The following is a 57,195-nucleotide window of genomic DNA, read 5'->3' as shown; positions in this document are numbered from 1 at the left end:
GAAGCCGACGGTGCGGGAGGCCAGCCGCAGGGAGCCGGGGCCGGTGCCCTCGCGGCCGTGCCAGACGGCCTCCAGGCGCAGGGCGTCGCCGTAGACCTCCCGCCAGGGGGCGAGGAGCCGCGCCGCGCGGTCGGGGCGGCCCGCGGTGAGGGCGCGGCCGACGTCGGAGTCGGGGCCGAGCAGGACGGTCAGGCCGTCGGCGTGATTGTCGGGCCAGGACAGCAGCGGGGTGCCCTCGGCCGTGTGGGCGGCGGAGACCAGGCGGCACAGATCGGCCCAGCCGCGGGCGCCGTCACGGGCGAGGAAGGTCACCCGCGGGGCCGACTCGTCGACGAAGGCGCCGCCGCGCACGGGGGCACGGCGCCGGTCCCGGCGTACGGAGGTGTCCGTGCGGTCGGCTCCGGACTCGGGGGGCGCCACCGCCAGCTCCGCGCCGAACAGCGGACGGACGCCCGCCTTCGCGCAGGCCTTGGCGAAGCGGACGGTGCCCGCGAGAGTGTCGCGGTCGGTGAGGGCGAGGGCGTCCATGCCCCGTTCGACGGCGCGCTCGGCCAGCCGCTCCGGGTGGGAGGCGCCGTAGCGGGCGGAGAACCCGGAGACGGTGTGCAGGTGCGTGAAACCCGGCATCACGCACCTCCCGACTCATGAAACCGACGCATGACCCCGTAGGCCCGAACGCCACTATCGAACATCTGTTCCCAGCTACCCCACCCACCATACCCCCATCCTCGAATGTGTGTACGACATCCGTTCGGCCCCGTCCCACCTGCGCAAACACCCCCCGACCCGGACTGTGGGGACATGTCACACACACCGGGCCCCAGTACGCGAGGCGGCACGCGAGGCGGCTCCTTCCTCGGTGAGGTGAGGGACGCCGTCACCCCGCGGGCCACCCTGCTCGTGCTCGGCGTGATCGCGCTCCAGCTGCTGTTCATCGCCTCCTACGTGGGGGCGCTGCACGACCCGCGGCCGAAGGACGTGCCCTTCGGGGTGGCCGCGCCCGGTGCGGCCGCCGGACGGACGGTGGACCGGCTGGAGCGGCTGCCCGGCTCCCCGCTGGACCCGCGCACGGTGGCCGACGAGGCGAGTGCCCGGAAGCAGATCATGAACCGGGAGATCGACGGCGCCCTGATCGTGAACCCCGGGGGCGGGCAGGACACCCTGCTGGTCGCCTCCGGCGGCGGCACCGTCCTCGCCACCACCCTGGAGCGCGTCGTCGGCAAGGCGGAGCAGGCCGAGAAGCGCACCGCGCGGACCGTCGACGTGGCCCCGGCCTCGCCCCACGACTTCAACGGGCTGTCGTCCTTCTACCTGGTCGTGGGCTGGTGCGTCGGCGGCTATCTGTGCGCCTCGATCCTGGCGATCAGCACCGGCGCCCGGCCGTCCAACCCGCGCCGGGCGGCGATTCGGCTGATCGTGATGGCGCTGGTCGCGATCGTCGGCGGGCTCGGCGGCGCGGTGATCGTCGGGCCGATCCTGGGCGCGCTGCCCGGCGGAGTGCTGGACCTGTGGGGGCTCGGCGCGCTGATCACCTTCGCGGTGGGCGCCGCCACGCTCGCCCTCCAGGGCGTCTTCGGGATCGTCGGCATCGGTCTCGCGATCCTGCTGGTGGTGATCGCGGGCAACCCGAGCGCGGGCGGCGCCTTCCCGCTGCCGCTGCTGCCGCCGTTCTGGGCGGCGATCGGCCCGGCGCTGCCGCCGGGCGCGGGCACCTGGGCGGCCCGCTCGATCGCCTACTTCAAGGGGAACGACGTGACCGCCGCCCTGCTGGTGCTGTGGGCGTGGGCGGTCCTGGGAACGGTGATCACGATGCTGGCGGCCGTACTGCCGCGCCGCGGACGGGAGGAGGCGGAGCTGCCGCCGGCGACGGCCGGCTGACCGCCGTACCCGCGCGAGAAGCGCCGCCCGGCGCCGGGGCGCACGCGGAAGTCCCGCCCCTCGCGCGCGGGACGGGACTTCACAGGTGGTGCGGGTGCCGCTCGGCGGAGCTGCGGGCTCAGCCGATCTGCGTGCCGGTGGCCGACAGGGCCTCCGTCACCGGCTGGAAGAAGGTCTCGCCACCCGAGGTGCAGTCGCCGCTGCCGCCGGAGGTGAGGCCGACGGCCTGGTCGCCCGAGAAGAGCGAGCCGCCGCTGTCGCCGGGCTCGGCGCAGACGTCGGTCTGGATCAGGCCGTTGACGATGTCGCCGTTGCCGTAGTTCACGGTGGCGTCCAGGCCGGTGACCGTGCCGTCGTGCACCTGGGTGGTGGAGCCGCTGCGGGTCACCTGCATGCCGACGGTGGCGTCGGTGGCGCCCGAGATGGCCTGCGAGGAACCGTTGTAGAGGTTCACCTCGCTCGGGTGGTCCACGTCGGCGGTGTACTTGACCAGGCCGTAGTCGTTGTCCGGGAAGCTGGACGCCGCGTTCTCGCCGATGACGTTCCCGGAGGAGTCCGACCAGGTCGAGATGGACTCGGTGCAGTGTCCCGCGGTGATGAAGTACGGCTCGCCGCCCTTGGTCACGTTGAAGCCGAGCGAGCAGCGCCCGCCGCCTCCGGTGATGGCGTCGCCGCCCGCGACGAAGGGCTTGTACTCGCCCTTGGTGCGCTTGAGCTCGGCCTTGGCGCCCAGCCCGTCGACCACCTTGGTCAGCTTGGCCAGTTCGGCCTTGGAGACCGTGCGGTCGGCGGTGACCACGACCTTGTTGGTGGTCGGGTCGGTCGCCCAGGAGGTGCCCGGGATGGTCGCGTCCTCGGTGAGGGTGGTGCGCGCGCTCTTCAGGTCGGCGAGCGAGTTCTCGACGACTCTCGCCTTGGCGCCGGCCTCCTCGACGGTCTGCGCGGCGGCCTGGTCGAGCACGTTGACGACGAGGCTCTTGGCCTGCGCGTCGTAGTACGTGCCCGCGGCGTCGGTGCCGAGGTCGCCGATCAGCGTGGAGGCGAGCTTTCCGGCCGCCGTGACCGACAGGGTCTCGGGCGCGGCGGTCTTCGGGGCCTCGCTGGCGTTCGCACTCTGCAAGGTGACTCCGGCCGCGACCAGTGCGGTGATTCCCGCACCTACCACGGCGGCCCGCCGCCTGGGTATGCGTCGGTGCTTCAACTCACGTCCTCCTGTGGGGGGTCGGTTCGCGAGGTTGTGGGGACCCCGTGAACCGGAAGGCTGGTTGACGAGCGTTAACTCTCCCCATCCCACGGGCCGTACACAAGGTCGACTTCAGGACGTGCGCACGACAACTCCAGTGTGGTCACACGGCCTTCACCTCTTTGCCCCGGGCCGGCCCGGGTGTTCGCACCGGGGAAGGCGCGCGGCCGCGGTCTCCAACCAGGGTGGGAGTCCGGGTTTCGACCGTGGGTGGATGACCGGGAGATCACCGCGCCGGAGGCTTCGGACATGACTTCTTCACGAGGTGTCGGAATCCGGGGTGCCGGGGACCGGAGTGCCGGGGACCGGAGTGCCGGAGACCGAGGCGCCGGGGACCCGCCGGTCATCAGGGTCGAAGGGCTGACGAAGCGTTACGGCCGCAGGACGGCGGTCGACGACCTGTCGTTCACGGTCCGGTCCGGAAGGGTGACGGGATTCTTCGGGCCGAACGGGGCGGGCAAGACCACCGCGCTCAAAGCGGTCGTCGGACTGGCGCGGCCGACGGCGGGCGGGGCGTTCCTGCGGGGCACTCCGGTCACGGCCGTCAGGCCCGACGCCCGGCTGCTCGGCGTGCACATCGAGCCGTGCGGGGCCCATCCGGGCCGCACCGGCAGGGCGCACCTGCGCTCGCTGGCCGCACTGGCCGGGCTGCCCCGCCGCCGGGTCGGCGAGGTCCTGGAACTCGTCGGTCTGGAGGAGGCGGCCCGGCGCAGGGTCGGGAAGTACTCGCTGGGCATGCGGCAGCGGCTCGGGCTCGCCGCGGCACTCCTGGGCGACCCGGAGATCCTGGTACTGGACGAGCCGGTGAACGGCCTGGACCCGCAGGGCATCCGCTGGTTGCGCACGCTGGTGCGGGAGCGGGCCGCGCACGGCGGCACGGTCCTGCTGTCCAGCCACATGCTGGGCGAGGCGGCGCAGACCGTCGACGACGTCGTCGTGATCGACCGGGGCCGGCTGGTCCACGCGGGCGCGATCCGGGACCTCGAACGCTCCGGGGAGAGCGCGGTCGCGGTGCGCACCGCGGAGGCCGGGCGCCTGTCGGCCCTGGTGGCCGCCGCCGGTGGCCGTACGAAGGCCGCGGGCGGGGGCGGGCTGCTGGTCGAAGGGCTCGATGCGGCCGAGGTGGCGCGGCTGGCCCACCGCGAAGGCGTCCTGCTGGAGGAGATCGTCGAGCGGACCGCGTCGCTGGAGGACGCGTTCTTCGGCCTCACGGGAGGTGCGGACCGGTGAGCCGTCTGCTGCGGGGCGAACTGATCAAGGCCGTGACCACCAGGAGTGTGCTGGGCTTCGCGCTGGGCGGGGTCGCGTTCGCCGCCCTCAACGCCCTGGCGATCGCGGCGTGGTCGGGCACGCTGGACGAGGTGCCCGAGAAGGAGGAGGCCCTGTCGGCGCTGCCGATCCTGCTCCTGCTCTGGGGGCTGGTCGGTACGGCCGGCGAGTACCGGCACCGGACGGCCGCACCGGCGGCTCTGGTGGCCCGCCGTCACCGCGGGGTCGTGCTGTCCGCGAGAATCACCGCGTACGCCCTGACCGGGTTCCTGCTCGGTACGCTGACGACCATGGTGTCGGTCGGGCTCGCGTTGCCGCTCTTGAGCGACCACCCGGGCCCGGATCTCACCTCGGGGGACGTCGGTGCCGTCGTGGCGGGCAATCTCGTGGCGTTCGTCCTGTCCGCGATCCTGGGGGCCGCCCTCGGCGCCCTGATCCGCAGCCCGGTCCTGGGAGTGGTCGTCCTGCTGGTCGTGAACTTCGCCGTGGTCCCGCTGCTGTCCGGCGTCTGGGAGGCGGGGGTCAACCTGACGCCGTTCGGCGCGGCCGGGGTGCTGAGCCGGATGACGCACCACACGACCCTGTCGGTGGTCTCGGCCGGATGGGTACTGGCCGCGTGGACGGTCGCGGTCACGCTGGTCGCGGTCCTCGTCGAGCGACGGCGCGACCTGGCGTGAACGCACTTCTGCGGCGGGCCCGGGCGGCGTACGACCTGCTGGTCGCGCGCCGTTCGGCGCTGTTCGACCTCGCGCTGGCGATGATCACGACCGGAGTGGAGATCGGGCTGCTCTTCGACGACGGGACCCCGGTCGGCCCGGTCCCGGTCGTGGTGACGGTGCTGGCCGGCTGCGGCCTGCTCGTCCGCCGCCGCGCGCCCCTGACGGTGCTCGTCGCGGCCTGTGCGGGTGCCGCGGTGCTCGTGCCGCTGGGCTACCACCCGGGCGGGGCACCCGTCGTGGTCGCCCTCGCCTCGCTCGCCGACCTGCGCGAGCGGAGCGTCTCGTTGGCGGCGCTCGTCCCGACGGCACTGTTCCTCCAGTCGGCGAGCATCTCCTCGCTGCCCGTCTCGACCGGCGCGTGGGCTCTCGGCTCGTACCTCCAGACCCGGCGGCGCTACACCCGGGCGCTGGAGGACCGCGCGGCCACCCTGGAACGCGAGCGCGGGCAGCTCGACCAGATCGCGGCGCAGCGGGAACGCACCTCCATCGCCCGCGAACTCCACGACATCGTCGCCCACTCCGTCACCGTCATGCTGATCGGCGTGCGCGGCGCCCGGGACGTCCTGCCGACCGATCCCCGGGTCGCGGCCGAGACCCTGGAACGGGTCGAGGTCAACGCCGAGCAGAGCCTGGCCGAGCTGCGCCGGATCCTCGGCCTGCTGCGCGCCCCGGACCACGGCGCGCAGTGGCGGCCCCAGCCGTCGCTCGGCCAGCTCGCCGAGCTGGTCTCCGGATACCGTGCGGCCGGGATGCCCGTGCGGCTGGAGAGCACCGGCACGGCCCGGCCGCTGGCCGGCGGCCTGGAACTGTCGGCCTACCGCATCGTCGAGGAGGCACTGACCAACGTGCTCAGACACTCCGATCCCACCCGGGTCACCGTGACGCTCCACTACGGCCGGACGCACCTGCGCGTCACGGTCGAGGACGACGGCGGCGGCCCACGCGACCCGGACCCGTCGTCCGCCGGGCACGGCATCCGCGGAATGCGGGAACGCGCGGCGGTGACCGGCGGGAGTCTGGACGCCCGCCCCACCGCCGACGGATTCGTGGTGACCGCCCGGCTCCCGGCCGGGGATGCCGGAGCCGCGGCATGACCATCCGCCTTCTGATCGTCGACGACCAGGAGCTGATCCGCACCGGCTTCCGGCTGTTCCTCCAGACCCAGCACGACCTCGAGGTGGTCGGCGAGGCCGCCGACGGTCACGAGGCACTCGACCGGGCCGCCGCTCTGCGGCCCGACGTGGTGCTGATGGACGTCCGCATGCCCCTCATGGACGGTGTCGAGGCCACCTCCCGGCTGACCGCCTCCGGCCCGTCGCCCCGGGTGCTGATCCTCACCACCTACGACCTGGACGAGTACGTCTTCGGCGCGCTGCGGGCGGGCGCGTCGGGCTTCCTGCTGAAGGACGCCTCGCGCGACCGCCTGCTGGAGGCGATCCGCGTCGTCCACGCCGGCGAGGCCCTGCTGTCGCCGTCGATCACCCGCAGGCTGATCGAGGACTACGCCACCCGCGCCGCACCCGTCCGGCCGCGGGCCACGGTGCTGGCCGGCCTCACCCCGCGGGAACGGGAGATCCTCCTCCTGGTGGCCAGGGGCCTGTCGAACCCGGAGATCGCCGCGCACCTGGTCGTGACCGAGGCGACGGTGAAGAGCCACATCGGCAGCATGTTCGCCAAGCTCCAGCTGCGGGACCGCGCCCAGGCCGTCGTGTTCGCCTACGAGAACGGCGTCGTCCTGCCCGGCAGCACGGGCTGAGCCCCCGCACACCGACGCCGCGGTGTGCGGGGGCTCCGTCACGCTGCCGGCCGCGCTCGGGCGTGACCCGTGACAGGCCGGGTCACGCCGCAGGGCGGTCTAGTAGACGCTGACGCCGTAGGCGTTCAGGGCCTCCGTGACCGGCTGGAAGAACGTCGTACCGCCGGAGGAGCAGTTGCCGCTGCCGCCGGAGGTCAGACCGTACGCGGTGCCGTTGCTGCCGTAGAGCGGACCGCCGGAGTCGCCGGGCTCGGCGCAGACCGTGGTCTGGATCAGACCACCGACGATGTCGCCGCCGCCGTAGTTCACGGTGGCGTTCAGGGCGGTGACCCGGCCGCTGTGGGTGCCGGTGGTGGAGCCGTCACGGATGACGGTGGTGCCCACGCTCGGGGTGGCCGCGCGGGTGATGTCCACGCCGCCCGCGGTGCCGGGCTTGCTGACCGAGCTGTTGGTGTACCGGACGATGCCGTAGTCGTTGCCCGGGAAGCTGGACCCGGCCGTCGAGCCGAGAACGGTGGAGTGCCCGGAGTTGGACCACCAGGTGCCGGCGCCGTCGGTGCAGTGACCGGCGGTCAGGAAGTACTCGGCGCCGCTGCTGGTGCGGACGTTGAAGCCGAGGGAGCAGCGCCAGCTGCTCGCGTAGATGGCGTCGCCGCCCTGGATGAGCTTGTTGAACGTGCCGGGGGTGCGCTTGATCGTGAGCGCGCCGGCCTTGTCGCCGGCCTGCTCCTTGATCTTCGCGATCTCGGCCTGGGAGACGGTGCTGTCGACGGTGAGCAGCACCCGGCCGGACTTGGCGTCGACGGCCCAGGCGGTGCCGGGGACGTCGGCCTGGAGCACCGCGCCGCTGGCGCTGTTCAGTTCGGCGGCGCTGAAGGTGGCCGGGGTGGGTGCCGCGTTCGCGCTGGGGATCGCGATGGCGGCGGCGGCCACGAGGCCGGTGGATACGGCGATCAGCCGAGTCCGTCTCGTGATGCCGCTGCGGGGGTTGGTGCGCTTGATCCTCACTTTTCGTTCCTCCACAGGGGAAGTCGGGGGCCCCTCTTGTGGGGTTGGGGGCCCGTGAGGCGCAGCCAGGGACGGACCTCCGGGTTCCGGATACGTCGTGCCCCTGACAAGCGCTGAGGTTGGAGTATTCGGCCGAACGACCGGTCGGCGCAAGGGTGCCTTTCGGCCGTCAAGCTTTGAACGACTTTTACCCGACCTCTGCCGACCCCCGCCGCCCCTCTGCCCGGTTCCGCGCCCTCCCGCCGCACGGGGATGTCCGGAAGTCGCCCCTCCGGATGGCCCTCCGGCCGGCGCCCGCCGACGAGCACCGGGCCGGCCGACGGGACTGACGGGACCGACGGGAACCGACGGGAACCGACGGGAACCGACGGGACTGACGGCGCCTCAGCAGCTACAGCCGCAGTCGCACCCGTCGCAGCCGCAGTTGCAGCCGTCGTCGCCGCAGCAGTTGCTACAGCAGTCACAGCAGTCGCAGCAGTTGCCGCAGTCGCACTGGGAGCAGAGACCTTCCCTGCGCTGCCCGCTCCAGGGGTCGTTGAAGGTGCCGCAGCACATCTGGCAGGTGCAGGCCAGCCCGAGCCACACCGCGCAGCCCGCGAGCAGCCCGCGCCGGTCGCGGCGCGGCGGCTCCGGGGGCGTCGGCCCACCGGGAGCACCCGGGGTGCCGGGCGCGCCGGGAGGGGCGTACGGATGGCTGCCGTGGGCGCACGACACGGTGCCGAACGCGCGGTCCACGGAACTGCCCAGCTCGTGCACGAGCAGCCGGTGCACCAGCCGCCCGTCCGTGAACTCGGCCTCCCGCAGGGCCAGCCGCACCCCGTGCACGGCGTCGTCCGCGAGCCGCCGGGCCTCTGTGAGCGGCGTCCCGGTGACGGTGAGCGGGTTCCAGGCGCCGGCGGCGGCGTCGGCCTCCCGGTCCTCCACGGCGTCCAGGAGGTGGGCGAGCCGGCCGAAGAGGCGGCCGGCCTCGGCGAGCGGCGCCGCGTTGTGCGGCCGCCCGGCGAGGTGCGCGGTGTGCGCGAAGGCGGCTGCGGTCGCGGTCTCGGTCGGCTCGGTGACGGTGAGCAGCGGCGTTCCGGGCCCGGCGAGCGCCTCGATGCCGCCCTGCCGGTCCACGGCGTCGACCAGTACGGCGGTGTCGAAGCCGACGGCGCTGCCGCCGCGCGCTCCGGCCGCGTCCCAGCCGCCGGCGATACGGCGGGCGGCGAGGGCCACCGGCCGGCGGGCCAGCAGACCGTCACCGTCGGCGACATGGTCGCGCACCTTGGCCGAGGCCAGTACCAGCGAGACGGCCGCCGCGAGCCGGGCCCCCTCGCCGTGCGCGACGGACGCGGTGCGCATCCCGCGCAGCGGGCAGGGCCCGGCGGTGCGCCGCCCGGCGCCCGCACCGCCCCGCTCGGCCTGAGCCTCCGTCAAAACCGATATGAGCAGCCCGTCGTAGTTCGTCACGATCCGTGCGAACTGCCCGTGGTCCTTGCGCAGTGCGAGGCACAATCCGCACAAATGAGCCATCCACTGACTCGTGAGACTCTCTCCGAGCCGGTGCCTGCACGGCCTGACGATTCCGAACACGACGCTCCCCCGTGGTTGGTACGACGCTGAGCTGCGGCATCGTACCGACCGCCCACTTCACCCGTACGCACCCGTCCTCACCCGTGTGCCGTGAAGAATCATATTTCACTCACAGTCAGCAGCCGTTTGGGAAACGACCCTTGGGACACAAGGACTCTCGACGGATCCGCTGTGCACCAGTACCGTCACAAACCCCCCGCGCGGCGTCTATCCACTTGGCGCGACGTCCGCATCATGGATGACCATAGGGATGCGGAAGCACGAAAGACCGCTGTGAGAGGAGGCGTCCATGGGATCGGTACGCAAGGCGAGTGCGTGGCTCGGCCTCGTCGACGACAACGATGACGAGCGTTACTACGACGACGACTACTCCGAGGGCACCGAGCAGCCCGGGGACGCCTGGGTCACGGACCCGCGGGTGAAGGTGGCCTCGGACGTGGCCGAGGAGAAGGGCCGCCGCATCGCGACGGTCACCCCGGACAGCTTCCGGGACGCGCGGGCCATCGGTGAGCTGTTCCGGGACGGCGTCCCGGTCATCGTGAACCTGACGGCCATGGAGGGCACCGACGCCAAGCGGGTCGTCGACTTCGCGGCCGGACTCATCTTCGGCCTGCGCGGTTCGATCGAGCGGGTGTCCACCCGGGTGTTCCTGCTCAGCCCGGCCGACACCCAGGTCATCAGCGGCGAGCCCGCCGCCCACCGTTCCGACGGCTTCTTCAACCAGAGCTGAGGCGGGGCCGCACACCACGGCCCCGCCCCACCCCCGGCCTCTCACCGGAAGGCGTCGAGCCCGGTGAGCGCCTTGCCCAGCACCAGCTGGTGCATCTCGACGGTGCCCTCGTAGGTGAGCACCGATTCCAGGTTCGTCGCGTGCCGCATCACCGGATATTCGAGCGAGATCCCGTTGGCGCCGAGGATCGTACGGGCCGTACGGCAGATGTCGATGGCCTCGCGCACGTTGTTGAGCTTGCCGAAGCTGACCTGCTCGGGACGCAGGCGGCCGGCGTCCATGCGCCGCCCGAGGTGGTGGGCGAGCAGAATCCCCTTGTGCAGTTCGACCGCCATGTCGGCGAGCTTGGCCTGGGTCAGCTGGAAACCCCCGATGGGCCGCCCGAACTGCTCCCGCGACTTCGCGTACTCCACGGCCGCCTCGAAGGAGCTGCGGGCCGCGCCCATCGAGCCCCAGACGATCCCGTAACGCGCGTGCGAGAGGCAGCTCAGCGGCCCGCGCAGCCCGGTCACCTCCGGCAGCACCGCGTCGGCGGGCAGCCGTACGTCGTCCATGACGAGCTCACTGGTGACGCTGGCGCGCAGGGACCACTTGTGCTTGATCTCGGGCGCGGAGAACCCCGCGCTGTCGGTCGGCACGACGAACCCGCGGATCCCTTCCTCGGTCTGCGCCCAGACCACGGCGACGCCGGCCACCGAGCCGTTGGTGATCCACATCTTGCGCCCGTTGAGCACCCAGTCACCGCCGGCGACCCGCTTGGCGCGGGTGCGCATGTTGGCGGGGTCGGACCCGTGGTCGGGCTCGGTGAGCCCGAAGCACCCGATGACCTCACCGGCGGCCATGCGCGGCAGCCACGCCTCCTTCTGCTCCTCGCTCCCGAAGCGGTGGATGGCGTACATGGCGAGGGAACCCTGCACGGAGACCAGGGAGCGGATGCCTGAGTCGGCCGCCTCCAGTTCCAGACAGGCCAGCCCGTACTGGACGGCGCTCGCGCCGGCGCAGCCGTATCCCTCCAGGGACATGCCGAGCGCGCCGATGCCCCCGAGCTCGCGCGCGAGCTCCCGGATCCCGGGCAGCTCGCCCTTCTCGTACCAGTCCGCGACGTACGGCAGCACGCGGTCCGCGGCCCAGCCCCGCACGGTGTCCCGGACCGCCAGGTCCTCCGGTTCCAGCAGGTCGTCGATGCCGAGGGGGTCGGCGGGGTCGAACGCGGGCAACTTGGGGGACGCGGCCATGGGACACCCTCCGGGGAACTTTAAAACTAGCGGCGCTAGTTACGACTCTCATGCCGACGTTACGACGCACCGCTCCGCACGTCCACCATGCCCGTCTCCCACACACCAGCCGTTCACCGTCGGGAACGAGGCGGACGTCGCCCGTGGGGGTGATCCGCCGTCTGCGGCTTGCGGTGGGGGGATGGCGCCACGCGGTGCGAAGAGCGGTGACGGCCCGTCGCGGCGGGGAGGCAGCTCACGGCAGGCCCTGCAACACCTCGCGCAGGGGGCGGTGTGACCGTTCGTGGCGCACTGCGCGCGAGCCCACGACGCCCCGGCTCCGAAACCGGCCCCATGACAGCCGACGGCCGCCGGACTCTGGAACCGGCCCCATGACAGCCGGCGGCCGCCGGGGCTCTGGAACCGGACCCATCGCGGCCTGCGGCCGCCGACGCTCCTCGGCCACCCACAGGCGACGCCCCCGGCTCACACCGACACGCGTGACTCCACCGCCCCCCGAGGCGCCGGCACCGAAACCTCCTCGCACTGCATCACCCGCGGCAGCCGCAACGCCATCACCGCCCCCAACAGCAACAACACCGCACTCACCACCAGCGTCACATGCAGCCCGTGCACGAACGCGTCCCCCGCCGCCCGCCGCAACGCGACCCCCGCGGGCCCCCCGAGCTGTCCGGCAACCTCGTACGCCTCCCCCAGCGAATGCCCCGCCGCCGCCGACGCCGGCGCCGGCACCCCGGGCACACCCCCCGTCAGTCCGGGCGCGTACGCCGCGTTCATCACGCTGCCCAGCAGGGCGATGCCGATCCCGGCGCCCAGCTGGTACGAGGTCTCCCCGATCGCCGCCGCGCCGCCCGACTGCTCCTGCGGCGCCTCGCTCAGCATCGACTCGTACGCCCCGAACAGCGTCGTCTCCAGACCGAAGCCGAGCAGCACGAACCCGGTCAGCAGCAGCGCGCAGTTGTCGGCCCGGCCCATCGCCGTGAGCAGCACCACCGCGAAGGCCGTCAGGCAGAACCCCGCGCACACCATCCGCCGCGGCCCGAAGCGCCGCAGCAGCCGCGCACCCGCGAGCCCCGCCGCCATCGCCGCGAAGGTCAGCGGCAGCAGCCGCAGCCCGGTCTCCAGCGGGGAAAGACCGAGCACCAGTTGCAGGTACTGCGCGGCGATCAGCTCGAGCCCCACCAGCGCCAGCATGGCCAGCACGATGCACCCCACCGACGTACTGAACGCCGGCCGCCGGAACATCGCGAGGTCGACCAGCGGATACGTACGCCGCCGCTGCCGCCGTACGAACCCCGCCAGCAGCGCCGCGCCCGCCGCCAGCGGCAGCAGGGTGAGCAGACTCGCCACCGGCTCCCCGCCGCCCAGCCGCTTCACGCCCAGGACGACCCCGAACAGCCCGGCCGCCGCCATCAGCGCGCCGACGACGTCCCAGGGCCCGCGGCCGTCGCCCTTCGACTCGGGCAGCAGCAGCCGCCCCACCGGCAGGCTGACCAGCATCAGCGGGATGTTGACGAGGAAGACCGAACCCCACCAAAAGTGCTCGAGGAGGAAGCCGCCGAGCAGCGGTCCGACCGCCGCGCCGACCGCGGCCACGGCGCTCCAGATGCCGATGGCCAGCGCCCGCTCCCGCCGGTCGGGGAAGACCTGCCGCAGGATCGACAGCGTCGCCGGCATGATCATCGCGCCGCCGACGCCGAGCAGCGCGCGGGCCGCGATCAGCACCTGGGCGGTGTCGGCGAGGGCCGCGAGCGCGGAGGCGACGCCGAAGAGGGCGTAGCCGAGCAGGAGGATCCGTCTGCGGCCCACCCGGTCGCCCAGCGTGCCGAAGAGGATCAGCAGCGATGCGCAGACCAGCGGATAGACGTCGACGATCCAGAGCAGTTCGATGGCGCCGGGCCTGAGGTCCTCGGTGACGGCGGGGACCGCCACGTGCAGCACGGTCGCGTCGACGGCGACGAGCAGCAGGCTGGCACAGAGGACGACCAGGACCACCCAGCGGTTGGCACCGGCCCCGGTCGCCCGACGGCGCGGCCCAGCGGCAGCCGTGGTCGTCCCGGACATGTACGTACCTCCAAGATGTTCCCTCGCGTCCGGCGGGCCGCGGGGTGGGGACTCCCTGCGGCTCGGCCGGAGGGGAGCGGGGGCTCCGGGCCGTGCAACGGAACGCGAGTGATTCGCCAGAGTACGCCAGACCGTGCACCACACACGTGGCAGGTCTCACACATCCCGCGTCACCCGTGTGGCATACGCCACTGCGGCCGCCGCCCCGCCCGCCCCGGCGGGACGGCGGCCCCCGCGCCCGGCAGATAATCGAGCCCGTGACCGATCTTGAAACGCGCACCGCGGGCCGCCCCGGCGCCCCGGGCCCGCCCGGTGCCCTGCGCCGGGCCGCCCCGGCGCTCCTCGGCTACGCGGCCGTACGCGCCCTGGGCCTGCTCGCCCTGGTCCTGTGGAGCGCCGCGCGCGACAAGAGCGCGTACACGCTGCTGACGGCCCGCTGGGACTCCCTCTGGTACACCAGGGTCGCCGAGCTGGGATACGGCTACGAGGTGCGGCTGCCGAACGGCGACGTCCACTCCAACCTGGCCTTCTTCCCGCTGCTGCCCTGGCTGGAGCGGCTCGGCGCGGCCGCCTCCCCGCTGTCGTACGCGGACGCGGGCTTCGTCGTGAGCCTCCTCGCCTCGCTCGCCGCGGCCTGGGGGATCTTCGCGGTGGCTGACCACGTGTACGGCCGCCGCGCCGGCGGGTGCGCGGTGCTGCTGTGGGCCGTGCTGCCGGTCGGGGTCGTGCAGTCGATGGCGTACAGCGAGTCCCTGTTCACGGCGCTGGCCGCCTGGTCGCTGTACGCGGTGCTGACGGGGCGCTGGGTGACGGCGGGGATCCTGGCCTCGCTGGCCGGGCTGACCCGCCCGGTGGGGCTCGCGGTGACGGCGGCGGTGTGGGTGGCCGCGGTCGTGGCGTTCGGACGGGACCGGAACGGCCGCGACGAACCCGACGGACCCGATGGCCCCGACGGCCCCGATGTCCGGGACCGCGCGCGCCGCGTGCTCGGCATGCTGCTCGCGCCCCTGGGCGCCGCCGGGTACGTCCTGTGGGTCGGCCACCGCACCGGCAAGGGCCCGCTCGGCTATCTCGACGTGCAGGCCGGCTGGCGCAACGGCTTCGACGGGGGCGCGGCCTTCGCCCGCTTCGTCGCCACCAAGTTCACGTCGTTCCCGGCGGCCCTGGCCGGCATCGGGCTGGTGGCCGGGGTCGCGCTGCTGGTCTGGCTGTACGTGGTGTGCGTACGGCAGCGCCAGCCGCTCCCGCTGCTGGTGTACACGGGAATCGTCACCGTGCTCGCCCTGTGCGCGTCGAGCTACTTCGGCTCGAAGCCCCGGCTGCTCCTGCCCGCGTTCCCGCTGCTCCTCCCCCTGGCCCTGGGCCTGGCGCGCCTGCGTACCTCCAGGTCGGCGCCGGTCGTCTGCGCCGTCGCGGCGGCGTCCGCGGTGTACGGGGCGTTCTGGCTGAACGGCTCAGGACCGCCCTGACCGGCCGGGGCCGCCCGATGGCCGCCCCATGACCGCCGGGTCAATTCCGTACCAGCATTCGGTGAACGAATTCATAAGCACGATAAAACCGCCGACCGAACAGATCAAAGGAATTGAAGTCCAGGGCCGAGTGCACGTCCGACTCCACGGCCGGACCGGATTGCGGATTAACCGGAAATAGAGCGCCGCCTGAGAGGAATCCCACATCACATCGTCATCACAAAGCCGTTGATTCGTCAGGGATCACTCCTCACTCGCTGTAACGTCGATTGGGTGCGTACCGAACGGAAGCCCACCCGTCTGGACCGGGTGTTCGCGAGACTGGACCGGGAGCCGGAACGACCGGAGCTCCTGGACGCGCCGGAGATGTCCCGGCACAGGTTCGCGCTGTTCGCCGGAACCCTCGCGTTCTACCTCGCGATCGTGTGGGCCGTGGTGATCACCTCGTGGCTGGTCCGGCTCGACTGGCAGGTCATGTTCTTCCGGCCCTACCAGCAGTGGCCCGAGATCCACGCGTTCGTCGACTACTACGTGGTGCTCGGCCAGCGCGGCCCCACCGCGGTGATGGTCGCGGCCTGGCTCGGCTGGCGCTCCTGGCGGCAGCACACCCTGCGTCCGCTGCTGGCGCTCGGTGTCTCCCTGCTCCTGCTCAATGCCACGGTCGGCGCCGCCAAGTACGGCATGGGCCGCCTCGGACCCCACTACGCGACCACGATCGGCGCCAACGAGATGTGGCTCGGCGGCGATATATTTCCGAGCGGTCACACCGCGAACGCCGTCGTGACCTGGGGCATCCTCGCCTACTTGGCCTCGACGCACCGCGCCCGGCGCTGGCTGTCCGCGCTGTCCGCGGTCACCTCGCTCGGGGTGGGCATGTCCACCGTCTACCTCGGTACGCACTGGCTCAGCGACGTGCTGCTCGGCTGGGCGGCAGGACTGCTGATCCTGCTGGCGCTCCCCTGGTTCGAGCCGCTGATCACCCGCGCGGAGGCGTGGATCCTCGGCCTGCGCGACCGCTTGTACGCCCGGATCGGCCGCGAGAGGACGGCACGGCGCCCGCTGGGCCCGCCCGTGGCGGTCGCCCCGCCCGGTTCCGCCCGGCCGGAGGCACCGGCTCGCGAGCCGGTCGCCGCGCCCCGCGGCACCCGGGCCCCGGCCCACCTGGCCCCGGGCCCGCACACGGCGCGCTCGGACCGTACGCCGGTGACGCCGGCCGGCAGCCGCCGGCCGCCGCACGCGGACCGCCACCCGCGCAGCTCCGCCCCGGCCGCGCGCCCCCTGTCGGGCGGCTGACCGTACCGCCGGGGCCGCCGGCCGCGCCTCAGCCCTTCCAGGCCCGGGAGACCCGGCCGTCCTTCACCTCGAAGTTGAGACGGCCCACGCGGTACTCCATCGTGATGACCGTGCCCGGCGCCAGGGACCGCACCGTGGACCAGCCCCGCTCCCGCGCCAGCCGTTCGGCCGCGCCGGTATCGAGGCCGACATAGGCGTCCGGACTGTCCTGGGGCTCGGCCGGGGGTGTCGGAATCGGTGCCATGCCGCCACGCTATGCCCTGCCCCGGGAGCGGGGAAGCCCACGCCGGTAACGCGGGCCCCGGATGCACCTACGGTCACATTTCTGTCACAGGATCATGATGCGCGTTTTGATGGAACGCGTTCACACGGACGGACGGTTCTGCCCGACTTCCGCGGGCGGCCGGGATGAATTCCCGCGGGTCGCGGTGACCCCTCGAATAAGCGGACGGAAAAGGCGATCCGAGCGCCCCGGCGACGCCTCGCATTTCGCGCCCGAACACTACCGAACGAACTTGCGCACTCCTTCGTGCAAACGCCCGCAGACCGCTTACACGAATCGAACATCGGACACACGGACACACGGACGGGCGGACAGGCGGACAGGCCGACGGGCGAACAGCCCCGTGCGGCGCTGCTCGGCTTCCGGCGGCTTCAGGCGTCCAGCGGGGTGACGGCGAGCGACAGGTCGTTGTCCCGGGTGTAGTACGGCCCGGCCTCCACGGGGCCGTGCGGCGTCAGCACACGCGCGCGGGGGAACGTGAGGACGGGGTTCTTGTCGGCGACGTCGTCCAGCAGTCGCGCGAGGCGCACCACGGGGCCCAGGGCGCCGGCGGGCCGCAGCCACAGGTCCCAGTCGCCCGGTGCCAGGCCGTCGTAAGGGACGGTGAAGGCGAACTCCGTGCGCTCGGCGGCGACGTCCAGCCTGCGTACGCCGCCGCCCCCGCCGTCACCGGATCGGGCACGCAGCTCGGCGTCGGCCCCGGGCACGAGCTGGGTGCCGTACACCCGTCCGCGCACGGTCAGGCCGCCGCTCTCGAGGCGCAGGTCCACCGCCTCGGCGTGCGGGGCGCGCAGCCAGCTGCGGACGGTGAGGTTGCCCTGCCGGGTGGCGTACGGGATGCGGACCGCGACGTGGCCGAGCAGGCCGCTGGGGGTGCGCTCGGCGAGGGAGCGCAGATCGGTGACGCCGGGCACCAGGCGCCGCGGCTCGCCGCCGGACAGGCGGGCGTACGCGTCCCAGCGGCCCTCGGGCAGGGACACGCTGCTGGGCAGGGCCGCCCGCAGCCGGCCCTCCGCCGCCGGGGCCAGCGGCAGGCTGACCGTGTCCGCCGAGGAGTCGGCGACGGCGTCCGCGCCTCGGCGGCGCAGGATGAGCAGGGCCGCCCCGGCGTTTCCGCGCGCGGCGACGTCGAAGGTCAGACCGCCCGCGGAGTCGCCGATGCAGTCGGCGCGCAGCGGGGCGGCCGGTGGGGCCGGCGGCGTCATGCGGTGCGGTTCCTCCAATGGGCTTCTCGTCGTCCGGTTAGACCCGGAACCCCGCCTTCTGGTTGTCCGTGTCCGATTGCGATGTGGTCACGACCGGGATGCCCGGTCGGCAACGACCGTTTCCGGTCACCCTGTTCCTTCACTGATTTCCTGATTTGTCGACTCCCGAGAGCGCCCGCTCGACCCGCCCAGTCCGCCCAACCGCAGCTCGGGACAAGCCACTTGGAGGCTCGGCGACGTTCCCGGCCCCCACGGGATCACCCACCGGTCATGGTTCGATTCCGTCGGCCGTGGGGCGTGACTCCCGCCACTGGTCCCCCGTTGTCCTTGCATGAGCCGGGACCGCCCGGCCCACGGCCCGGGAGCCACCCGGTCCGGCCACGCACCGCATCCCGAGGGAGCCACCCGTGCCGCGCATGCTCGACGTCAGCGACGACGTACGCGCCGAGATCGGCGACGAAGAAGCCGACCGCCTGCTGGCCGGGGAGTCCGCCCCGGGCAGCTACGACTGCACGTCCTGCCGCACCCCGGGCGACTGCGAGCAGGAGCGCACCAGCACCGTCCTGTTCATCGGCGACGAGACCGCCGTGCTCGCCTTCGCCCACGCCGGCTGCCTGCCCTCGCAGGTCGTCAAGGTCACCGAGGAGCAGTTGCAGGGGGCGGTGCGGTCCATCAGCGCCGACCAGGCCCGCTCCGCGCCCGCTCCCGCCGCCCCCGAGAAGGCCGCCCCCGAGCAGGCCGTGCTCGGTGTGACCAGCGGACTGATCCTCATCGCCGGGGAGCTGCACCCGGCCCTCGTGGTGGAGCCGACCGCCCCCATCGCGCGGCCCGGCACGACGGGCGCCGGCGACGACTTCCTGCCCCTGCTGATCGAGCAGGGCTTCATGCCGGTCACCGAGCTGGCGTCCGCTCCGGCGGTGCTGCACGGCTGGTCGGTGCTGCTCGCGATGGGCCAGCTGCACGCGGTGCTCCAGCCGGGGACGAACGGCGGCCGGCCGGTGGCCTGGTGGCAGGCGCACCAGCCGCTCCAGGTCACCGAGGGCTGGCGCACGGCGGCCAACAAGCACCAGCAGGTGCTGATGTTCGCGGCGCCCGTCGGGTCGATCGGCCGGCAGCCGCGCGAGGATCTGCTGCGGGACGCGCTGGACAAGGCGGCGGCGAACGGACAGCTGGTCGCGGCGGCGCTGCCGCTGGCGGGAACCTGATCCCGTTCACGCGGGTGCCGGACGGCCGCCACCTGGGCCGCATCCCTTCCAGCGCGGGGTCGTTTGGACATACGTGTACGCATACGACGCCTTCCACCGCCACGGCGGCCCCTCGGCCACGCCGATCTACGACGCGCTCTACGCCGAGTACGTCCGGTCCTTCCGATCGCTGCCGGGCGATCGCAGCGGTGAGGAGGAGCTGGGATTCACGGCCTTCCGGAGCATCCCGCGCGGCAGAAGCGCCTACAGCGCCTACAGCGCGGGGGCCCAGAGCGCCCGCGTCGGCCAGCAGTCGGTGTGGCAGCGCGTCGGCGGCACGCACCACGTCCCGGCGGCGCTGCCGCCGGCCCCGCGGTCCGGCGGCTGACCGCCGGACGAGTGACGTGTGAGGGGCGCCCCCGGCCGGGGGCGCCCCTCACACGTCTGCGTGTTCCTGCTGCCTACTTCTTCTTCGCGCCGCGCTTCTCGCGCACCCGCACCGAGATGTGGATCGGCGTCCCCTCGAAGGCGAACTCCTCGCGCAGCCGGCGCTCGATGAAGCGCCGGTAGCCGGCCTCGATGAAGCCGGAGGCGAAGAGCACGAACCGCGGCGGCTTGGTGCCCGCCTGGGTGCCGAAGAGGATGCGCGGCTGCTTTCCGCCCCGCACGGGGTGCGGGTGGGCGGCGACCAGCTCGCCGAGGAAGGCGTTGAGCCGGCCCGTGGGGACGCGGGTCTCCCAGCCGGCCAGGGCGGTCTCGATCGCCGGGACCAGCTTTTCCATGTGCCGGCCGGTCTGCGCCGAGACGTTGACCCGCGGCGCCCACGCCACCTGGCCCAGCTCGGTCTCGATCTCCCGCTCCAGGTAGTAGCGGCGCTCCTCGTCGAGGGTGTCCCACTTGTTGTAGGCGACGACGATCGCGCGGCCCGCCTCGACGGCCATGGTGACGATCCGCTGGTCCTGGACCGAGATCGACTCGGAGGCGTCGATGAGGATGACGGCCACCTCCGCCTTCTCGACGGCGGCGGCGGTGCGCAGCGAGGCGTAGTAGTCGGCGCCCTGCTGGAGGTGGACGCGCTTGCGGATGCCCGCCGTGTCGACGAACTTCCAGGTGACGCCGCCCAGCTCGATCAGCTCGTCGACCGGGTCGCGGGTGGTGCCGGCGAGTTCGTTGACGACGACGCGCTCCTCGCCGGCCACCTTGTTGAGCAGCGAGGACTTGCCGACGTTGGGGCGGCCGATCAGGGCGATGCGGCGCGGGCCGCCGACGGCGGTGCCGAAGGTCTGCGCCGGCGCCTCCGGCAGGGCCTCCAGGACCCGGTCCAGCATGTCGCCGGTGCCGCGGCCGTGCAGCGCGGAGACGGGGTGCGGCTCGCCCAGGCCCAGCGACCACAGGTAGGAGGCGTCGGCCTCGCCACTGGGGCCGTCGACCTTGTTGGCGCACAGCACGACGGGCTTGCCGGCCTTGCGCAGCAGCCGGACGACGGCCTCGTCGGTGTCGGTGGCGCCGACCTTGGCGTCCACGACGAAGACGACGGCGTCGGCGGCCTCGATGGCGTACTCGGCCTGCGCGGCCACGGAGGCGTCGATGCCGAGGACGTCCTGCTCCCAGCCGCCGGTGTCGACGACCTTGAAGCGGCGCCCGGCCCACTCGGCCTCGTAGGTGACGCGGTCGCGGGTGACCCCGGGCTTGTCCTCGACGACGGCCTCGCGGCGGCCGATGATGCGGTTCACGAGGGTCGACTTGCCGACATTGGGGCGGCCGACGACGGCGAGGACGGGCAGCGGGCCGTGCCCGGCCTCCTCGATCGCGCCCTCGACCTCCTCGATGTCGAAGCCCTCTTCGGCGGCCAGCTCCATGAACTGCGTGTACTCGGCGTCGCCGAGCGCCCCGTGGTCGTGCTCCCCGCCCGAGCCCTCGGAGTGGATGTGGTCGTTCATGAAGTCCGTACCTCGTTCATCGTGGTGATCGGTGGAACACCCCTGTACCGGGTGATCCACTACTCAAGTGTCACTCAGCGCCCGGTGAGGCGCCTGGCGTTTTCCAGGTGCGCGGTGAGCTGCTTCTGGATGCGTTCGGTGGCCTCGTCCAGCACCTTGCGGGTGCGCCGCCCGCTGCCGTCGCCCGCGTCGAAGGGGTCGCCGAAGACGACGTCCACGCGGGAGCGCAGCGGAGGCAGCGCCTTTATCAACCGTCCGGGACGGTCGGTGCTTCCCAGTACGGCGACCGGGACGATCGGGGCGCCGCCGCGCACCGCGAAGTAGGCGAGCCCGGCGCGCAGCGAGGCGAAGTCGCCCTCGCCGCGGGTGCCCTCGGGGAAGATGCCGAGGACGCCGCCGTCCGCCAGCACGCCGAGCGCCTGTCCTATGGCCGTGCGGTCGGCGGAGTGGCGGTCCACCGGCAGCTGGCCGATGCCGGTCAGGAAGCGTCCCAGCGGGCCGACGAACGCCTCCTTCTTGATCAGGAAGTGCGTGGGCCGGGGCGCGACGCCCATGACCATCGGTCCGTCGATGTTGTGCGCGTGGTTGACGGCGTAGATCACCGGGCCGGTGGCGGGCACCCGCCAGGCGCCGAGCACGCGCGGCTTCCACAGCCCGTACATCAGGCCGACGCCGATGCGCCGGCCGACCTCGGCGCCCTTCTCGGAGGGGGCGGGCGCGGCGGAGGATGCGGTCACTTGCCCGCCCGCTTCTCCTCGACGAGGGTGACGACGCACTCGATGACCTGCGCGAGGGTGAGGGCGGTGGTGTCCACCTCGACCGCGTCGCCGGCCTTGGCCAGCGGCGAGGTTTTGCGGCTGGAGTCGGCCGCGTCCCGCTTGATCAGGGCCTCCCGGGTGGCGTGGACGTCGGCGCCCTTCAGCTCGCCGCTGCGGCGGGCGGCGCGGGCCTCCGCCGAGGCGGTGAGGAAGATCTTGAGGTCGGCGTCGGGCAGCACGGTGGTGCCGATGTCGCGGCCCTCGACGACGATGCCGAGCGGCGCGGCGGCGGCGATGGTGCGCTGCAGCTCGGTGATCCGGGTGCGGATCTCCGGTACGGCGCTGACCGCGCTGACCTTGGAGGTGACCTCCTGGGTGCGGATCGGTCCGGCCACGTCCACGCCGTCGACCGTGATGGTCGGGCCGGCCGGGTCGGTGCCGGAGACGATCTCGGGCTTGCCGGCCGCGGCGGCGACGGCGTGCGGGTCGTCGGTGTCGATGCCGTTGCTGACCATCCACCACGTGATCGCCCGGTACTGCGCACCGGTGTCCAGGTAGCTGAGGCCGAGCTGTGCGGCCACGGCCTTCGACGTGCTCGACTTGCCCGTGCCGGAGGGGCCGTCGATGGCGACAATCACGGCCGGGGCGGTCGGGGCGGCGCCGTTTTCCACGGGGGGACACCTTCCTGGTGCGGTGCGGTGGGTGGTGTGCGGGACGCGAACGCGTCCCGCACAAGGTTACCGGGCTCGCAGGACCCCTCTGACAGCCGTACGAACCCGGAACGGCCCCGTGGGCCCGCGATCACTGCCGGATCGCCCAGCCCCGCTCCTTCAGGGCCGCCGTGAGGACGGCGGCGGCCCTCGGCTCGACCATGAGCTGCACCAGGCCGGCCTGCTGACCGGTCGCGTGCTCGATCCGTACGTCCTCGACGTTGACCCCGGCCCGTCCCGCGTCCGCGAAGATGCGGGCCAGCTGGCCGGGCTGGTCGTCGATGAGGACGGCCACCGTCTCGTAGATCCGCGGTGCCGACCCGTGCTTGCCGGGGACGCGGACCTGCCCGGCGTTGCCGCGCCGCAGCACCTCGGCGATGCCGGTGCCGCCCTCGTGGCGCTTGTCCGCGTCGGCGGACTCCAGGGCGCGCAGGGACCGCACCGTCTCCTCCAGGTCGGCGGCGACGTCGGTGAGCAGGTCGGCGACCGGCCCCGGGTTGGCGGAGAGGATGTCGATCCACATCCGGGGGTCGGAGGCGGCGATCCGGGTCACGTCGCGGATGCCCTGCCCGCACAGCCGTACGGCGGCCTCCTCGGCGTGCTCCAGGCGCGCGGCGACCATGCTGGAGACCAGGTGGGGCATGTGCGAGACGAGGGCCACGGCGCGGTCGTGGGCGTCCGCGTCCATCACCACGGGCACCGCGCGGCAGTGCGAGACCAGCTCCAGGGCGAGGTTCAGCACCTCGGTGTCGGTGTCCCGGGTCGGGGTCAGCACCCAGGGGCGGCCCTCGAAGAGGTCGGCGGTGGCGGCCAGCGGCCCGGACTTCTCCCGGCCGGACATGGGGTGGGTGCCGATGTACGCGGAGAGGTCGAGCCCGCGTTCCTCCAGCTCCCGCCGGGGTCCGCCCTTGACGGAGGCGACGTCGACGTAGCCGCGGGCGACGCCGCGGCCCATGGCGTCGGCGAGCACGTCGGCCACCAGGGCGGGCGGGGCGGCGACGATCGCGAGGTCCACCGGTCCGTCCGGGGTCTCGTCGGTGCCGGCGCCGAGCGCGGCGGCGGTGCGGGCCTGCTCGGGGTCGTGGTCGGCGAGGTGGACGGCGACGCCCCGCGCGGTGAGGGCGAGGGCGGCGGAGGTGCCGATGAGGCCGGTGCCGATGACGAGTGCGGTTCTCACTGGGCGATGTCCTTGCGCAGGGCCGCGGCGGCGCCGAGGTAGACGTGGGTGATCCCGGCGCGGGGCCGGTCGGACTCGATGTGGGCGAGAACACGGACGACGCGCGGCATGGCGCCCTCGATGTCCAGCTCCTGGGCGCAGATCAGCGGCACGTCGGTGATGCCGAGCCCGCGGGCCGCGGCGGCCGGGAAGTCGCTGTGCAGATCGGGGGTGGCGGTGAACCACAGGCTGATCAGGTCGTCGGCCGTCAGGCCGTTGCGCTCCATGAGGGCGGTCAGCAGGGCGGCGACCTGCTCGTCCATGTGCCCCGCCTCGTCCCGCTCCAGTTGGACGGCGCCCCGGACCGCTCGTACCGCCACGGCGATGCTCCTTGCTCACAGTGCTGACGCATGTATCGGTTCTTGGTCCGTCCAGCCTAGTCAGCCCGCCGCGTACCGGCCCGCGGCGCCCGTCTCCTGAGACGCTGGCGGCGCCTGGAACCCCCCTCCCCCGGAGTTGCGACATGACCCACACCCCGACCCGACGCACGGTCCTCCTCTGCACGGGCGCGGGCGCGGCGGCGCTCTGCGCGGGCTGCGGCGGAGGAGGTGACGACGGCGGTTCCCCGGCCGCCTCCTCCGGGCAGGAACTTGCGTCCACGAACGACATCCCGATCGCCGGCGGCAAGGTCCTCACCGACCGGAAGATCGTGGTGACCCAGCCGGAGAAGGGCGAGTTCAAGGCGTTCTCGGCGGTCTGCACCCACCAGGGCTGCGTCGTCTCGGACGTGCGGGACGGCACCATCGACTGCGCCTGCCACGGCAGCAGGTTCTCCGCCGCCGACGGCTCGGTGGTGCGGGGTCCGGCCACGAAGCCGCTGCCCGGGAAGGAGATCACGGTGGAGGGAAATTCGGTCCGCCTGGCGTGAGCCGCCCGCGTACGCTCCGGCCATGCACCCCGAAGCCCCCGAGAACCACGAGACCCTGGTCCGTGACCACACGGTCTACGCCTGCGTCATGGGCTCGCGCGCCTTCGGTCTGGCCACGGAGGACAGCGACACGGACCGCCGGGGCATCTTCCTCGCGCCGACCGCGCTGTTCTGGCGCTTCGAGAAGCCGCCGACGCACGTGGAGGGCCCCGGGGAGGAGCAGTTCAGCTGGGAGCTGGAGCGCTTCTGCGAGCTGGCCCTGCGCGCGAACCCGAACATCCTGGAGTGCCTGCACTCACCCCTCGTGGAGCGCGTGGACGACACGGGCCGCGAACTGCTCGCCCTGCGCGACGCGTTCCTCTCCCGCCGGGCCCACGAGACGTTCACGCGCTACGCGCACGGCCAGCGCCGCAAGCTCGACGCCGACGTCCGCACCCACGGCGCCCCGCGCTGGAAGCACGCGATGCACCTGCTGAGGCTGCTGATCTCCGCCCGCGACCTGCTGCGCACGGGCGTCCTGACCATCGACGTCGGCGAAGCGCGGGAGTCACTGCTCGCCGTGAAGCGCGGCGAGGTGCCCTGGCCGGACCTGGAGGGGTGGATGAACCGCCTGGCCGGGGAGGGCGAGGAGGCCGCCCTGCGCAGCCCCCTGCCCGCCGAACCGGACCGACGGCGCGTCGAGGACTTCCTGGTCCGCACCCGCCGCGCCTCAGCGCTCCAGCCGGGTCCGTACGACGAAGTCGTGCAGGGCGTCGTACGCGGTCGGGGCGTCGGGGAGGGCTGAGGCGGCCCGGGCGTCGTCCAGGACGCCGTGCAGCCGCTCCACGTCGGCCCGCACGCGCGCGTGGTCGACGTCCGCGTCCCCGTGCTCCCGCTCGGCCTTGGCGGCGACCAGCTCGGGCAGGTACCCCGGAGCGGCGTCGACCTCCTCGACGAGGGTGGGCAGGTGGGGCTGCACGTCCCCGGTGCGCATCAGGTGGATGCCGGTGAGCAGCACCCGGAAGGTGTACAGGAGCGGCTTCAGCTGGCCGGTCTTCTCGAACAGCCGCCACTGGGTGCCCGCGAACCCCCGGTAGTGGTGGGCGTGGTGGCCGGTGAGGACCCCCGGCGCGAGTCCGGCCAGCTCCCCGTGGGCCTCCGTGGTGTGCACGACCAGCGGGGAGAGCAGCTGCTCCAGCACGTAGCCGTTGCGGCGGAGCATCAGCCGGACGAACTTGCGCAGGTCGTGCGTGACCAGGTCCATCTCGACGCCGTCCCGGTCCCACATCCGCGACCTGGTCTCCTCCGGCTCGCGCAGCCCGACCAGGTCGGCGGCGGGCAGCAGGTGCACGCCGCGCAGGTCCACGTCGGAGTCGCGGGAGGGGAAGCCGTACAGGTGGGCGCCGGAGACGGTGGCGAACAGCACCGGGAAGGGCTGCTCGGCCACCACCGGGGCCAGGTCGATGTCGAGGGCGTCGATCATGCGCTCAAGCGTCCCAGAGGGCGCCGAGGGCCAGCAGGTCGCCCCGGTACTCGATGCGGTCCGCCCAGTCGGCCGGCCAGGCGTCGGCGCCCAGGTGCGCGCCCGCGAAGGCGCCCGCGAGGCAGGCGATGGAGTCGGAGTCGCCGGACGTGCAGGCACCGCGGCGCAGGGCGGTGAGCGGCTCGTCGACGAAGAGCAGGAAGCAGAGCAGCCCGGCCGCCATGGCCTCCTCGGCGATCCAGCCCTCGCCGACGGCCAGGCAGGGGTCGGTCTCGGGCGAGACGGTGCGCACCGCCTCCTGGAGCCGGTCGAGTGTCGCCAGGCACTCGTCCCAGCCGCGCGCGATGAAGTGCTCGGGCGTCGGGTCCTGGGCGCGGCTCCACAGGTCGCCGAGCCAGCGCTCGTGGTAGCGGGTGCGGTTGTCGTAGGCGTAGGAGCGCAGCAGCCCGACCAGGCCGGTCGGCTCGGCCCCCTCGGCGAGCAGCCGTACGGCGTGCGCGGTGAGGTCGGAGGCGGCGAGCGCGGTGGGGTGGCCGTGGGTGAGCGCCGACTGCAACTGGGCCGCGCCCGCACGCTGTTCGTCGCTCAGGCCCGGGACGAGCCCGACCGGCGCGACACGCATGTTGGCGCCGCAGCCCTTGGAGTGGATCTGGCTGGCGTCCTGCCAGGGGCGGTCTTCCCGCTCCAGGAGGTCGCAGGCCCTCAGGCAGGTGTTGCCCGGGGCCCGGTTGTTCTCGGGCGAGCGGTTCCAGGCGATGAACTCCTGCCGCACCGGCCCGGCCATCCCCTCGGGCGCCAGGACGCCCCCGTCCATGGCGGTCCGCAGCCCCTTCCCCAGCGCCAGCGTCATCTGGGTGTCGTCCGTGACGATCGCGGGCCGGGGCAGCTGCATCTCCCGCCAGGGGCCGCACTTGGCGAGGATGGCCGGGACGTCGTTGAACTCGGTGGGGAAGCCCAGCGCGTCGCCGAGGGCGAGGCCGGTGAGCGCTCCGGTGGCGGCGCGTTTGGTGCCGGTGGTCGTGGTCATGCGGGACGTCCTTCCCGAGGGGTGCGGAGCAGCGGTGGGTGCAGGACGGTGGCCGGTCCTGCGCGGTAGAGGGCGGCCGGTTTGCCGCGGCCGCCGGTGAGGCGGGCGGCGCCGGGAACCGCCTCGACGAAACCCGGCGTGGCGAGGACCTTGCGGCGGAAGTTGGGCCGGTCCAGGGCCGTCCCCCACACCGTCTCGTAGACCTGTTGCAGCTCGCCGAGCGTGAACTCGGCCGGGCAGAAGGCGGTGGCCAGGCAGGTGTACTCCAGCTTGGCGCCGACCCGGTCCCGGGCGTCGGCCAGGATCCGGTCGTGGTCGAAGGCGAGGCCCGCGGCCTCGTCGTACGGCATCCAGCGGGCCTCGGCCGCGTCACCGCCGCCGAGCGGCTCGGGCGGGTCCGGCAGCAGTGCGGCGAAGGCCACGGACACGACCCGCATGCGGGGGTCGCGGCCGGGCTCGCTGTAGGTCCGCAGCTGCTCCAGGTGCAGCCCGGTCACGTCCGCCAGGCCGGTCTCCTCGGCCAGCTCGCGCCTGGCCGCCGTCTCCGCCGACTCCTCGGGGAGCAGGAAGCCGCCGGGGAGCGCCCAGCGGCCCGCGTACGGCTCCTGGCCGCGCTCGACGAGCAGCGCGTGCAGCGCGCCCGCGCGCAGCGTGAGGACGGCGAGGTCGACGGTGACGGCGAAGGGTTCGAAAGCGTGCTTGTCGTAGCCGCGCACGAAACGCCCACCCCCTTAATAGTCAGTACGACTATAAAGACGGCGGGCGCTCGGAACAACCCTCGGAGACCTGGGAGACCTAGAGGTCGACCTCCTGCATCAGCATCCCGACCTCCGTGTTGGACAGGCGGCGCAGCCAGCCCGACTTCTGGTCGCCCAGGGTGATCGGGCCGAAGGCGGTGCGCACCAGCTTGTCGACGGGGAAGCCCGCCTCCGCCAGCATCCGGCGGACGATGTGCTTGCGGCCCTCGTGGAGCGTGACCTCGACCAGGTAGTTCTTGCCGGTCTGCTCGACGACCCGGAAGTGGTCCGCGCGCGCGTACCCGTCCTCCAGCTGGATGCCGTCCTTGAGGCGCTTGCCGAGGTCGCGCGGGATCGGGCCCACGATGTGCGCGAGGTAGGTCTTCTTCACGCCGTACCGGGGGTGGGTCAGGCGGTGGGCCAGCTCACCGTGGTTGGTGAGCAGGATGACGCCCTCGGTCTCGGTGTCGAGCCGGCCGACGTGGAAGAGGCGGGTCTCGCGGTTGGTGACGTAGTCGCCGAGGCACTGGCGGCCCTCGGGGTCCTCCATGGTGGAGACGACACCGGCGGGCTTGTTCAGCGAGAAGAACTGGTACGACTGCGTGGCGACGGTCAGGCCGTCGACCTTGACCTCGTCCTTCTCCGGGTCGACACGACGGCCCTGCTCGAGGACGATCTCGCCGTTGATCTCGACCCTGGCCTGCTCGATCAGTTCCTCGCAGGCGCGCCGGGAGCCGTAGCCCGCGCGCGCGAGGACCTTCTGCAGCCGCTCGCCCTCCTGCTCGGCGCCGGGGAAGGTCTTGGGCAGCTTGACGTCCTTCTTGCCCGCGTACCGCTCGCGGTTGCGCTCCTCGGCCCGCGTCTCGTACTCGCGGGACGTGGCGGGCGCGCTGCGGCCGCGCTGCTGGGGCCGCTTCGGGCCGCCCTTGGCGCCGCCGCGGGCCGAGGGGCCGCGGCCCGACTTCGGGCCGTCCTGGGTGGCGCCGGGGCCCACGTCGTAGCGCCGCTCCTCCGGGCGCGGCTTCTTGGGACGGCCGCCCTGCTTGTCGTCGCGGTTGTTGCCGGCGCCGCGGTAGTTGCCACGGCCACCGCCACTCCCGCCGCGGCCGCCGCTGTTGCCACCACGGCTCCCGCCGTTGTTTCCGCTGCTGTTCCTGCCGCTGCTGCTTCGCATCAAAATTCCGTCTTGTCGTCTGCGTCCCCGGCATCCGGGGCGTCCGGGGCGTCCGGGGCGTCCGGATCGAACGACGGGACCCCTTCCAGCGTGTCGGCCTCGATCGCCTCCGCCTCCGGGAGGAAGGGCGCGAGCTCCGGGAGCTCGTCCAGGCCGCGCAGGCCCATCCGCTCCAGGAAGTAGTTCGTCGTCACGTACAGGATCGCACCTGTTTCGGGTTCCGTGCCCGCCTCCTCCACGAGACCCCGTTGCAGGAGGGTGCGCATCACACCGTCGCAGTTCACGCCGCGCACCGCGGAGACGCGGCTGCGGCTGACCGGCTGGCGGTAGGCGACGACGGCGAGGGTCTCCAGGGCGGCCTGGGTGAGGCGGGCGTGCTGGCCGTCCAGGACGAAGCCCTCGACGGCGGCGGCGTACTCGGCCCGGCTGTAGAAGCGCCAGCCGCCGGCCACCAGGCGCAGCTCGAAGCCGCGGCCCTGGACGGCGTACTCGTCGGCCAGCTCGCGCAGGGCGTCGGCGATCCGCCGCCGGGGCCGTTGCAGTATCTTCGCCAGCCGCTCCTCGGTCGCGGGCTCGTCGACGACCATGAGGACGGCTTCGAGCGCGGGCTTGAGGTCGAGGGCGGCGACGCCGTCCGGCCCGCCCTCGGCCTCCGCTGCCTCCTCGGCCTCCGCGGTCTGCTCAGTCACGCCTTCTGCTCCTCCTTCGGCGCCTCGGGCGGCCGGTCGAACTCGTCGGTCACCACCGGCTGCGTCTCCCCGTCACCGCCGGTCCAGCGCACCAGCAGATCGCCGAGGGCCGTCTCCTGGTCCAGTGCGACGGCCTTCTCCCGGTACAGCTCCAGCAGGGCCAGGAAGCGGGCGACGACGGTCAGGGTGTCCCCGGTGTCCTGGACCAGCACGCGGAAGCTGGCCTCGCCCAGCTCCTTCAGACGGGCGACGACGATCCCGGCCTGCTCCTGCACGCTGACCAGGGGCGCGTGGATGTGCTCGACGTACACCTGCGGCCTGGGCTTGGGCTGCATCGCCTTCACGGCGAGCTTGGCGAAGCCCTCGGGGCCGATGCTGATGACGACCTCGGGCAGCAGCTCGGCGTGGTGGGCCTCCAGGCCGACGGTACGGGGGTAGCGGCGGGCCTCGGCCGCGAGCCGGTCGTTGAAGATCTCCGCGATCTGCTTGTACGCGCGGTACTGGAGCAGCCGTGCGAAGAGCAGGTCGCGGGCTTCGAGGAGGGCCAGGTCGGCCTCGTCCTCGACCTCGGCGGCGGGCAGCAGCCGGGCCGCCTTCAGGTCGAGCAGCGTCGCCGCGACCACCAGGAACTCGGTGGTCTGGTCGAGGTCCCAGTCCGGCCCCATCGCCCGGATGTGCGCCATGAACTCGTCGGTCACCTTCGACAGGGCGACCTCGGTGACGTCCATCTTGTGCTTGGAGATCAACTGGAGGAGCAGGTCGAACGGCCCCTCGAAGTTGGCGAGCCGCACCTTGAAGACACCGCCGTCGGCCGTGTCCGGGGCGTCGGGGGCGCCCTCCGGGGACTCCTGGGACGGGGCGGCCCCGGAACCGCCCGCGGCTGCGGGTACGGGGGCGGGCGCCCCGGACGCGTCGAGCGCCTCGTGCTCCTCGCTCTCCGGACCCGGCTCCGCTTCTGCACCGGCCCGCTCCGGCCGCGTCCCGGTGTCCGAGGGGCCCAGGTGACCCGGTCCGTCCGCGTCCGGCTCCACCGTCTCCGGGACCCGCGCCGGGTCTCCAGGTTCTGCGGCCGGGGCGGGGGCGGACTCGCCCCGGAAGTGCCGCTCGTCGTCCTCCCGCGCGGGGGACGCCGACGGGACCGGACCGCTGTGCGTGTCCTCTCCGGGCTCCCCCGCAGTCCGGGCCTCCACCGGGTCGCCGGGGCCCGCGCCCTCCGGAGCGGCAGCCGGGGAGTGCCCGGTGCCGGAGGGTGCCTCCTCGGGCGGCGGCTCGGTCGCCGGCGCCCCCGGGCCCCTGCCCAGCGCGCGCCGGCGGCCGGCGCGCGGGCCGCGGCCGGGGTGGGGGGTGTCGTTCGAGGTCATGACCCCCGCAGGCTACCGCTACCGCCCGCGCAGCCGTCGTACGAGGATGCTGGCGTCACCGCGGGATTCCAGGTCGGCCAGGACCACGGCGACCGCCTCGCGGACGATGCGGCCGCGGTCGACGGCCAGGCCGTGCTCGCCCCGGAGCACCAGGCGGGCGTGCTCCAGGTCCATCAGCTCCTCGGCGGAGACGTACACGGTGATCTTCTCGTCGTGGCGCTCACGCCCGCTGGGGCGGCGTGCGGCGGCTCTGCCGCGCTTGCGGGGCCGGTCGGCGCCGGGGGCGGCAGAACCTTCCTGCACGCCCGTGTCCGGCCCGGAGCCCCGCGCGGAGCGCTCCCCGCCCCGGCTGCGCGGCTCGCCCGCCGAGCCCTGCTCCGCGTCCGCCGCGGCGTGCTCCGCGCCCTCGCCGTCACCGCCCTGCGCGGGCACCGACTGCGGTGCGTCCTCGGCGGCGGCCTGGTCGCTCTCCCCCGCCGGGGCCGGCACCCGGGCCTCGCCGCCCGCCGGTCGCCGCGGGGTGGACGCCTGGAGCGCCATCCCCCCTGTCGTACGGAAGAGTTCGTCGGCCCCCGGCAGACTCACTCGGCGTGACACCGGGCGAGCACCTCCCTGGCGAGCTGGCGGTAGGCGGCGGCACCGACGGAGTTGGACGCGTACGTGGTGATCGGCTCGCCGGCGACCGTGGTCTCCGGGAAGCGGACCGTGCGCCCGATGACCGTGTGGTAGACGTGGTCGTCGAACGCCTCGACGACCCGCGCGAGCACCTCACGGCTGTGCACCGTGCGCGAGTCGTACATCGTGGCGAGGATGCCGTCGAGCTCCAGGTCGGGGTTGAGCCGCTCCTGGACCTTCTCGATCGTCTCGGTCAGCAGCGCCACACCGCGCAGCGCGAAGAACTCGCACTCCAGCGGCACGATCACCTTGTGCGCGGCGGTCAGCGCGTTGACCGTGAGCAGGCCGAGCGAGGGCTGGCAGTCGATCACGATGTAGTCGTAGTCGTCCATCAGCGGCTTCAGCGCCCGCTGCAGGGTCGACTCGCGCGCGACCTCGCTCACCAGCTGCACCTCGGCCGCCGACAGGTCGATGTTGCTGGGCAGCAGGTCCATGTTGGGGACCGCGGTCTTCAGCAGCACCTCGTCGGCCGCCATGCCCCGCTCCATGAGCAGGTTGTAGACGGTGAGGTCGAGCTCCATCGGGTTGACGCCGAGTCCGACCGACAGCGCGCCCTGCGGGTCGAAGTCGACGAGCAGCACCCGGCGCCCGTACTCGGCGAGCGCGGCACCCAGGTTGATGGTCGACGTGGTCTTGCCCACGCCGCCCTTCTGGTTGCACATCGCGATGATCTTGGCAGGGCCGTGATCGGTCAGCGGGCCCGGGATCGGGAAGTACGGCAGCGGGCGTCCGGTCGGGCCGATGCGCTCGCGGCGCTGCCGGGCCGCGTCGGGCGCGAGCGTGGCGGCGTACTCGGGATCCGGCTCGTACTCCGCGTCCGGGTCGTAGAAGTGCCCCTCGGGCAGTTCGTCGTAGTCGGCGAAGTGGTTGCGTGGCGCGCCACTTCCGTCGCCGGCCCTGGCGTTCACGTGTTGGCCATCCATACTCATGTGTGCTGTCCGAGTCGCCTGCGGACTGTGGTGGTCGGCTGCGGAGGTGCGTACAGCCACGGAGCCGACAGCCTCGAGACGCCCGGGACCGTGGGTCCGTGCCGGCATTCCTGGTTGACCACCCCCGGGAGTAAATGTCGACTCATTCACAAGTCGTCTTACCTCCTTGGTGACCAGGGAACTTCTAGACAGGTCAGCGTGGCACCATGCCGACGTTCGGCGACTCTATGGCGTGTCGGCCGTCCGCAGCAACACAATCCGCCGGACCCGGCCCGATGTGTCGGCAATGAAACATCCCTCTGTCAAGGGCGTACGGCCGTCGCACAGCAGGTTTCACCGGTGCGCGAATCGGTTGAAGCGTTACGTTCGAGGCGAGTTGACCGAGAATCGCAAAGTGACCATACACACACCCGGCCGGACCTTGTCGGGCAAGGTCCGGCCGGGTGTGCGGGGTTGACGACGGGTGTTGACGTATCGCCTTTTCCGGTTGTCGACTTGCTCGGCGGGTCAGGCGAGGAGCGAGGCGAGCTCGACGTGCTCGAGGCCGTGCGCCTCGGCGACCTCCTTGTAAACCACCTTGCCGTCATGGGTGTTGAGGCCCTTGGCCAGCGCCGGGTCGCGGCGCAGCGCGTCGGCCCAGCCGCGGTTGGCCAGCTCCACGATGTACGGCAGCGTGGCGTTGGTCAGCGCGTAGGTGGAGGTGTTGGGCACCGCGCCGGGCATGTTGGCGACGCAGTAGAAGACCGAGTTGTGGACCGGGAAGGTCGGCTCGGCGTGGGTGGTCGGGTGGGAGTCCTCGAAGCAGCCGCCCTGGTCGATCGCGATGTCGACAAGGACACTCCCGGGCTTCATCCGGGACACCAGCTCGTTGGTGACCAGCTTCGGGGCCTTGGCGCCGGGGATCAGCACGGCGCCGATCACGAGGTCGGCCTCCAGGCAGGCCTTCTCCAGCTCGAAGGCGTTGGAGACGACGGTCTGGATCTTCGTGCCGAAGATCTTGTCGGCTTCCTTGAGCTTGGTGATGTCCTTGTCGAGCAGGGTGACGTGGAAGCCCAGGCCGATGGCGATCTGCGCCGCGTTCCAGCCGGAGACACCGCCGCCGATGACGACGGCGCGGCCCGCGAGCACACCGGGGACACCGCCGGGCAGCACACCGCGTCCGCCGTTGGCGGCCATCAGGTGGTAGGCGCCGACCTGGGGGGCGAGGCGGCCCGCGACCTCGGACATGGGGGCCAGCAGCGGCAGCGCGCGGCTGGGCAGCTCGACCGTCTCGTAGGCGATGGCGGTGGTGCCGGACTCGATGAGCGCGTCCGTGCACTCCTTGGAGGCGGCCAGGTGCAGGTAGGTGAAGAGCGTCTGGTCCTTGCGCAGGCGGTGGTACTCCTCCGCGATCGGCTCCTTGACCTTCAGGAGCAGGTCCGCGGTGGCCCAGACCTCGTCGGCGGTGTCGAGTATCCGCGCACCGGCCGCGACGTACTCCTCGTTGGGGATCGAGGAGCCGACGCCGGCGTCGCGTTCGACGACGACCTGGTGACCGTGGCGCACCAGCTCGTGCACGCCGGCGGGGGTGATGGCCACCCGGAACTCGTTGTTCTTGACCTCGCGGGGGATGCCGACCTTCACGTGGATCACGGTCCTTGGCTCAGAGGATGGGGCTATTACAAGGCATACCCGCTCAAGCGCGGGCACACCGGGAGAGACCGCAGGAGAATGTGCGGCATGGCCAGTCTAATGAAGGCGTTCTCTCTGTCTAGCCTTTCAAAGCACTAATCTTCAGTCACTGTGCTGCGGATTTCGCAGGCGTCTGCGGGATCTTCCCTCAGCATCCGCTCGGCCGCGCTCCGTTCCAGGCCCGCCGCGGCGGGGTCGCCTAGCCGGTCGAGGGTGTCGGCGAGCCGCAGGTGCAGTGCGGCCTGGAGCCGGTCGTCCTCGGCGTGGCGGGCCCGCTCGACGGCCTCCTGGCAGGTCCGGAGCGAGTCCTCGGGGCGCCCGGCGTACTCCTGGACGCGGGCCAGCTCGGACAGCGCCCGCGCCTGGGCGGCCACGTCGCCGCCCTTGCGGTGTCCGGCCACGGCCGCCCGCCAGGCCCGCACCGCCTCGCCGTAGCGTCCGGCGTAGGTGTGGGCGGTGGCGATACGGCCGTAGACCCGGGCGGCGTCGGCGCGCTCGTCCCGGGCGAGGCGCTGGGCGAGGGCCCGGCCGAACCAGTCGGCGGCGCGGTCGTAGTCCCCCAGCTCCAGGTGGGCACCGCCCACGGATTCCATCGCGCGGCCGGTCGCGTACGGGTCGTCGGCCTCGCGTCCGGCGTCCAGCGCGGCCCGGTAGCGGACCAGGGCCTCCGCGGTACGGCCGGTGCGGGCGTCCAGGTCGGCCAGGTTCAGCAGGGCCGCGGCCCTTTCCCGGGGCAGCTCACGGCGCTCGGCCACGTCGAGGACGAGGCGGTGGATGCCGTACAGGTCGGGGGCGGCGGCCCGGGTCCCGAAGTGGGCGACCATGGCCCGCACCAGCTGGGACATGAGTCTGCGGGCGAGGGTGTCCAGCTCGCCGTCGGCGACCGCGAGGCGGGCCGCGGCCAGCAGGGCGGGGCGCCGGGCGCGCAGCCAGTCGGCGGCGGCCCTGGGATGCGGGAAGCGCAGGTCGCGCGGTGTGGCGAGGAGCTTCTCGCGGGCCTGCGGGCTGTCGGTCTCGGTGACCGCGCGGCAGGACTGGAGCAGCCGCACCGTCCGCTCCAGCATGCGGGCGCGGGCCAGCTGGAGCTCGGCGGGCCGGTCGTGCTTGCGTGCGAGGCGCCTCAGCATCCCGTGCAGCCAGTCGGGCACCTCGTACTCGGGCAGCGGCGAGCCGGCGGCGCGCAGCAGGCCGAGGGCGACGAAGTCGTCCAGGGTGCCGCGGGCGCCGTCCACCGAGCAGCCGGCGAGTGCGGAGGCGGTGTGCGGGTCGACCAGGCCCGCCGGGGCGAGGGAGAGCAGCCGCAGCATCCGGGCGGCGGTGCTGGGCAGGGAACCGTAGACGAGGCGGAAGACGCGGGCGAGCGCGCTGCCTTCCTCGTTCTCCGCGTGGAGCTGCTTGGCGAGGTCGGCGACGGCCGCCTGGGGACGGGCCGCGAGCCAGCCGCCGGCCAGGGTCAGGGCGGCGGGCTGGGCCTGGCAGAGCTCGACCAGCTGTTCGGCGGCCCTGGGGTCGACGGTGATGCGGACCGAACCGGTGTGGCGGGAGAGCAGCTCCACGGCCGACTTGGTGTCCAGGCCCCCCAGCGTGCACGGCCGGACGTCGGCGATACCGGTCAGCGGACCCTCGGACACGGCGACGGCCAGGCAGTCCGGGGTGTCCGGCAGCAGCGCGTCCACCTGCTCGGCGTCGGCGACGGCGTCGAGCAGGAGCAGGACCTGGCGCTCGGCCAGCGCGGCGCGCAGGGCCTCGGTGAGGTCGTCCTCGTCGGCTCCGGGCGGTGCGGTGCGGTCCAGCTCGGTGAGCAGGTCCCGGGCGAGGCGTTCCACGGGCACGCGGGTGCCGTCCGGCTCGCTCAGCCGGGCCCGCAGCACGCCGTCGGGGTAGGCGTCGGCGACCTGCGCGGCCAGCTCCTCCGCGAGCGCGGTGCGCCCCGAGCCGGGCCGGCCCGCGATCAGCAGCACGCGCGCGCGGGGGGCCTTGCGGCCGGAGAGGGTGTCCAGACCGGCGCGCTCGATGTCGGCGCGCAGCTCCTTCAGCTCCCGGGTGCGGCCGAGGAACCCGCTCTCCTCAGCAGGGTCGTGGGACAGCCGTGCGCCGTCCGTGTCCACCGCCTGATCCGTCACGGGCCACACTCCCGATCCCACCGCACGCCGGTGCCCGCCGGAAGCCCGGTTCGGGCGATTCCCGAGCCTAGTTCACGCTCTGCGACGTTCCCGGCGGAGCGCGGCGGGCACATCCCCTGATCGGATCAACCGATCGTCACATCGGTCGGGGTCGGAGTGTGGGCGGGCCCGTACCCGGCGTCGGGGCGGAGCAACACGTCCCCGGGCACTCTTCCGGCCCCAGCGACGGACCCGGCAGTCCATCCACCGGCTCCCGGCTCCCGGCTCCCGGCTCCCGGCTCCCGGCTCCCGGCTCCCGGCTCCCGGCTCCCGGCTCCCGGCTCCCGGCTCCCGGCTCCCGGCTCCCGGCTCCCGGCTCCCGGCTCCCGGCTCCCGGCTCCCGGCTCCCGGCTCCCGGCTCCCGGCTCCCGGCTCCCGGCTCCCGGCTCCCGGCTCCCGGCCAGGATGATGCCGGACGGCCGGGGCCCGGACGCGCGGGTGCTCCCCGGAAGCCGGGCGGCTGCGCGGCCGGCGCCACGGTGCCCGCATCCGTGCCGCGGGGTAGTGCCTCGCCGCCTCCGCTCACCGGCGACGACGGGGCGCGCGGGGTTCCCGCGACCGGATCCGCCGGACGGCCCTACGCCTCGAAGGGCCGTGCCGGCCAGGGCGCCTCGGCCGGGCGGAGCGCGTCGAGGCCCTCGCCCCGCTCCGCCGCGACCAGCGAGAGCACGCCCACGACCAGGCAGTTGTTGTGCAGCTCCCCCGCGAGCACCCCCCGGACCAGGTCCGCGACGGGCACCCGCGCCAGCTCCATGTCGGCCTCTTCGTCCTCGACCTCGAAGCGCTCCCCGGCGGCCTCGGACAGGCCCCGCGCGAGGAAGATCCGTACGGCCTCGTCGCAGCCGCCGGGGGTGGTGTAGACGTCGGTCAGCACCCGCCAGTCCTCGGCCTTGACGTGCGCCTCCTCGTACAGCTCGCGCTGTGCGGCGTGCAGCGGGTTCTCGCCGGGGACGTCGAGCAGCCCGGCCGGGATCTCCCAGAGCTTCTCGCGCACGGGGTGCCGGTACTGCCGGATGACCAGCACCCGGCCCTCGTCGTCCAGGGCGAGGACGGCCACGGAGCCGGGGTGGACCTGGTAGTCGCGGGTCACCACGGAGCCGTCGGGCATGACCACGTCGTCCGTGCGGACCGAGGTCTTCTTGCCCCGGAAGGGGGTCTGGCTGCCCCGGACCTCCCACTCCTCGGGAGTGTCCTTGATCGTGCTGCCCGTCATTGCCTGACCTGCCCTTCCAGACGTACGCGAAAGCCGGGGCCCGCGCCGTTGAGTGCGCGTGCCCCGGCCAACCGTACAACTGGTGTGCTACTTGGACGTCTTCCGCTCGACCGCGGCCTTGACCAGCCCGGCGAAGAGCGGGTGCGGGCGGGTCGGGCGCGAGCGCAGCTCCGGGTGGGCCTGCGTGGCGACCAGGTAGGGGTGGACGTCCCGCGGGTACTCGACGTACTCGACGAGCTTGCCGTCCGGGGAGGTGCCCGAGAAGACGATGCCGGCCTTCTTCTCCAGCTCCGCGCGGTAGGCGTTGTTCACCTCGTAGCGGTGGCGGTGCCGCTCCTCGACGTACTCCTTGCCGTCGTAGACCTCGCGCACGATGGAGCCCTCGGCCAGCTTCGCCGGGTACATGCCGAGCCGCATCGTGCCGCCGAGGTCGCCCTCGCCCGCCACGATGTCCAGCTGCTCGGCCATGGTGGAGATGACCGGGTGGGCGGTGGCCGGGTCGAACTCGGTGGAGTTGGCGTCGCCGATGTCCGCCAGGTTGCGCGCGGCCTCGACGACGATGCACTGCAGGCCCAGGCAGAGGCCGAGCAGCGGGATCTTGTGCTCGCGTGCGTACTTGATGGCGCCGACCTTGCCGGTCACACCGCGCTCGCCGAAGCCGCCCGGGATGCAGATCGCGTCGACGTCGCCGAGCTGCGCCTTGGCGCCGGCCGGGGTCTTGCAGTCGTCGGACGTGACCCACTTGATCTTGACGCGGGCCCGGTTGGCGAAGCCGCCCGCGCGCAGCGCCTCGGTGACCGAGAGGTAGGCGTCGGGCAGGTCGATGTACTTGCCGACCAGGGCCATGACGATCTCGTGCTCGGGCTTGTGCACGCGGTCGAGCAGGTCGTCCCAGGTCGTCCAGTCCACGTCGCGGAACGGCAGGTCCAGCTTGCGGACGACGTAGGCGTCCAGGCCCTCGGTGTGGACGACCTTGGGGATGTCGTAGATGGAGCGGGCGTCGGGACAGGCCACGACGGCGGCCTCGTCGACGTCGCACATCAGCGAGATCTTGCGCTTGATCGCGGTCGGCACCTCGCGGTCGCAGCGCAGCACGATCGCGTCCGGCTGGATGCCGATGTTGCGCAGGGCGGCGACGCTGTGCTGGGTCGGCTTGGTCTTCAGCTCGCCCGAAGGGCCGATGTAGGGCAGGAGCGAGATGTGGACGACGAAGACGTTGTCGCGGCCGACCTCGTGCCGGACCTGGCGGACGGTCTCCAGGAACGGCAGCGACTCGATGTCGCCGACCGTGCCGCCGACCTCGGTGATCACCACGTCGACCTCGTCCGTCGCCATGCGGCGGATGCGGTGCTTGATCTCGTTGGTGATGTGCGGGATGACCTGCACGGTGTCGCCCAGGTACTCGCCGCGCCGCTCCTTGGCGATCACGGCCGAGTACACCTGGCCTGTAGTGACGTTGGCGGTGCCGTCCAGGTCACGGTCGAGGAAGCGCTCGTAGTGTCCGATGTCCAGGTCGGTCTCGGCACCGTCGTTGGTGACGAAGACCTCACCGTGCTGGAAGGGGTTCATCGTGCCGGGGTCGACGTTCAGGTACGGGTCGAGCTTCTGCATCACGACGCGCAGGCCCCGGGCCTTGAGCAGCATGCCGAGGCTGGAGGCGGTGAGCCCCTTGCCGAGCGAGGAGGCGACACCCCCGGTGACGAAGATGTGCTTGGTCGTCGAGGATTTGGGCGGCATGGCCAAGAGGGGGCTCCCGTGGTCGCGGTCTGGGGTGCGGTGCGTTCGTCCTCCGCCCCGGTCGTACCGGGAGTCGTCGGCGGCGCCGTCGCTGCGGTTCCGGGGTTTTTCTCCCACCGGTCCACGGGCTACCAGCGTAACAGCGCCTCGGGGCGATGGCTTCCGGCCACCCTCCGCGCACGTCCGGACACGCAGAGGGCGGCGTCACCGTTTCCTCACTCGTTCGGCCGACCCGGGTTGCCCGGAGCGGCACACAGATCATCTACGTGCGTCGTATCCTGCTCGGACGTTCGCTGCCGAGCCCGCCCGGCGACACGGCACCACCCCTCGCCCGTCAGCACCGGAACAACGGGAGCTCGTCAGTTCGTTGAGCAACAATTGTCGTTCGGGGCACCACGTTTGGCTTCACGGCCGAACGGCTGCTTTGCTTCATGACTCACGAGGCATGACACGCATGACACGCCTCCCCCGACACACATCCCCTGACACACATTCCTGACCCCACCCTTGACCGCTGACCGCACTAGCGACCGCCCCCACGCGGGGTGACGTGGCCGTTCGACTGGAGTTGCACGTGGCCGGGCGCATCGAAGACTACGCACTCATCGGAGACATGCAGACCGCTGCCCTGGTCTGCCGGGACGGCACAGTCGACTGGCTGTGCCTGCCCCGCTTCGACTCGCATGCCATCTTCGCCGGCCTGCTCGGCACCGGGGAGCACGGTTTCTGGCGGATGGGACCCGCGTACGCCCCCGGCGCCGAACCGCCGGCCGCGGCCCGGCGGACCTACCGCGGCGACTCGCTGATCCTGGAATCCGAGTGGGACACCCCGCGCGGCACCGTCCGGGTGACCGATTTCATGCCGCCGCGCGACGGCGCGCCGCAGCTGATCCGGATCGTGGAGGGCGTCTCCGGCCGGGTGCCGATGCGCTCGGAGCTGCGGATGCGGTTCAGCTACGGCCGGGTGGTGCCCTGGGTGCACAAGCAGGAGGGCCGCACGGTGGCGGTCGCGGGCCCGGACTCCGTGTGGTTCGACACGGAGGCGGAGACCTACGGCAAGGCGCTGACCACGTACGCGGACTTCACGGTGGCGCCGGGCGACCGGATCGCGTTCACCATCTCGTGGGAGCCCTCGCACAAGGAGCCGCCGGCGCTGCCGGAGCCCGAGCAGTCGCTGGTGGCCACCGAGGACTTCTGGCGCGACTGGGTCGAGCACTGCACGTACCACGGCCCCTACCGGGAGGCCGTGGTCCGCTCCCTGATCACGCTGAAGGCCCTGACGTACGCCCCCACCGGCGGCATCGTCGCCGCGCCCACCACCTCCCTGCCGGAGGACATCGGCGGCGTCCGCAACTGGGACTACCGCTACACCTGGCTGCGCGACGCCGCGATCACGCTGTCCTCGCTGCTGCGCACCGGCTACCGCGAGGAGGCCCGCGCCTGGCGCGAGTGGCTGCTGCGCGCGGTCGCGGGCGACCCGGAGAACCTTCAGATCATGTACGGCATCGCCGGTGAGCGGGAACTGGGCGAGGCGGAGCTGGACTGGCTGCCCGGCTACGAGAACTCCACTCCGGTCCGGGTCGGCAACGGCGCGGCCCACCAGCTCCAGCTGGACGTCTACGGCGAGGTGACCGAGGCCCTGCACCTGGGCCACATGACGGGCCTGGCCCGCAACGACTACGCCTCGGTGCTCCAGCTCAAGCTGATCCGCTACCTGGAGTCCCACTGGCACGAGCCGGACGAGGGCATCTGGGAGGTGCGCGGCCCGCGCCGCCACTTCGTGCACTCCAAGGTGATGGCCTGGGTCGCCGTCGACCGCACCATCAAGCTGATCGAGTCCGGCGACGCGGACGGCCCGCTGGAGCGCTGGAAGCAGCTGCGGGACGACATCCACCGGGACGTGTGCGAGAAGGGCTACGACAAGGAACGGAACACGTTCACGCAGTCCTACGGCTCCCAGGCGCTGGACGCCTCCCTGCTGCTCATCCCGCAGATGGGCTTCCTGCCGCCGGACGACAAGCGGGTCATCGGCACCATCGAGGCCATCCAGCGGGAGCTGTCCACCTCGGACGGCTTCATCCTGCGCTATCCGACGGACGGCGAGGACGAGGGCGTCGACGGTCTGCCGGGCGACGAGGGCGCCTTCCTGGCCTGCTCGTTCTGGATGGCGGACGACCTGGCGATGATCGGCCGGGTGGACGAGGCCAGGAAGCTCTTCGAGAAGCTGCTGTCATTGCGCAACGACCTCGGTCTCCTGGCCGAGGAGTGGGACCCCCGCCTCCAGCGCCAGGTCGGCAACTTCCCGCAGGCCTTCAGCCACGTGCCGCTGATCGACACCGCCCTCCGGCTGACGGCGAGCGGGGCGTACGGGGGCTGAGCCCGCGTTCACGGCCACCGGTGGCGGGGCGGGCACACGGATGTCCCGGCGGGTGTCGCGCCGGGTAGCGTCCGGCTCATGGACAGCGGCATGAACAGCGGATTCGACACCCAGGGCGCCGGGATCACGGTGCGCCGGGCACTGGAGCTGCCCGGGCTGCGCAGCGGTCTGCCGGAGGTCGTCGCGGGCGCCGACCGGCTGCACCGCACGGTGCGCTGGGTGCACGCCGGTGAGGTGCCCAACATCGCCTCGCTCCTCAAGGGCGGCGAACTGCTGCTGACCACGGGGTACGGCCTGGGCACCCGCCCCGCCGAGCAGCGGGTGTTCGTCCGCACGCTGGCCGAGCGGGGCATCGCGGCCCTCGTGGTGGAGCTGGGTCCGCGCTTCGCCCGGCTGCCGGCGGCGCTGGTCGACACGGCCCGCGCGGCCGGGCTGCCGCTGGTCCAGCTGCACCGCGAGGTGCCGTTCGTGACGGTCACCGAGGAGATCCACACCGAGATCGTCAACGGCCACTACACGCTGCTCCAGCGGGCCGAGGAGGTGCACCGCCGCTGCACCGAGGCCCTGCTGGGCGGCGGCGGGGTGCCCCAGGTCCTCGCCATCCTGGCCGACTTCGCGGGCAACCCCGTCTTCCTGGAGACCACCGACGGCCGCCTGCTGTACGCCGCCGGTTCCGGCCCCGAGGGCGCCGACCCCCTCCAGGTGTGGGAGGGGCTGCGGGGCCCGCACAAGGACGCGCCGCCCCCGGCGGGGTCGGTCCTCGTGGACGTACCCGGCGGCGGGCCCGGCACCGGCTCGGTCCGGGCCCGCCTCGTCCTGCTGCCGGTACGGTCCGCCCTGGCCCCGGTGCACCGGATGGCGGCGGAGCGGGCGGCGGGCATCCTGGCCGTGGTGCTGATGCAGGCGCGGCAGGAGGAGGAGCTGGCGGCGCGCGGCCGGGGCGACTTCCTCACCGACCTCGCCGAGGGCCGGATCACCGCGGACGACGCCCCGGCGCAGGCCCGCGTCCTGGGCTTCAAGCCGGGCTCGGGACCGCTGCTCCCGGTGGTGATGCGGCTCGGCGACGCCCTGTCCCCGGCGGGCGGCGGCTGGGCGGTGCTGGCGCGCGCGGTCGGCGAGGAGCTGGCCTCGGTGGGGGTTCCGGTGCTGCTGGGCGTACGGCCGGTGGAGGGCCGGGTCCCGCTGCTGCTGGGGCTGCGCTCGGAGTCGGAGCGGGCGGCGATCGCGGACCGGGTCGCGGCGGCGCTGCGGGCGGGCGTGGAACGGGCCGGGATGCGGCGGCCGGGCGCCCGGCCGCCGATCGTGGTCGTCGGGGTGTCCGGCGGCTGGGCGGCGGCGTCGGCGGGCCTCAGGCACGCGGCGGAGACGGCGACCGCGGCGCAGGGCCTCACCGACCGGCCCTGGTACGACGCCCGGCGCCTGGACATCGACCTGCTGCTGTGGCGGCTGCGCGACCATCCGGACCTCGCGGCGTTCGTGGACCGGGCGATCGGCCCGCTGCGGGACCACGACGACCGCGCGAAACCGCCGCTTCTGCCCACCCTCCAGACGTACCTGGCCCACGCCGGCCGCAAGGCGGAGACGGCCCGCGAGCTCCACCTCAACCGGCAGACGCTCTACAACCGGCTGGCCCGGATCGGTGAGTTGCTGGGCACTGACCTCGACGACCCGCAGACCGTGCTGGCGCTGAGCCTGGCCCTGCGCGCCCGCCGGCTCGTTCCGTAGCGGCCGGAGCCCCCGGGGACGGGTGCCTAGAGCAACGGCGTGGGCTGCGTCAACTCGTCGTAGATGCTCAGGACCTGGGCGACGGTCTCGTCCTCGGTGGGCCAGGTCGCCGCCTGCCGTACGCCCCGCTCCCGCAGCTCCTCGCACCGCTCGGGGGCGTCGAGCAGGCGGACCACGGCGTCGCCGAGCGCCTCCGCGTCGCCGGGCGGCACCAGTTCGGCGGCGTCGCCGACCAGTTCGGGGATGCCGCCGACGTCACTCGCGACGAGCGGCACGCGCGCGTGGAGGGCCTCCTGGGCGAGCACGGAACGCCCCGGTTCCCGGCGGCTCGGCAGCAGCGCGAGGTCGGCCGCCGCCAGCAGTTCGGGCACGTCGTCGCGGCTGCCGGCGAGCACCACCGGCAGTCCCTCGCCCTCGATCCGCGCCTGCAACTCCCCGCGCAGCGGCCCCTCTCCGGCGACGACGACCATCGGCGCCGGGTCGAGGCGGCACCAGCCGCGGGCGGCGTCGAGCAGGACGTCGTAGCCGCGGTGCGGGTCGAGGGAGCCGACCGCGATCAGCAACGGGCGGTCGACGGCACCGAGTTCGGCCCGGACCTTGGAGCGCGGCCGGTCGGGGTCCTCGGGTCCGGGGCGCGGGTCCGGCCGGGCGGGGAGCGCGACGGGGCCGAGCCGGGCGTCCCGCGCACCCGTCCGCCGCGCCCCGTCGACCAACTCCGAGGTGGCGCCGAGGACCACGGTGGCGGCCTTCATCACCCGCCGCTCCAGCACGCGCAGCAGGTGGGCGCGGGCCCCCTCGGCGGCCACGCGGTCGTGCCAGGTGACGACCAGCGGAGTGCGCACACGCCGCCCGCCGAGGGCGAGGACGGCCCGGAAGGAGGCGTGCAGCCCGTGCGCGTGCACCAGGTCGGCGTTCGCGCACACCGTCCGCAGCGCGGCCACGGAGACGGGGTCGCTGCTGCGCGGCACGTGGACGTGGTCGGCCCCGGTGCCGGTGAAGTCGTAGGTGCACTCCGCATCGGAGGGGGCGCACACCGTCACCTTCACGCCCCGTGCGACGAGCCCCGCGGCCAGTGAGCGCACGTGCGCGCTGCTGCCGGCGTTGCCGCCGCCCAGCACCTGCACGGTGCGCAGCGGCGACTGGCCGTGCGGTGAGTGGCTGCTCACGGGGGTCACCTGGCCCGGGGCTCCTGTTCGGCGGGGGACGGTCACAAAGAACGTACAGAAGGATGGTGCGGACGGGGCGCGCCGCGCGGATTCCGTTGCGCCGCTCCGTCAAGGATGCCAGGCCGTACGGGTGTTCCGGGCACGACGGCCACCGGGACCGGACCGACGGTGGGACGCCGGCGGAGAACCGCCTCACCCGTACGAGTGATTGTGACGCGGCCCGCCGGGTACGCCCCGAAGTCACGCCGGGAGCCACGGCGGACGCGGGCAGGGCACACGGCGGACGCCGGCCCGGTGGACGGTCCGCGCGGGCACGGAGGACGGGGGACGCGGACGGCCGACGCGGGCCCGGCGGACGGCCGACGGCCCGACCGGTGTGGTGCTCCGCCGGCCGCGGCCGCCCCGGCCCCGGCCTCACCCCCGGCGTTCCGCACGCGCGGGGTCACGCCGCTGCTACTGGTCCGCCCGGGCCGTCTCCAGCAGTTCCTCCGCGTGGGCGCGGGCCGTCTCCGAGTTCTCCTGGCCGGCGAGCATCCGGGACAGTTCCCGGACCCGCTCCTCGCCCTCGAGGACCTTCACGCCGGAGCGCGTCACCGAGCCGTCGTCGGTCTTCTCCACCAGCAACTGCCGGTCGGCGAACGCGGCCACCTGCGGCAGATGCGTCACGACCACGACCTGCGCCTTCTTCGCCAGCCGCGCGAGCCGTCGGCCGATCTCCACCGCCGCCTTGCCGCCGACTCCGGCGTCGACCTCGTCGAACAGGTACGTCGGCACCGGGTCGGTGCCCGCGAAGACGACCTCCACGGCCAGCATCACGCGCGACAGCTCACCACCGGACGCGCCCTTGGCGATCGGCCGCGGCGGCGCGCCGGGGTGCGGGGCGAGCAGCAGCTCGACCTCGTCGGCGCCCGACGGCCCGTAGGCCACCGTGCGCCCGCCGACCTCGACGCCCTGTTCGTCCTCGGTCTGCCGGATCTCGAACGACACGCGCGCGTGGGGCATGGCCAGCGACGCCAGCTCGGCGGTCACCGCGGCGGCGAACCGCTCGGCGGCCTCGGTGCGCGCGTCGGTCAGCGCCTGGGCGAGACCGCCCAGTTCGGCCCGCAGCGCGTCCCGCTCGGCGGTCAGCTCGCCGATCCGCTCGTCGTCGCCGTCCAGCTCGGTCAGCCGCGCGGCACCCTGCTCGGCCCAGCTCAGCACGGCCGCGATGTCCTCGCCGTACTTCCGGGTCAGCGCGGTGAGCGCCGCCCGGCGCTCCTCGACCGCCGCGAGACGCAGCGGGTCGGCGTCCAGGTCGTCGGCGTATCCGGCCAGCTCCCCGGCCACGTCCCGCAGCAGGATGCCCACCTCGCCGATCCGCTCGGCGAGCGCGGCCAGCGCCGGGTCGTGGGACCGTACGGCGTCCAGGGCCCGCTGTGCGCCCGCGACGAGCGTCGCCCCGTCCACGCCCTCGGGATCCTCGGGATTGCCCGCCAGGGCGGCGTGGGCGGCCGTGGCGGCCGACGCGAGCGCCTCGGCATGGCCCAGCCGCTCCGCCTCCTCCGCCAGCTCCACGTCCTCACCGGCGCGCGGCTCGACCGCGGCGACCTCGTCGAGGCCGTAGCGCAGCAGGTCGGCCTCCTGGGCGCGTTCCCGCGCGCGGGTGGTGATCTCGTCCAGCTCCGTGGCGACGGCGCGCAGCCGCCGGTACGCCTCGGCGTACTTGGCGAGCGGCCCGGCGACCGCGTCGCCCGCGTACCGGTCGAGCGCCTGTCGCTGCCGGGACAGCTTGAGCAGCCCCTGCTGGTCGGTCTGCCCGTGCACGGCCACCAGCTCGTCGGCCAGCTCGGCGAGCATCCCCACCGGCACCGACCGCCCGCCCAGATGCGCGCGCGATCTCCCCTCGGCGGAAACGGTACGGCTGATCAGCAGCGCGCCGTCGTCCAGCTCGGCCCCGGCCTCCTCGGCCCGCACGGCGGCCGCGGCGTCGCCGGGCACGGCGATCCGCCCCTCGACGACCGCGTTCTTCGCCCCGATCCGCACGAGCGCCGCGTCGGCGCGTCCGCCCAGGAGCAGCCCGAGGCTGGTGACCACCATGGTCTTGCCCGCACCCGTCTCACCGGTGACAGCGGTGAACCCGGGCGACAGCTCGACCACGGCGTCATCGATGACTCCGAGCGACCGTATCCGCATCTCCTCAAGCACGGACACGACCATACGAGGTCGAGGGCAGGGAGCGCACACAGGCTGCTCCTGTCACGCCGGGTGGGGCGATGCCGCCCAGGGCGCGGGGCTGTGCTGATTACGGCTGCGCCGCGGGGCGCGACCGGCCACGGACCACCCGCGGCCGGGCCACAGCAGAACCACCCCTGGAACCACCCCTTCGAGACCGCTAGTGCGGCGCCCCGCGCCACCCGGAAACGGGCAACGCGAACTTCGCGACCAACCGGTCCGTGAACGACGCGTGGTGCAACCGAGCCAACCGCACCGGCACCGCCCCCCGCCGCACCTCCACCCGCGCCCCCGGCGGCAACTCCACCGTCCGCCGCCCGTCGCACCACAGCACCCCCGGCGGGACGTGCGGCAGCACCTCCACCGCGAGCACCGAGTCCGGCGAGGTCACCAGCGGCTTCGCGAACAGCGCGTGGGCGCTGATCGGCACCATCAGCAGCGCCTCCACCTCCGGCCACACCACGGGACCGCCGGCCGAGAAGGCGTACGCCGTCGACCCGGTCGGCGTCGACAGCACGATGCCGTCGCAGCCGAACCCCGTCACCGGCCGCCCGTCGATCTCCAGGACGACTTCCAGCAGCTTCTCCGCGCCGGCCTTCTGCACGGCGGCCTCGTTCAGCGCCCAGTCGGTGTGCACGATGTCGCCGTTGCGGTGCACGACGACGTCGACGGTCATCCGCTCCTCGACCTCGTAGGCGCGGTTCACCACCCGGTCGACGACCTTGTCGAGGTCGTCGCGCTCGGCCTCCGCGAGGAACCCGACCCGTCCGAGGTTGACGCCGAGCATCGGCACCCCGGAGGCGCGGGCGAACTCGGCGCCGCGCAGCAGCGTGCCGTCGCCGCCCAGCACGATCAGCAGCTCGCACCCGTCCAGGCACTGCGGGGTGGCCTCACCGACCAGCTCCACCTCGCCCGGCAGCGGCAGGTCGCGGGCTTCGGCCTCCAGGACCCGTACGCCGATCCCGGCCCGCAGCAGCCCGCCCACCACCAGCTCCGCGCTGCGGATGGCGGCGGGGCGCCCGGTGTGGGCGAGCAGGAAAACAGTTCGCGCTCGGTTCTGTGTCAACGCGGCCCCTCCGCCACTGCACGGTCAACATCGGCCGGGTCCAGTGCGGCGGCGCCGGCCCGCAGCCACAGAAAGTACTCGACGTTCCCGGAGGGACCCGGCAGCGGACTGGCGGTGACCCCCTTCACCCCGAGCCCCAGCTCCCAGGCCCGCTGCGCGACGCCCCGCACCGCCTCGGCCCGCAGCTGCGCGCTGCGTACCACTCCCCCGCTGCCCAGCCGTTCCTTCCCCACCTCGAACTGCGGCTTCACCATCATCACCAGGTCCGCGTCCGGCCGTGTGCACCGCACCAGGGCGGGCAGCACCAGTCCGAGCGGGATGAAGGACAGATCCCCCACGACAAGGTCCACGGGCTCCCCATCGATCGCTTCCGGCGTCAACTCGCGTACGTTCGTACGGTCCTTGACGGTGACGCGTTCATCCTGCCGGAGACTCCAGGCGAGTTGTCCGTATCCCACGTCCACGGCGACGACGTGCGCGGCGCCGGCCCGCAGCAGTACGTCGGTGAAGCCGCCGGTGGAGGCACCGGCGTCCAGCGCCCGCCGTCCCTCGACGACCAGCCCCTGCGGCACGAAGGCGGCGAGGGCGCCGGCCAGCTTGTGGCCGCCGCGCGAGACGTAGTCGGGGTCGTCGCCGTCGGCGGTCACCACGATCGCCGCGGCGGTCTCGACCTGCGTGGCGGGTTTGGTCGCGACGGTCTTGCCGACGGTGACCCGCCCGGCGGCGATCAGCTGGCTCGCGTGCTCGCGCGAGCGCGCCAGCTTGCGGCGCACCAGCTCCGCGTCGAGACGGCGGCGTGCGACTCCTGCCACGTTCGGTTCAGCTCCTGCGGTCGTACGGTGATGGCGGCGGGGGCGCCGGTGGTCCCGGGCGGCCCGGGGGTTCCGGAGGCCCAGGGCGGGTGTCGAGCGCGGTGAGCGCGTCGCGCAGCCCCCGGTGTACATCCTCGTACACCTCGACGTGTCCGTCGGTGGCGAGGTGGTCGGCGTCGGCCAGCCGCGCCAGCCGGGCGTCGACCTCGGCGTTCCCGGTGGGCTCGCGCGGGACGTCCAGCGGGGCGGGGGCGGCCGGCTCGTACCCGGGGTCCGGCTGTGCCCCGGGCTCCGCCTCCTCGGAATCCGGTCGCGGCTCCGGCTCAGGTACTGCGTCGCTCATGCCCCGACGCTACCGCGTGGTGCTGGGGTACGGTCGGTCGCGATGGCGACGACTGAGGAGTGCCGTGCCGCACTCGAGAAGCTTTCGGACAGCATGCGCGGCGCCGAAGGGGACGTGCGGGCGGCCACGGAGCTGGACCGCTCGGTGAGCTGTCACATCACCGACCTGGACGTCACCTTCGCCGGGCGCATGGCGGACGGCCGCATCGACGTGCGCGAGACCCTCGAGGGCCCGCCGCGCGAGAAGGCCGAGATCAGGCTGTCGATGACCGGCGACGACCTGGTGGCCCTGGTGGCGGGCGAACTGAACTTCGCCAGGGCCTGGGGCTCGGGCCGGGTGAAGCTGGAGGCGGGCCTGCGCGACCTGTTCCGGCTCAGGAAGCTCCTGTAGCGACCGCCTTCACCTGCTTGTCCGTCTGCTCGTCCGTCTGCTTGTTCGCCTGCTTGTCCACCTGCTTGGTGCGTCCTTTGCGGGCGGCCGGCACCACCAGCGGCGTACCCGTCTCCGGGTCGTCGATGACCTGGCAGCGCAGCCCGAAGACCCGCTCGACCAGGTCGGCGGTGACGATGTCCTTCGGCGCGCCCTCGGCGATGACCTCCCCGCCGCGCAGGGCGATGAGGTGGGTGGCGTAGCGGGCGGCGTGGTTCAGGTCGTGCAGGACGGCCACCAGGGTGCGGCCCTGCTCCTCGTGGAGCTCCGCGCACAGGTCGAGGACGTCGATCTGGTGCTGGATGTCCAGGTACGTCGTCGGTTCGTCGAGCAGCAGCAGCGGCGTCTGCTGGGCGAGCGCCATGGCGATCCACACGCGCTGGCGCTGGCCGCCGGAGAGTTCGTCGACGTAGCGGTCGGCCAGCTCGGCGATGCCGGTCTGGGCCATCGCCTCCTGGACGACCCGCTCGTCCTCGGCCGACCACTGGCGCAGGATGCCCTGGTGCGGGTAGCGGCCGCGGCCGACGAGGTCCCCGACGGTGATGCCGTCGGGCGCGATGGACGACTGCGGGAGCAGGCCGAGGGTCCGCGCCACCTTCTTGGCGGGCATCGACTGGATGACCGAACCGTCGAGCAGCACCCGGCCGTCGCTCGGCTTGAGCATCCGCGACAGGGCCCGCAGCAGGGTGGACTTGCCGCACGCGTTCGGGCCGACGATCACCGTGAAGGAGTTGTCGGGTATCTCCACCGACAGCTTCTCCGCGATGACCCGCTGGTCGTAGGCGAGGGTGACGTTCTCGGCGGTCAGGCGGTTCACGTTGCTCCTTTGGTTCTCGCTCCTCTGGTTCCCGGCCCCGCTGCGGGTGTCGCCTCCGGCGCTCATATCCGGCCCGCCTTGCGCTCGGTGACCAGCAGCCACAGCAGGTAGACGCCGCCCAGTACGCCGGTGACGACGCCCACGGGCAGCTGGTCGGCGCCGAAGGCACGCTGCGAGATCCAGTCGGCGCTGACCAGCAGTGCGGCGCCCATGCACAGGGACGGCACCAGGTTGGGGCCGGGCGAACGGGTCAGGCGCCGGGCGAGCTGCGGCGCGGTGAGCGCGACGAAGCTGACCGGTCCGGCGGCGGCGGTGGCCGAGGCGGTCAGCAGGACGGCGGCCACCATCAGCAGCGCCCGCACCCGCTCGACGCGCACCCCGAGGGCGTACGAAACGTCGTCGCCCATCTCCATCATCCGCAGCGCCCGTCCGTTGGTGAGCACGAGCGGCACGAGCACGGCGCACAGCGCGAGCAGGGGCCACACCTGGTCCCAGTCACGGCCGTTGAGGGAGCCGGTCATCCAGACGACGGCGCGGGAGGCGTCGACGATGTCGGCGCGGGTGAGCAGGTATCCGTTGACCGCCGTGACGATCGCGGACACGCCGATGCCGACCAGGACCAGCCGGTATCCGTGCACGCCCCGCTTCCAGGCGAGCAGGTAGATGGCGACGCCGGTCACCAGGCCGCCGACCAGCGCGCCGACGGTGACCTGGGCCGAGCTGCCGGAGAACAGGACGATCATGATGAGCGCGCCGGCCGTCGCACCCTGCCCGAGACCCAGTACGTCCGGACTGCCCAGCGGGTTGCGGGAGATGGCTTGGAAGAGCGCGCCGCCGACGCCGAGCGCGCCGCCGACCAGCAGTCCGACCAGGACCCGCGGCAGCCGCAGTTCGTTGACGATGAACTCCTGCCCGGCGTTGCCCTGGCCGACCAGGGTCTTCAGCACGTCGACGGCCGGTATGTCGAAGTCCCCCGTGCCGATCAGCAGCACGCTCGCGGCGACGGCGACGAGCAGCAGCAGGGCGACCACGACGGTGGCCCGCACGTCGAGGCGGAGGGACAGCCCTCCCGGGGTACGCACGGCACGGTTGGTCTTCACGGTCTTCCCGTTCTTCACAGCTGGGCCGTCCTCCGCCGTCGTACGAGAAAGATGAAGACCGGCCCGCCCAGGACGGCGGTGACGATGCCGACCTGGAGCTCCGAGGGCCGTGCGACGATCCGGCCCAGCACGTCCGCGCCGAGCAGCAGCACCGGGGACAGGATCGCCGCGTACGGGAGGATCCAGCGCATGTCGGGTCCGGTGAAGGAACGGACGATGTGCGGGATCATCAGCCCGACGAAGACGATCGGCCCGCAGGCCGCCGTCGCGGCCCCGCACAGCACGGTCGCGGCGAGCATGGCCAGCGCCCGCGTCCGGTTCAGGTTGGCGCCGAGGGCCTTGGCGGTGTCGTCGCCCATCTCCATGGCGTTGAGCGGCCGGGCGAGCGCGAGCGCGAGGACCGTGCCCGTCACGAAGAAGGGCAGCACTTCCTTGATGGTTCCGGTCGTCGCCGAGGCGAGCGAACCGACCGTCCAGAAGCGCATCCGGCCCAGCGCCGCGTCGTCCATGATCATCACGGCCTGGAGGTAGCCGAAGAGCGCGGCGCTGATCGCGGTGCCGGCCAGCACCAGCCGCACCGGCGTGGCCCCCCGGCTGCCGCCCAGGAACCAGACCAGCGCGCCGACCCCCGCCGCACCGGCGAAGGCGAACCAGACGTACCCGGTCAGCGAGGTGACGCCGAAGAAGGTGATGCCCGTGACGACGGCCGCCGAGGCGCCCGCGTTGATGCCGAGCAGTCCGGGGTCGGCCAGCGGATTACGGGTCAGCGCCTGGAGCACGGCTCCCGCGAGACCGAGGGCGGCGCCGGCCAGCAGGCCGAGCACGGTCCGCGACAGCCGCTCGCCGACGACGACGTCGCCGTAGGTGCCCGAGTCGTGGAAGAGACCGTGCCAGACCTGTGCCAGGGACAGGTCCTTGGCACCGATCGCGATGCTCGCCAACGCGACGAACACCAGGACCGCGACGGAGACGGGCAGCCCCGCGGCACGCAGGAGACGGCGCTTGGCGGGCGGCGCGGGAGCGGTCTCCGCGCGCTGTTCGGGGGGACTCTCGACCAACACGCAGTTAGGTTAGCCTACCCTGCCAATCGATCATGATCCCGAGGGCCGCCCAGAGGCCCCCGGCCCGGCAGGCACTGGCAGCCCCGGCACACTCCGGCTCGCTCCGACCCACTCCGGCCCGTGGACGGGCGCCTTCCCCGTACGCCGTCTCACAACCCCAAACGCGCCAGCGCCTTCCCCGAGTCCAGCCCGCACCCCTGCTCGCCGCCCGCCGTCCAGGCCGCCGCGCACAGGGCCCGCAGCCCGTCCAGCTCCGCGCCGTCGCCCGTCAGCTCCAGCCGCTCCGCACCGGCCGTCGCCGTCCAGCCGCCGCAGCGGAAGCCGTCGTCCGCGTGACCGGTGACCTCCGGCTGGCCGGTGAGCAGCCCGCGCAGGTCGGCGTCGACGTACGTCGGCCGGTGCTGCGGCGGCGCCGCCAGCAGCTGCGCCCCGTCGGTCACGCCGGTCAGGACGAGCAGCGAGTCGACCTCCCCGTTGAACGCCCCCTCGATGTCCGTGTCCAGGCGGTCGCCCACCACCAGCGGTCGCTGCGCGCCGGTCCGCAGGATCGTCTCCCGGTGCATGGGCGGCAACGGCTTCCCCGCGACCTGCGGCTCGGCACCGGTCGCGATCCGCACGACCTCCACCGCCGCGCCGTTGCCCGGAGCGATCCCCCGGGCGCCCGGGATGGTCAGATCGGTGTTGGAGGCGTACCAGGGGACACCGCGCGCGATCGCGTAAGAGGCCTCGGCGAACCGCCCCCACGGCAGCTCCGGGCCGCCGAATCCCTGCACGACGGCCGCCGGATCGTCCTCGGCCGACTCCACCGGCTCGAGACCGCGCTCGCGCAGCGCCACGCGCAGCCCCTCGCCGCCGATCACCAGCACCCGCGCCCCCGAGGGCACCTGCTCGGCGATCAGCCGGGCCACCGCCTGCGCCGAGGTGATGACGTCACCGGCGTCCGTCGGTATCCCCAGCTCGGTCAGGTGCGCGGCCACCGTGTCGGGCGTGCGGAGCGCGTTGTTGGTGACGTACGCCAGGCGCATGCCGCCGTCCCGGGCGGTGCCGAGGGACTCGACGGCGTGGGCGATCGCGTTCCCCCCGGCGTACACCACGCCGTCCAGGTCGAGCAGCGCCGTGTCATAGGCCTCGTTCAGGCCCTGCCCACTGCCCTCGGGCCTCGTCCTGACGCTCCGGCTCATCGCACATCGCTCCTCGTTGGTCGCCTTTCCCCCGATCATCCCCCATCCCACTGACACACGTACGATGCCGGGATGAACTCTGCAGGTCACCCGGAAGCAACGGCGCGCCGGGGCCTGGAACTCACCCCGTTCCGAGGCCTCCGCTACGACCCCGACCGGGTCGGCAGCCTGGCCGCCGTGACCTCCCCGCCCTACGACGTCGTGGTCCGCCCCGACGGCCTGCTCCACCTCGAGTCGGCCGACCCGTACAACATCGTCCGGCTGATCCTGCCCCAGGCCGCCACGCCCGAAGCACGCAACGGGCAGGCCGCCCGCACCCTGCGGCGCTGGACCGCGGAGGGCGTCCTGACCACCGACCCCGAACCGGGCCTGTACGTCTACGAACAGCGCGACGGAGAAGGGATGCTCCAGCGCGGCATCATCGGCGCCGTGCGCGTGTCGGACCCCTCCGAGCAGGTGGTCCTGCCGCACGAGGACGTCATGTCCCATGTCGTCGCCGACCGCGCGGCCCTCATGCGGGCCACCCGGGCGAACCTCGAGCCTCTGCTCCTGACCTACCGCGGCGACGACGAGACACCGGTCACCACCGCCCTCGTGGAACGCACGGCCGCACAGCCGCCGCTCCTCGCCACGACCACGGAGGACGGTTTCCGCCACCGCCTGTGGTCGGTCACCGACCCGGACACCGTGGCCGGCGTCCAGGCCGAGCTGTCCCGGCAGCAGGCCCTCATCGCGGACGGCCACCACCGCTGGGCCACCTACCGCACCCTCCGCGCGGAGCACCCCTCCCCCAGCCCCTGGGACCACGGTCTCGTCCTCCTGGTCGACACGGTCCGCTACCCGCTCCGCGTCCGCGCCATCCACCGCCTGCTGCACGGCGTCCCGGTGCGCGACGCGGTGGCCGCCCTGGACGGGCACTTCCGCGTCCGCCGCCTCGACACGTCCCTGGACGGGTCCCTGGAGACCCTGGCGAAGGCGGCCGACGCGGGCAACGCCTTCCTCCTCGCCGGCGACGGCGCCTTCCACCTGGTCGACCTGCCGGACCCCGGCCTACTGGCGCGCACGGTCCCCACCGACCGGCCCGAGGCCTGGCGCACCCTGGACGCCACTGTCCTGCACGCCACACTCCTCGCCCACGTCTGGCAGGTCCCCGACGACTCGGCGGCCCACATCTCCTACATCCACGACACGGCGGCCACCGTGGAGAAGGCCGAACGCGACGGCGGCACGGCGGTGCTGATGCACCCGGTCCGCGAGGAGGTCGTCCGCGAACTGGCCCGCCAGGGCGTCACGATGCCCCGCAAGTCGACGTCCTTCGGCCCGAAACCGGCCTCCGGCCTGGTGCTCCGCGCGCTCGACGTCTGACCCCGTCCACAACGGGACGAGGGGGCGGGCCCGGTACACGGGCCCGCCCCCTCGCCGTAGGGGACGTCAGTCCTTGTCGCCGTCCTCGGCGGAAGAACCCTCCACGTCACCACCTGACCCGGTCTCGTCCTCGTCCTCGTCCAGGGCGTCCATGAACTCCACGCCGTCCAGCTCGGCGAGCCGGTCGGAGGCGTCCGTGCTGCCGTCCCGGTCGGACTCCACGGCCTTCGCGAACCATTCCCGCGCCTCCTGCTCCCGGCCCGCGGCCAGCAGGGCGTCGGCGTAGGCGTAACGCAGCCGCGCGGTCCAGGGCTGTACGGAGTGGGAGGCCAGCTCGGGGCTCTGCAACGTCACGATGGCCGCGTCCAGCTGTCCCATGTCACGCCGGGCACCGGCGGCCACGAGGCGCATCTCGACCTGACCGGCCTTGTCCAGCTTGTGCACCTCGGGGGCGCCGGCCATGTCCAGCGCCTTCTCCGGCCGGCCCAGCCCACGCTCGCAGTCGGCCATCACCGGCCACAGCTCCACCGACCCGGTCATCCGCCGGGCGGCCCGGAACTCCGCCAGCGCCTCGCTGTACTTCTGGTTGGCGTACGCGGCGAAGCCGGCCGCCTCGCGTACGGCGGCGACGCGGGAGGCCAGACGCAGGGCCACCCTGGAGTACCCGTACGCGGCCTCCGGGTCCTCGTCGAGCAGCCGCGCGACCATCACCAGGTTCCTGGCGACGTCCTCCGCGAGCGTCTTGGGCAGGCTCTGCAGCTCCTGCCGCACGTCCTTGTCGATCTCGTCGCCCGTGACCTCCTCGGGGATCGGCAGGCGCTTGATCGGCTCCCGGTCGCGGTCGCGCTCCTCACGGAACCGGCCACCGCCACCCTGCCGGTCGTCGCGCCCCCGGTACCCGCCGGGCCGCCCACCGCGGTCGTCACGACGGGGCCCGCGTCCACCGCGGTCGTCCCGCCCACGGAACCCACCGCGGTCGCCACCCCGGCCGTCGTCACGCCGGTCGTCACGCCGACCGAATCCGCCACGCTCACCACGGTTGTCGTCCCGGCGGAAACCACCGCGGTCGCCACGGTCGTCACGACGGAAACCACCGCGGTCGTCGCCCCGGCGGTCGTCGCGCCTGTCGTCACGGCGGAAGGGGGGACGGTCGTCGCGCCGCTCGTCACGGCGGTCGTCGCGACGGAAAGACGGACGGTCGCCACCCCGGTCGTCCCGACGGTCGTCCCGACGGTATGAAGGACGGTCTCCGCGATCGTCGCGGCGGAAGGACGGACGGTCGCCGCCCCGGTCGTCCCGACGGTCGTCACGACGGAAAGACGGACGGTCGCCACCCCGGTCATCACGACGGTCGTCACGGCGGAAGGGAGGACGGTCGTCACGACGCGGTCCACGGTCACGGTCGTCACGGCGGAAGCCACCGCGCTGCCCACCACGGTCATCGCGGCGGTCGTCGCGCCTGTCGTCACGGCGGAAGGGGGGACGGTCGTCACGCCGCTCGTCACGGCGGTCGTCGCGACGGAAGGACGGACGGTCGCCGCCCCGGTCATCACGGCGGTCGTCACGACGGAAGGACGGACGGTCGCCGCCCCGGTCGTCCCGACGGTCGTCCCGACGGAAGGACGGACGGTCGCCGCCCCGGTCGTCCCGACGGTCGTCCCGACGGTATGAGGGACGGTCTCCGCGATCGTCACGGCGGAAGGACGGACGGTCGCCACGGTCTCCGCGATCGTCACGGCGGAAAGATGGACGATCGCCGCCCCGGTCATCACGACGGTCGTCGCGGCGGAAGGGAGGACGGTCGTCACGACGCGGTCCACGGTCACGGTCGTCACGGCGGAAGCCACCGCGCTGCCCACCACGGTCATCGCGGCGGTCGTTGCCCCGGCGGTCGTCGCGGCGGAACCCGCCGCGGTCACCACTGTCCCGTCGCCGCTGGTCGCGCTCCGGTCGGTCGTCGGGAGAGTTGGTGGACATCGTGGTGACTCCTGTCTTCGGTACCGCAAGTCATTCTCGCGCAACCGGGTACCCGGTGCGCCCTGGAAAAACGAAAGGACCCCTGGTCCCCAGCTGAACGCTGGGGACCAGGGGTCCTTTCCAAAGATTGTTCGGCGGCGTCCTACTCTCCCACAGGGTCCCCCCTGCAGTACCATCGGCGCTGTAAGGCTTAGCTTCCGGGTTCGAAATGTAACCGGGCGTTTCCCCTACGCTATGACCACCGAAACCCTAATGGTTTCGAGCGAACAAGCACACTCTTCAATTGTGCGTTCTACTCAAAGCCGGCAACGGTCGTTGCCTCAGAACT

52 protein-coding genes and 1 rRNA gene (1 of these 53 only partly in view) are annotated in these 57,195 nt (G+C 73.1%); 16 read left to right on the top strand and 37 right to left on the bottom strand.

Features of this window, described 5'->3' with window-relative positions:
- Positions 1-627, bottom strand: the beginning of a protein-coding gene (locus Sco07f_RS24045; RefSeq protein WP_108989175.1) for a DNA polymerase III subunit alpha. Its footprint begins 2,922 nt before the window's first position; 627 of the gene's 3,549 nt are visible here — the first part of the coding sequence; it begins with the start codon at positions 625-627; its stop codon lies beyond the left edge, outside the window.
- 174 nt (positions 628-801) lie between these two features.
- Here Sco07f_RS24045 and Sco07f_RS24040 point away from each other — a divergent pair, with 174 nt between their 5' ends.
- Positions 802-1,878, top strand: a complete 1,077-nt coding sequence (locus Sco07f_RS24040; RefSeq protein WP_108989174.1) for an ABC-2 transporter permease — start codon at positions 802-804, stop codon at positions 1,876-1,878.
- A 118-nt stretch (positions 1,879-1,996) separates the two neighbouring features.
- Here the strand turns inward: Sco07f_RS24040 and Sco07f_RS24035 are convergent, their stop codons facing one another.
- Positions 1,997-3,079, bottom strand: coding sequence for a S1 family peptidase (locus Sco07f_RS24035; RefSeq protein ID WP_042825866.1), 1,083 nt, complete (start codon positions 3,077-3,079; stop codon positions 1,997-1,999).
- A gap of 291 nt (positions 3,080-3,370) precedes the next feature.
- Between Sco07f_RS24035 and Sco07f_RS24030 the strand changes: the two genes are divergently transcribed.
- From Sco07f_RS24030 to Sco07f_RS24015, 4 genes are read left to right on the top strand one after another with little or no spacing between them, the layout of a single operon-like run.
- On the top strand, positions 3,371-4,351 hold the full coding sequence (locus tag Sco07f_RS24030) for an ABC transporter ATP-binding protein (RefSeq protein WP_244942142.1): 981 nt from the start codon (positions 3,371-3,373) through the stop codon (positions 4,349-4,351).
- Entirely contained in the window at positions 4,348-5,067 is a 720-nt protein-coding gene (locus Sco07f_RS24025; protein WP_007447949.1) for a hypothetical protein, read from the top strand. The genes Sco07f_RS24030 and Sco07f_RS24025 overlap by 4 nt, the downstream gene beginning before the upstream one ends.
- On the top strand, positions 5,064-6,203 hold the full coding sequence (locus Sco07f_RS24020) for a sensor histidine kinase (protein WP_108989173.1): 1,140 nt from the start codon (positions 5,064-5,066) through the stop codon (positions 6,201-6,203). The genes Sco07f_RS24025 and Sco07f_RS24020 overlap by 4 nt, the downstream gene beginning before the upstream one ends.
- Complete coding sequence (locus tag Sco07f_RS24015) at positions 6,200-6,865, top strand: response regulator (RefSeq protein WP_007447953.1); 666 nt, start codon at positions 6,200-6,202, stop codon at positions 6,863-6,865. The genes Sco07f_RS24020 and Sco07f_RS24015 overlap by 4 nt, the downstream gene beginning before the upstream one ends.
- A gap of 99 nt (positions 6,866-6,964) precedes the next feature.
- Here Sco07f_RS24015 and Sco07f_RS24010 read toward each other — a convergent pair whose 3' ends face one another.
- Both Sco07f_RS24010 and Sco07f_RS24005 read right to left on the bottom strand, forming a co-directional pair.
- Positions 6,965-7,873, bottom strand: coding sequence for a S1 family peptidase (locus tag Sco07f_RS24010; RefSeq protein WP_108989172.1), 909 nt, complete (start codon positions 7,871-7,873; stop codon positions 6,965-6,967).
- Between the two features lie 384 nt (positions 7,874-8,257).
- A complete protein-coding gene (locus Sco07f_RS24005; protein ID WP_108989171.1) occupies positions 8,258-9,445 on the bottom strand; it encodes a DUF5685 family protein in 1,188 nt (395 codons plus the stop codon).
- 289 nt (positions 9,446-9,734) lie between these two features.
- Between Sco07f_RS24005 and Sco07f_RS24000 the strand changes: the two genes are divergently transcribed.
- Complete coding sequence (locus tag Sco07f_RS24000) at positions 9,735-10,175, top strand: cell division protein SepF (protein WP_007447969.1); 441 nt, start codon at positions 9,735-9,737, stop codon at positions 10,173-10,175.
- A 41-nt stretch (positions 10,176-10,216) separates the two neighbouring features.
- Here the strand turns inward: Sco07f_RS24000 and Sco07f_RS23995 are convergent, their stop codons facing one another.
- Together Sco07f_RS23995 and Sco07f_RS23990 are read right to left on the bottom strand one after the other, a co-directional pair.
- Positions 10,217-11,410 carry an acyl-CoA dehydrogenase family protein gene (locus tag Sco07f_RS23995; RefSeq protein ID WP_108989170.1) on the bottom strand — a complete coding sequence of 398 codons (1,194 nt, stop codon included), beginning with the start codon at positions 11,408-11,410 and terminating at the stop codon, positions 10,217-10,219.
- A gap of 465 nt (positions 11,411-11,875) precedes the next feature.
- A complete protein-coding gene (locus tag Sco07f_RS23990) occupies positions 11,876-13,474 on the bottom strand; it encodes an MFS transporter (protein ID WP_054103243.1) in 1,599 nt (532 codons plus the stop codon).
- 257 nt (positions 13,475-13,731) lie between these two features.
- Between Sco07f_RS23990 and Sco07f_RS23985 the strand changes: the two genes are divergently transcribed.
- Together Sco07f_RS23985 and Sco07f_RS23980 are read left to right on the top strand one after the other, a co-directional pair.
- Positions 13,732-14,943 (top strand): mannosyltransferase family protein, encoded by a 1,212-nt coding sequence (locus Sco07f_RS23985; protein ID WP_108989169.1) that lies wholly within the window; start codon positions 13,732-13,734, stop codon positions 14,941-14,943.
- 273 nt (positions 14,944-15,216) lie between these two features.
- Positions 15,217-16,236 (top strand): phosphatase PAP2 family protein, encoded by a 1,020-nt coding sequence (locus tag Sco07f_RS23980; protein WP_054103245.1) that lies wholly within the window; start codon positions 15,217-15,219, stop codon positions 16,234-16,236.
- Between the two features lie 28 nt (positions 16,237-16,264).
- On the opposite strand, the gene Sco07f_RS23975 is transcribed toward Sco07f_RS23980, so the two are convergent.
- Together Sco07f_RS23975 and Sco07f_RS23970 are read right to left on the bottom strand one after the other, a co-directional pair.
- The gene (locus Sco07f_RS23975; protein WP_108989168.1) at positions 16,265-16,480 is read right to left on the bottom strand and encodes an I78 family peptidase inhibitor; all 216 of its coding nucleotides are present in this window, start codon (positions 16,478-16,480) and stop codon (positions 16,265-16,267) included.
- A 410-nt stretch (positions 16,481-16,890) separates the two neighbouring features.
- Positions 16,891-17,724 carry a hypothetical protein gene (locus Sco07f_RS23970; RefSeq protein WP_108989167.1) on the bottom strand — a complete coding sequence of 278 codons (834 nt, stop codon included), beginning with the start codon at positions 17,722-17,724 and terminating at the stop codon, positions 16,891-16,893.
- A gap of 407 nt (positions 17,725-18,131) precedes the next feature.
- Between Sco07f_RS23970 and Sco07f_RS23965 the strand changes: the two genes are divergently transcribed.
- Together Sco07f_RS23965 and Sco07f_RS23960 are read left to right on the top strand one after the other, a co-directional pair.
- Positions 18,132-18,929: a DUF8842 C-terminal domain-containing protein gene (locus Sco07f_RS23965; RefSeq protein ID WP_007448008.1), complete on the top strand. Its 798-nt coding sequence runs from the start codon at positions 18,132-18,134 to the stop codon at positions 18,927-18,929.
- A 73-nt stretch (positions 18,930-19,002) separates the two neighbouring features.
- Complete coding sequence (locus Sco07f_RS23960) at positions 19,003-19,296, top strand: hypothetical protein (RefSeq protein WP_007448015.1); 294 nt, start codon at positions 19,003-19,005, stop codon at positions 19,294-19,296.
- A 73-nt stretch (positions 19,297-19,369) separates the two neighbouring features.
- Here Sco07f_RS23960 and der read toward each other — a convergent pair whose 3' ends face one another.
- From der to aroH, 5 genes are all read right to left on the bottom strand, one after another.
- On the bottom strand, positions 19,370-20,848 hold the full coding sequence (gene der / locus Sco07f_RS23955) for a ribosome biogenesis GTPase Der (protein WP_007447995.1): 1,479 nt from the start codon (positions 20,846-20,848) through the stop codon (positions 19,370-19,372).
- A gap of 74 nt (positions 20,849-20,922) precedes the next feature.
- Complete coding sequence (locus tag Sco07f_RS23950) at positions 20,923-21,585, bottom strand: lysophospholipid acyltransferase family protein (RefSeq protein ID WP_007447997.1); 663 nt, start codon at positions 21,583-21,585, stop codon at positions 20,923-20,925.
- Positions 21,582-22,277 (bottom strand): (d)CMP kinase, encoded by a 696-nt coding sequence (gene cmk / locus Sco07f_RS23945; RefSeq protein WP_007447998.1) that lies wholly within the window; start codon positions 22,275-22,277, stop codon positions 21,582-21,584. The genes Sco07f_RS23950 and cmk overlap by 4 nt, the downstream gene beginning before the upstream one ends.
- 130 nt (positions 22,278-22,407) lie before the next feature.
- On the bottom strand, positions 22,408-23,493 hold the full coding sequence (locus Sco07f_RS23940) for a prephenate dehydrogenase (RefSeq protein WP_108989166.1): 1,086 nt from the start codon (positions 23,491-23,493) through the stop codon (positions 22,408-22,410).
- Positions 23,490-23,852, bottom strand: coding sequence for a chorismate mutase (gene aroH, locus Sco07f_RS23935; RefSeq protein ID WP_087791714.1), 363 nt, complete (start codon positions 23,850-23,852; stop codon positions 23,490-23,492). The genes Sco07f_RS23940 and aroH overlap by 4 nt, the downstream gene beginning before the upstream one ends.
- 143 nt (positions 23,853-23,995) lie before the next feature.
- Between aroH and Sco07f_RS23930 the strand changes: the two genes are divergently transcribed.
- On the top strand, positions 23,996-24,400 hold the full coding sequence (locus tag Sco07f_RS23930) for a Rieske (2Fe-2S) protein (protein WP_007448017.1): 405 nt from the start codon (positions 23,996-23,998) through the stop codon (positions 24,398-24,400).
- A gap of 22 nt (positions 24,401-24,422) precedes the next feature.
- Positions 24,423-25,184: a nucleotidyltransferase domain-containing protein gene (locus Sco07f_RS23925; protein WP_108989165.1), complete on the top strand. Its 762-nt coding sequence runs from the start codon at positions 24,423-24,425 to the stop codon at positions 25,182-25,184.
- Here the strand turns inward: Sco07f_RS23925 and Sco07f_RS23920 are convergent.
- From Sco07f_RS23920 to pyrG, 12 genes are all read right to left on the bottom strand, one after another.
- The gene (locus Sco07f_RS23920) at positions 25,110-25,862 is read right to left on the bottom strand and encodes a nucleotidyltransferase domain-containing protein (RefSeq protein ID WP_087791710.1); all 753 of its coding nucleotides are present in this window, start codon (positions 25,860-25,862) and stop codon (positions 25,110-25,112) included. The genes Sco07f_RS23925 and Sco07f_RS23920 overlap by 75 nt on opposite strands.
- Before the next feature lie 4 nt (positions 25,863-25,866).
- Complete coding sequence (locus Sco07f_RS23915) at positions 25,867-26,889, bottom strand: ADP-ribosylglycohydrolase family protein (protein WP_108989164.1); 1,023 nt, start codon at positions 26,887-26,889, stop codon at positions 25,867-25,869.
- Entirely contained in the window at positions 26,886-27,605 is a 720-nt protein-coding gene (locus tag Sco07f_RS23910; protein WP_007448005.1) for an NUDIX hydrolase, read from the bottom strand. The genes Sco07f_RS23915 and Sco07f_RS23910 overlap by 4 nt, the downstream gene beginning before the upstream one ends.
- Positions 27,606-27,684: 79 nt before the next feature.
- Entirely contained in the window at positions 27,685-28,800 is a 1,116-nt protein-coding gene (locus tag Sco07f_RS23905; protein ID WP_007448006.1) for a pseudouridine synthase, read from the bottom strand.
- Positions 28,800-29,387 carry an SMC-Scp complex subunit ScpB gene (gene scpB, locus Sco07f_RS23900; protein ID WP_244942146.1) on the bottom strand — a complete coding sequence of 196 codons (588 nt, stop codon included), beginning with the start codon at positions 29,385-29,387 and terminating at the stop codon, positions 28,800-28,802. Before scpB ends, Sco07f_RS23905 begins: the two co-directional genes overlap by 1 nt.
- A gap of 98 nt (positions 29,388-29,485) precedes the next feature.
- Positions 29,486-30,850, bottom strand: coding sequence for a segregation and condensation protein A (locus Sco07f_RS40200; RefSeq protein WP_167468202.1), 1,365 nt, complete (start codon positions 30,848-30,850; stop codon positions 29,486-29,488).
- A gap of 18 nt (positions 30,851-30,868) precedes the next feature.
- Entirely contained in the window at positions 30,869-31,390 is a 522-nt protein-coding gene (locus tag Sco07f_RS23885) for a hypothetical protein (protein WP_244942140.1), read from the bottom strand.
- Positions 31,391-31,431: 41 nt separating this feature from the next.
- Positions 31,432-32,562 (bottom strand): ParA family protein, encoded by a 1,131-nt coding sequence (locus Sco07f_RS23880; RefSeq protein ID WP_161337107.1) that lies wholly within the window; start codon positions 32,560-32,562, stop codon positions 31,432-31,434.
- A gap of 399 nt (positions 32,563-32,961) precedes the next feature.
- Positions 32,962-34,086, bottom strand: a complete 1,125-nt coding sequence (gene ald, locus Sco07f_RS23875) for an alanine dehydrogenase (protein ID WP_087791703.1) — start codon at positions 34,084-34,086, stop codon at positions 32,962-32,964.
- A gap of 134 nt (positions 34,087-34,220) precedes the next feature.
- Positions 34,221-36,248, bottom strand: a complete 2,028-nt coding sequence (locus tag Sco07f_RS23870) for a tetratricopeptide repeat protein (RefSeq protein WP_167468200.1) — start codon at positions 36,246-36,248, stop codon at positions 34,221-34,223.
- 616 nt (positions 36,249-36,864) lie between these two features.
- The gene (locus Sco07f_RS23860) at positions 36,865-37,500 is read right to left on the bottom strand and encodes an NUDIX domain-containing protein (protein WP_087791699.1); all 636 of its coding nucleotides are present in this window, start codon (positions 37,498-37,500) and stop codon (positions 36,865-36,867) included.
- An 87-nt stretch (positions 37,501-37,587) separates the two neighbouring features.
- Positions 37,588-39,237, bottom strand: a complete 1,650-nt coding sequence (gene pyrG / locus Sco07f_RS23855) for a CTP synthase (protein WP_054103257.1) — start codon at positions 39,235-39,237, stop codon at positions 37,588-37,590.
- Positions 39,238-39,811: 574 nt separating this feature from the next.
- Here pyrG and Sco07f_RS23850 point away from each other — a divergent pair.
- Together Sco07f_RS23850 and Sco07f_RS23845 are read left to right on the top strand one after the other, a co-directional pair.
- Positions 39,812-41,614 (top strand): glycoside hydrolase family 15 protein, encoded by a 1,803-nt coding sequence (locus tag Sco07f_RS23850; RefSeq protein ID WP_007447985.1) that lies wholly within the window; start codon positions 39,812-39,814, stop codon positions 41,612-41,614.
- Between the two features lie 78 nt (positions 41,615-41,692).
- Complete coding sequence (locus Sco07f_RS23845) at positions 41,693-43,339, top strand: PucR family transcriptional regulator (protein ID WP_108989159.1); 1,647 nt, start codon at positions 41,693-41,695, stop codon at positions 43,337-43,339.
- 26 nt (positions 43,340-43,365) lie between these two features.
- Here the strand turns inward: Sco07f_RS23845 and Sco07f_RS23840 are convergent, their stop codons facing one another.
- From Sco07f_RS23840 to Sco07f_RS23820, 5 genes are all read right to left on the bottom strand, one after another.
- Positions 43,366-44,514 (bottom strand): glycosyltransferase family 4 protein, encoded by a 1,149-nt coding sequence (locus Sco07f_RS23840; RefSeq protein WP_167468199.1) that lies wholly within the window; start codon positions 44,512-44,514, stop codon positions 43,366-43,368.
- A 444-nt stretch (positions 44,515-44,958) separates the two neighbouring features.
- Positions 44,959-46,701, bottom strand: a complete 1,743-nt coding sequence (gene recN, locus Sco07f_RS23835; RefSeq protein ID WP_174855404.1) for a DNA repair protein RecN — start codon at positions 46,699-46,701, stop codon at positions 44,959-44,961.
- 175 nt (positions 46,702-46,876) lie between these two features.
- A complete protein-coding gene (locus tag Sco07f_RS23830) occupies positions 46,877-47,782 on the bottom strand; it encodes an NAD kinase (RefSeq protein WP_007388321.1) in 906 nt (301 codons plus the stop codon).
- A complete protein-coding gene (locus Sco07f_RS23825; protein ID WP_007388322.1) occupies positions 47,779-48,594 on the bottom strand; it encodes a hemolysin in 816 nt (271 codons plus the stop codon). Before Sco07f_RS23825 ends, Sco07f_RS23830 begins: the two co-directional genes overlap by 4 nt.
- Positions 48,595-48,601: 7 nt before the next feature.
- Positions 48,602-48,937, bottom strand: a complete 336-nt coding sequence (locus tag Sco07f_RS23820) for a hypothetical protein (RefSeq protein ID WP_108989157.1) — start codon at positions 48,935-48,937, stop codon at positions 48,602-48,604.
- 42 nt (positions 48,938-48,979) lie between these two features.
- Here Sco07f_RS23820 and Sco07f_RS23815 point away from each other — a divergent pair, with 42 nt between their 5' ends.
- Positions 48,980-49,327, top strand: coding sequence for an SCP2 sterol-binding domain-containing protein (locus tag Sco07f_RS23815; RefSeq protein ID WP_007388336.1), 348 nt, complete (start codon positions 48,980-48,982; stop codon positions 49,325-49,327).
- Here the strand turns inward: Sco07f_RS23815 and Sco07f_RS23810 are convergent.
- The 4 genes from Sco07f_RS23810 to Sco07f_RS23795 form a co-directional block, all read right to left on the bottom strand.
- Positions 49,311-50,183 carry an ABC transporter ATP-binding protein gene (locus Sco07f_RS23810; protein ID WP_167468198.1) on the bottom strand — a complete coding sequence of 291 codons (873 nt, stop codon included), beginning with the start codon at positions 50,181-50,183 and terminating at the stop codon, positions 49,311-49,313. The two genes, Sco07f_RS23815 and Sco07f_RS23810, sit on opposite strands and share 17 nt — an antisense overlap.
- Before the next feature lie 62 nt (positions 50,184-50,245).
- The gene (locus tag Sco07f_RS23805; protein WP_108989321.1) at positions 50,246-51,283 is read right to left on the bottom strand and encodes a FecCD family ABC transporter permease; all 1,038 of its coding nucleotides are present in this window, start codon (positions 51,281-51,283) and stop codon (positions 50,246-50,248) included.
- Between the two features lie 14 nt (positions 51,284-51,297).
- On the bottom strand, positions 51,298-52,344 hold the full coding sequence (locus Sco07f_RS23800) for a FecCD family ABC transporter permease (protein ID WP_042822143.1): 1,047 nt from the start codon (positions 52,342-52,344) through the stop codon (positions 51,298-51,300).
- Between the two features lie 149 nt (positions 52,345-52,493).
- Positions 52,494-53,525, bottom strand: coding sequence for an HAD hydrolase-like protein (locus Sco07f_RS23795; RefSeq protein ID WP_108989155.1), 1,032 nt, complete (start codon positions 53,523-53,525; stop codon positions 52,494-52,496).
- 72 nt (positions 53,526-53,597) lie between these two features.
- Between Sco07f_RS23795 and Sco07f_RS23790 the strand changes: the two genes are divergently transcribed.
- On the top strand, positions 53,598-54,890 hold the full coding sequence (locus Sco07f_RS23790) for a DUF1015 domain-containing protein (RefSeq protein WP_087791685.1): 1,293 nt from the start codon (positions 53,598-53,600) through the stop codon (positions 54,888-54,890).
- A 66-nt stretch (positions 54,891-54,956) separates the two neighbouring features.
- Here Sco07f_RS23790 and Sco07f_RS40385 read toward each other — a convergent pair whose 3' ends face one another.
- From Sco07f_RS40385 to rrf, 3 genes are all read right to left on the bottom strand, one after another.
- A complete protein-coding gene (locus Sco07f_RS40385; protein WP_202483573.1) occupies positions 54,957-55,706 on the bottom strand; it encodes a tetratricopeptide repeat protein in 750 nt (249 codons plus the stop codon).
- Entirely contained in the window at positions 55,598-56,725 is a 1,128-nt protein-coding gene (locus Sco07f_RS40380) for a hypothetical protein (RefSeq protein WP_159106984.1), read from the bottom strand. Before Sco07f_RS40380 ends, Sco07f_RS40385 begins: the two co-directional genes overlap by 109 nt.
- Before the next feature lie 271 nt (positions 56,726-56,996).
- Positions 56,997-57,113 (bottom strand): 5S ribosomal RNA (rrf, locus tag Sco07f_RS23775).
- Between the last annotated feature and the right edge of the window lie 82 nt (positions 57,114-57,195).

It is taken from the genome of Streptomyces coelicoflavus (assembly GCF_003112555.1).
GTDB classification, from domain to species: domain Bacteria; phylum Actinomycetota; class Actinomycetes; order Streptomycetales; family Streptomycetaceae; genus Streptomyces; species Streptomyces coelicoflavus.
The sequence above is the reverse complement of the archived record's forward strand: the minus strand, read 5'-3'. Positions and strand labels throughout refer to the sequence as shown.

Bases quoted from the DNA above. Each gene is read 5' to 3' on its own strand.
- Sco07f_RS24040 (WP_108989174.1), top strand. From the start codon at position 802: ATGTCACACACACCGGGCCCCAGTACGCGAGGCGGCACGCGAGGCGGC.
- Sco07f_RS24030 (WP_244942142.1), top strand. From the start codon at position 3,371: ATGACTTCTTCACGAGGTGTCGGAATCCGGGGTGCCGGGGACCGGAGT.
- Sco07f_RS24015 (WP_007447953.1), top strand. From the start codon at position 6,200: ATGACCATCCGCCTTCTGATCGTCGACGACCAGGAGCTGATCCGCACC.
- Sco07f_RS24000 (WP_007447969.1), top strand. From the start codon at position 9,735: ATGGGATCGGTACGCAAGGCGAGTGCGTGGCTCGGCCTCGTCGACGAC.
- Sco07f_RS23995 (WP_108989170.1), bottom strand. From the start codon at position 11,410: ATGGCCGCGTCCCCCAAGTTGCCCGCGTTCGACCCCGCCGACCCCCTC.
- Sco07f_RS23990 (WP_054103243.1), bottom strand. From the start codon at position 13,474: ATGTCCGGGACGACCACGGCTGCCGCTGGGCCGCGCCGTCGGGCGACC.
- Sco07f_RS23975 (WP_108989168.1), bottom strand. From the start codon at position 16,480: ATGGCACCGATTCCGACACCCCCGGCCGAGCCCCAGGACAGTCCGGAC.
- Sco07f_RS23970 (WP_108989167.1), bottom strand. From the start codon at position 17,724: ATGACGCCGCCGGCCCCACCGGCCGCCCCGCTGCGCGCCGACTGCATC.
- der (WP_007447995.1), bottom strand. From the start codon at position 20,848: ATGAACGACCACATCCACTCCGAGGGCTCGGGCGGGGAGCACGACCAC.
- Sco07f_RS23930 (WP_007448017.1), top strand. From the start codon at position 23,996: ATGACCCACACCCCGACCCGACGCACGGTCCTCCTCTGCACGGGCGCG.
- Sco07f_RS23925 (WP_108989165.1), top strand. From the start codon at position 24,423: ATGCACCCCGAAGCCCCCGAGAACCACGAGACCCTGGTCCGTGACCAC.
- Sco07f_RS23920 (WP_087791710.1), bottom strand. From the start codon at position 25,862: ATGATCGACGCCCTCGACATCGACCTGGCCCCGGTGGTGGCCGAGCAG.
- Sco07f_RS23915 (WP_108989164.1), bottom strand. From the start codon at position 26,889: ATGACCACGACCACCGGCACCAAACGCGCCGCCACCGGAGCGCTCACC.
- Sco07f_RS23905 (WP_007448006.1), bottom strand. From the start codon at position 28,800: ATGCGAAGCAGCAGCGGCAGGAACAGCAGCGGAAACAACGGCGGGAGC.
- scpB (WP_244942146.1), bottom strand. From the start codon at position 29,387: ATGGTCGTCGACGAGCCCGCGACCGAGGAGCGGCTGGCGAAGATACTG.
- Sco07f_RS40200 (WP_167468202.1), bottom strand. From the start codon at position 30,850: ATGACCTCGAACGACACCCCCCACCCCGGCCGCGGCCCGCGCGCCGGC.
- Sco07f_RS23885 (WP_244942140.1), bottom strand. From the start codon at position 31,390: ATGGCGCTCCAGGCGTCCACCCCGCGGCGACCGGCGGGCGGCGAGGCC.
- Sco07f_RS23880 (WP_161337107.1), bottom strand. From the start codon at position 32,562: ATGCCGGCACGGACCCACGGTCCCGGGCGTCTCGAGGCTGTCGGCTCC.
- Sco07f_RS23860 (WP_087791699.1), bottom strand. From the start codon at position 37,500: ATGACGGGCAGCACGATCAAGGACACTCCCGAGGAGTGGGAGGTCCGG.
- pyrG (WP_054103257.1), bottom strand. From the start codon at position 39,237: ATGCCGCCCAAATCCTCGACGACCAAGCACATCTTCGTCACCGGGGGT.
- Sco07f_RS23845 (WP_108989159.1), top strand. From the start codon at position 41,693: ATGGACAGCGGCATGAACAGCGGATTCGACACCCAGGGCGCCGGGATC.
- recN (WP_174855404.1), bottom strand. From the start codon at position 46,701: ATGGTCGTGTCCGTGCTTGAGGAGATGCGGATACGGTCGCTCGGAGTC.
- Sco07f_RS23820 (WP_108989157.1), bottom strand. From the start codon at position 48,937: ATGAGCGACGCAGTACCTGAGCCGGAGCCGCGACCGGATTCCGAGGAG.
- Sco07f_RS23815 (WP_007388336.1), top strand. From the start codon at position 48,980: ATGGCGACGACTGAGGAGTGCCGTGCCGCACTCGAGAAGCTTTCGGAC.
- Sco07f_RS23795 (WP_108989155.1), bottom strand. From the start codon at position 53,525: ATGAGCCGGAGCGTCAGGACGAGGCCCGAGGGCAGTGGGCAGGGCCTG.
- Sco07f_RS23790 (WP_087791685.1), top strand. From the start codon at position 53,598: ATGAACTCTGCAGGTCACCCGGAAGCAACGGCGCGCCGGGGCCTGGAA.